The organism is Micromonospora sp. BQ11 (genome assembly GCF_052068135.1).
In the GTDB taxonomy this organism is placed as follows: Bacteria; Actinomycetota; Actinomycetes; order Mycobacteriales; family Micromonosporaceae; genus Micromonospora.
This window is the reverse complement of sequence record NZ_JBQHDB010000006.1, coordinates 1-54,015: the sequence shown is the minus strand read 5'-3', so window position 1 is coordinate 54,015 and position 54,015 is coordinate 1. Positions and strand designations below refer to the sequence as shown.

The window sequence follows — 54,015 nt, the reverse complement described above, 5'->3', positions numbered from 1 at the left end:
AGCAGAATCCGGCGGACCGCCTGCACCTCGCGCCGGCCACCGACCTGCGGCCGGATGGCGAGAAACAGGGTGTTGAGCGGCGGCACCGCCGGCCGCAGCAGCGGCACCAGCTCACCGGCGGCGAGCTGCCGCTCGCAGAGGTACGTGGGCAGCACGCTCGCCCCGGCACCGGCCACCACGGCGGCGCGCACGGCGCGCAGGTCGGCCACGACCAGGTTCGGCGTCCGGGTCAGCCGGGTGTCGAAGACCGTCCGCCACCAGCGTCGCAGGATCGGGGCCTCCTCGGCGTACGCGACCAGCGGCACGTCGCGCAGTGCCTGCGGGGTGACCGGGTCCGGCAGGCGGGCAGCCCAGGCCGGTGCGGCGACCAGTGCGAACTCCTCGTCGTGCAACGGCTCGGCGGTCAGCCCCCGGCGCCGGGGCCGCACGCTGGTCACCGCCAGGTCGAGCCGGCCGGCGACCAGGTCGTCGAGGAGCTGATCGGGCAGGCCGGCGGTGACCCGCAGCTCCAGGCCGTCGGCGACCAGACCGGCCACGGCCGGCAGCACGCGCTCGGCGAGGAACTCCGCCGGACCGCCCAGGAAGACCGTCCGGGGGTACGGCGTTCCCGGCTCGTCGGCGAGCACGGTGTCGAGGCGGTCCAGCGGGTCCGCCACGCGCCGGGCCAGTTCGTCACCGGCGGCGGTGGGCACCACGCCGCGGGGCACCCGGTCGAAGAGGGGCCGACCCAGGGCCTCCTCCAGCGCGCGCACCTGCGCGGTCACCGTGGGCTGCGCCAGCCCGAGCAGCTCGGCCGCGCCGGTGATCGAGCCGGACCGGTGGACGGCGAGGAAGCTGCGCAGCAGGTCGAGCGAAATCCTCACATCGGCAAACCTATCGCTGCTGTGTCGTTCGCCTATTGGTCAGCTATGGATCCGCGAGCCAGCATGGGTGGCATGACTCGCGCACTCATCGCTCTGACCAGTCACCGCCAGCTCGGCACCACCGGTCGGGAGACCGGCTTCTACGTCGGCGAGGCCGCGGAGCCGTGGGAGGTGTTCCGCGCCGCCGGATGGGACGTCGACCTCGCGTCGGTGGCCGGCGGCCAGCCGCCGCTGGACGGCCGCGACGAGAACGACAGGACCCAGAACGACTTCCTGGCCACCGCCGGTGTGGAGAACACGCCGAAGGCCGCCGAGGTGGACCCGTCCGGGTACGACGTCGTGGTCTTCGCCGGTGGACACGGCACGATGTGGGACTTCCCGGACAACCCGGACCTGGCGCGTATCGCCGCCTCGATCTACGAGCGTGGGGGCGTCGTCGCCGCCGTCTGCCACGGTCCTTCCGCGCTGGTGAACCTGAAGCTCTCCGACGGCTCGTACCTGGTCGCCGGCAAGCGGGTGGCCGGCTTCACCAACGACGAGGAGGCCGCCGTCGGCCTGACCGACGAGGTTCCGTTCCTGCTCGCCGACAAGCTGACCGAGGCGGGGGCCACCCACGTACCGGCCCCGAACTTCACCGAGCAGGTCGTCACGGACGGCCGCCTGGTGACGGGCCAGAACCCCCAGTCCGCCCGCGCATTGGCCGAAGCAGTGGTGCAGGCGGTCCAGGCCGCCTGAGCACCCCGCCCCGCAGTTTCACGGAAAGAGTGGCCATTCCTCGAGGAATGGCCACTCTTTCCGTGTTCGAGGCGCCACCCGCAAGCGGGAGGGAGGAAGCGTGGAGTGCAACGCGACGTTGCGTTGCGGTACGGTGGGGGCATGTCGCTCGCTACCGCGCACGTTTCGTCTACCGGTGCTCCGGTCGGCGGTAACCCCGTCGTCGTCGGGGCGCCCCCCGTGCTGCCTGCCACCGCGTCGAGCCTCGTCGCCCAGGTGCGCGGCACCGGGCCGACGTTCACCGCCACCTCGCCGCTCACCGGCGAGCGGACGGTGGACGTACCGTCGAGCACCCCGGCCGACGTCGACGACGCCTTCGCCGCCGCGCGGACCGCGCAGCGGTCGTGGGCCGCGCTGGGTGTCTCCCGGCGCGCCGCGGTCCTGCTGCGCCTGCACGACCTGGTCCTCGACCGGCAGGCCGAGGGGCTCGACCTGATCCAGGTGGAGGCGGGCAAGGCCCGGCGGCACGCGGTCGAGGAGGTCCTCGACACGGCCATCAACGCCCGCTACTACGCCCGCACGGCGGCGAAGCTGTTGCGCCCCCGCCGGCGCACCGGCGCCCTGCCGGTGCTCACCCGGACGGTCGAGCTGCGCTTCCCCGTCGGGGTGGTGGGCGTCGTCTCCCCGTGGAACTACCCGCTGTCGCTGGCCGCCTCCGAGGTGCTGCCCGCCCTGATGGCCGGCAACGCCGTGGTGCACCGACCGGACCCGGCCACCATGCTCAGCGCGCTCTGGGTCCGCGCCCTCGCCGTCGAGGCGGGACTGCCACCGGCGCTGTGGCAGATCGTCGCGGGTGAGGGCGCCGCCGTCGGCCCGCTCGTGGTCGACCGGGCCGACCAGGTCTGCTTCACCGGCTCCACCCGGGTCGGCCGCGAGGTCGCCGCTCAGGCCGCCCGCCGGCTGGTGCCGGCATCGCTGGAACTCGGCGGCAAGAACCCGCTGCTCGTGCTCGACGACGCCGACCTGGACCGGGCGGTGGAGGGCGCGATCCGGGCCTGCTTCGCCAGCGCCGGCCAGCTCTGCATCTCGATCGAGCGGGTGTACGTCGCCGACCGGCTGCACGACGAGTTCCTCCGCCGCTTCGTCGCCCGTACCGCCACGCTGCGCCTCGGCGTGACCGGGGACTTCGGGGCCGACCTCGGCTCCCTCGCCTCGGCCCGTCAGCTCGACACCGTCACCGCGCACGTCGCCGACGCCGTCGCGCGGGGCGCCGTCGTGCACACCGGCGGCCGGCCCCGCCCGGACGTCGGCCCGTACGTCTTCGAACCGACCGTGCTCACCGGCGTCGTCCCGGGGATGCGCATGTACGCCGAGGAGACCTTCGGTCCGGTCGTCGCCGTGTACCGCTTCGCCACCGACGACGAGGCGGTCGCGTTGGCCAACGACACCGCGTACGGGTTGAACGCCAGCGTCTTCAGCGGCTCCGGCGCGCGCGGCGAGGCGGTCGCCGCCCGGATCGACGCCGGCAGCGTCAACGTCAACGACGGCTACAGCGCGGTCTGGGGCAGTATCGACGCGCCGATGGGTGGCTGGAAGGACTCCGGGCTCGGCGGCCGGCACGGCGCCGAGGGGCTGCACCGGTTCACCCGCGTCAAGACGGTGGCCCGGCAGCGCGGCCTCGGCCTCGCACCGGCGTACCACCGGCCGGGCGAGGAGAGCGCGGCCTGGACCCGGCGGATGACCGCGGCGCTGCGCCTGCTGCGCCGCACCGGCCGGTGACCGCGAGCGGCGGCGGGCCGGCCGCGCGGGGCCCGCGCGGCGCCGAGGCGATCCACACCGCCGTGCTCGACCTGCTGGCCGCCGACGGGTACGCACGCCTGACCGTCGAGGGGGTGGCCCGGCGCTCCGGCGTCAACAAGACCACCCTCTACCGCTGGTGGCCGTCGAAGCCCGCGCTGGTGGCCGCGACGTTCCGGCACGCCATCGCCCGGGACCTGCCCGTGCCGGACACCGGCGCACTGCGCGGGGACCTCGTCACGCTGGTCCGGTCGAAGGCGGCGTTCTTCGCCGACGGGCCGGGTCGGCTCGCCGCCGACGTGCTCGCGCACACCGGCGCCGACCCCGAGCTGGCCCGGCTGGCCGACGAACTGCTCGGCCAGCACGGTACCCACGTGTCCGAGGTGACCGGGCGGGCCGTCGCCCGCGGCGAGCTGGCCGGCCCGGTCGACGACGTGCTCCTCGCCGACCTGCTGCTCGGGCCGGTGTGGTTGCGCGCGGTGGTCACCCGCCGTCGGATGTCGACGGCCGACGCGGACGCCCTGGTCGACACCCTGCTGGCCGGCCTGCGCCGTTGACCGGTCTCAGCACCGGTACTCCGGGGGCAGGCCGGTGCCGCGCAGCTCCTCCGGCAGGTGGCTGACGTCGTTGAAGGCGACCAGCCGGGGCGGCAGCCCGTCGGTGTAACGGATCACCGTCAGCCCGCAGTTGTGCGGGTTGAGCCCCAGCCACCGGTGCTCGGGCGCCTCCAGGGCGCCGCGCACCAGCCAGGCGATCAGGAACGCGTGGGTGACCACCAGTTCCGTCACGTCCCCCGCGGCCGGTGGCCGGCCGAAGCGCCGCACCGCCGCCGCCGTCACGCGCGGCCCGTCGGCCCGTTCGGCCGCCGTGAACCCGCCCAGGAACCGGGCGTACGCGGGCGGCACGGCGGCCGGATCCGTGTCGTGCGGCAGGTGGTCGCCGGCCAGCTCGGTGGCGTACGCCGGCACTCCGGGCAGCGACCCCGCGACCAGCTCGGCGGTCTCGACGGCGCGGCGGAGCGGGCCGTGGTGGACGGCGTCCAGCGGTACTCCGGACAGCCGCTCGCCGAGCAGCGCCGCCTGCCGCCGACCCCGGGCGGAGAGCCCCGCCTCCGCCGTCTCCACACCGGACGGCTGCTCCTGCTCGCCGTGGCGGGCGAGGAACAGCAGCCGGGTCGGCCCCGTCACTGACGCGGGAACATCTGGCCGATGCGGATCTTGTTGCCGAACGGGTCCCGGACGCCGAAGTCGATCCCGTACGGGCGCTCCATCGGCTCGTCGGTGATCTCGACGCCCTTGGCGACGAGGTCCTCGTACGTCTTGTGGGCGTCGTCGGTGGTCATGAAGAGGTAGCCGCCCAGCGCGCCCTTGGTGAGCAGTTCCCGGACCTGCTCGGCGGTGGCCGGGTCGAGGGCCGGCGGACCCGGCTTCTCCAGCAGGATCTCGCGCTCCGGGTCACCGGGCAGGTTGACCGTCAGCCAGCGCATGAAGCCGAGATCCTGGTCGGTGTTGACCTCCATGCCGAGCTTGCCGACGTAGAAGTCGAGCGCCTGGTCCTGGTCGAGGACGTAGATCTGGGAGCGGGAGATCGCGTTCATCGTCATGCCGGAAACGCTAGTCGCCCACTCTGACCTGCTGCTTATCCAAAACTGCTCGGTCTCGTCCAGGCCTTGGTGAAGCAACTCGGCACGGCGGCGGCCGGCGCCTTCCGTCGTCGGTAGTCCGACGGGGACTCCCCCACGATCTGCCGGAAGGTGCGGCTGAACGTGCCGAGGCTGCCGAAGCCGACGGCGTAGCAGACGTCGGTGACGTCCCGGTCGGTGTGCAGCAGCAGGTACATGGCCCGCTCCACCCGGCGGCGCTGGAGGTAGCGGTGCGGGGTCTCCCCGAAGGTGGCGCGGAAGGTCCGGATGAAGTGCGCCGGGGAGACGTGCGCGATCCGGGACAGCGCGGGGATGTCCAGCGGCTCGGCGTACGCCCGGTCCATGGCGTCCCGGGCGCGCAGCATCGCCCGGTTCGACTCCTCGACCGCGCGGCTCACGGCACCACGTCGGTGCCGGCCGGCGGAGCTGTCCTCGACGCCTGCCGAGCCGCCTCGATGACCTCGGTCAGCGTGGCGTGCAGCTTCCTGAGGTCCTCGATCGGCATGCCCAGCCGCTCGACGATGGCCGGGGGGATCTGCTGGGCTCGATCGCGCAACGCCCGTCCCTGCGCGGTGAGCGTCACCGCGAGGCTGCGCTCGTCGGCCGGGTCCCGCTCCCGGTGGAGGTAACCGATCGCCTCCAAGCGCTTGAGCAGGGGCGACAGCGTGCCCGGATCGAGTTGCAGCAGGCGACTCAGTTCGCGCACGGACAGCGGCGCGTGCTGCCAGAGGGCGAGCATCACCAGGTACTGCGGGTGGGTGAGGCCCATCGGTTCGAGCAGCGGACGGTACACGGCCACCACCCCGCGGGCGGCGACGGACAGGGCGAAGCAGACCTGCTGCTCCAGAGCCAGCGGGTCGTCGGCCTCGGTCACGCCACCCGTCCCGGTGGCACCTTCCGTCATATTGTTAGCCTACCAATCGTTGGGGCACCAACGACTTGCCCACCGGTTCGTACGGAGGAGTGGACGATGGCCGCCGAGCAGAAGAAGGCACCGGGCGAGGGTGGGCGCATCATGGCCTGGTTCTACCGGAACATCGCCGGCCCCGCGACCACCGAGAACGCCATCCAGGGCGGCTCCCACCAGGCGCGGGACCTCTGGAAGCAGGATCTGGAGCGGCGCAAGCAGTGGAGCCGCGAGCAGCGCGAGCGCAAGCGCGCCGAACGCGAGGCCCGCCGCGGCTGAATCACGGACAGGTCCGCCACGGCTGTGCCCGTGGCGGACCTGTCCCCGTGCGATCGACTACTACTGCTTCTTCTTCTCGGCGTAGTAGGCGTAGGCGAAGCTGCCGTCCTGTGATCCCTTGACCTCGGCCGCGAAGCCGACGGCCGCGGGCTTCGACAGCTCGACGCTGTCCTGGACGATCGATCCGTCACACCTGTGCTCTACCGCCGTGGAACCGACGTCCTTGCCATCGACGGCTGCGCTCACGGTGACGGTGGCGCCGCCCGTGCAGGTGAACGCGACGACCACACTGAGCACACTGTCCGGCGTACTCGCCAGGGTGTTGCCCAGTTCCGGCGCCAGACGGCCGTACCCACCGCCGAGTTTCTCGCCGCTCGTGAACGCCTCGTCCAGAATCGCGACGGCGTCGGATCCGTCCACGCTCGGCGTGCCGGCCGAGGACGACGGGCTCACGCTACGGCTCGGCGCCGGCGTGCCCGAGCGTTCGTCGGCACTGCACGCGCCCGTGAGCAGCACCGTGGCCAGCAGGCCCGTTACGGCCGCCGTGCGCGTGATTCTGGCTGCGTACGTCATGAGTTCTGGCGTCCGATCGACATGTCACCCTTCCGCGGCGCCTTGATGACAATGGTCTTCTTCTTGGGAGTGCAGGGAGCCGCCACCCACGACTTGACGCTGGTCAGCTTCCAGCCCACCTGCCCCAGAACAGCACGGTACGCCTTCGAGGTGGAATTGGTGTCGGTGACGGTCTGCGTGCCGGACCACGTCCACGAGTTGCTGATCTTCGTATCAACCTTGATCTTGGCCTTGCCGAGGATGGCACCCGCCTCGACCTCGGTCCCTACCCCGATATCCCAGGTGAAGGTGTGGCTACCGGTCACTGCCCAGGACACCGACTGACGCGGAAGCAACCACGTCGACTTGGGCTCGTCCTTGTCCTCCAGGAAGTAAGGCGTTCCCTTCACGGTGTACGTCGGCTTGTTGTTGACTTCCGGACAGCGCGCGGCACTGAAACCGCCATCACCGTCACTCGGCGCAACCGGTTCGACCGAGGCCTCGTCGCCCTCGAAGGTGAAGCTGACCGACTCGCCAGCGTCGAGGACCGTACCGTCGTTCAGGACGAGCGCCGGCCCCTCGGCGACGATCGCCGATCCATCGGCCGGGGCGAGCTCCTCGCCCGACGCGGCTCCAGCTGACCCGGCTCCTACGAACAACATGGCCGTGGTGGTGAGAACCGGAACTACGGCGCGCAGCATTGTGCGACTCAAGAAAACCCCCGTTGACAATCTGACCGTCCAATGTGGACTGACAGCAGATTACAGGGGTAGGGCGACCTTTAGCGATGGCCCACGCTCGCTGAGTAAAGATCTCGACACACCGCAACCTCCGCCGCCGGCTGGCGTCGGCCCAGGGTTCTCACGACGAACAGGACGCGGTGGCGTGCCTCCTAGTCACCCGGCCTGCGGCAGGCATCGGGACACGCGCCGCAGAGTCCGAGTTATGCGGAAAACACCGGGCCGTCCGTCGTAAGCAGGCGGTACCCGGCCACGGGACGCCCGGTGGAATTGGAGCCCCCGGCCGGGATCGAACCGGCGACATCTCGCTTACAAGGCGAGTGCTCTGGCCAGCTGAGCTACAGGGGCGTGCGTGTCGACGTCAGCATAGCGACCGACGTCCGGTTTTCCCTCGCGGCAGGGGTCCCGAGCACGGGAAACGTCGACAACCCGACCGAGTCGACGGAGGCGGCGCGTCGATTGGTGCCTCGCCGTGCCCGACTGACCGGTATGTGTATGCCGTCCATCCCATCCGTGACTTCCCGCCTTGGCAGTGGGCGCAAAGGCGTTTACCGTGCAGTGACACGGATGACATCCCGGCCCGCCGGGGGCGCCGTGGGCCGGTCCGGTAACGGGTCGGCCGCTCCTTCACTCGGATCGTCCGGCACGTTCCTGCCGGTGAAAGGAAGCATCCCCCCATGGCTACGGTCACGTACAGCAAGGCGTCCCGGATCTACCCGGGCACCGAGCGCCCCGCCGTCAACCAGCTCGACCTGGAGATCGGCGACGGCGAGTTCCTCGTCCTGGTCGGCCCGTCCGGCTGCGGTAAGTCCACCAGCCTGCGCATGCTCGCGGGTCTCGAGGACGTCGACGAGGGCTCGATCTACATCGACGACCGGGACGTCACCCACCTCCCGCCGAAGGCCCGCGACATCGCGATGGTCTTCCAGAACTACGCCCTCTACCCGCACATGACGGTGTACGAGAACATGGCGTTCGCGCTCAAGCTGCGCAAGACCTCGAAGAGCGAGATCGACCGGCGGGTCAAGGAGGCGGCGGCGCTGCTCCAGCTGGAGGAGTACCTCAGCCGCAAGCCGAAGGCGCTCTCCGGTGGTCAGCGCCAGCGTGTCGCGATGGGCCGCGCGATCGTCCGCGAGCCGCAGGTCTTCCTCATGGACGAGCCGCTGTCGAACCTCGACGCGAAGCTCCGTGTGCAGACCCGTACGCAGATCGCGTCGCTCCAGGCGAAGCTCGGCATCACCACCGTCTACGTGACCCACGACCAGGTCGAGGCCATGACCATGGGTCACCGGGTGGCGGTCATGCTGGACGGCGTCCTCCAGCAGGTGGACACCCCGCGCGCCCTGTACGACACCCCGTCGAACGTCTTCGTCGCCGGCTTCATCGGCTCCCCGGCCATGAACATCAAGACGGTGCCGCTCAAGGAGCAGGGCGGGGAGTTCGCCGACATGTACATCCCGCTGACCCGCGAGCAGGTCTCGGCGGCCCAGGCGGAGGGCGGCAACGGCAAGGTGACCGTCGGCTTCCGCCCGGAGGACTGCGACATCGTCGGCGCGACCGAGGGCGGCATGCCCGTCGTCGTCGAGCTGGTCGAGGACCTCGGCTCGGACGCGAACGTCTACGGGCACGCCGCGCTGGAGGGCGCCAACGAGCGCTTCGTGGTCCGCACCGACCGGCGCTCCATGCCGAACATGGGTGACACCATCTTCGTCAAGCCGCGTACCGGCCAGAGCCACGTCTTCCACGCCACCACCGGCAGCCGTATCTGACGTACCGCACGGAAGGGGGCGGTCCGCTTCGGCGGACCGCCCCCTTCCGCAGTTACAGAGAAAGAGTGGCCAATCCGCGTCGGATGGCCACTCTTTCTCTGTAAGTGCGCGCCCGAGGGAAGCGGGTGCGGTGCGGGTCAGGCTTCGGCGGCCCGGCGGCGGGACACCTCGGCGAGGGTGACCGCGGCGGCGACGCTCGCGTTGAGCGACTCGACGTCGGAGATCATCGGGATGCTGACGGTCAGGTCGCAGGTCTCACCGACCAGGCGGGACAGCCCGCGGCCCTCGGAGCCCACCACGACGACCAGCGGGCCGACGGCGGCCTCCAGGTCGTAGAGGTCGGTGTCCCCGTCGGCGTCCAGGCCGACCACCACGAACCCGGCGTCCTGACACGCCTTCAGCGACCGGGTCAGGTTGGTCACCTGGGCGACCGGGACGCGCGCGGCCGCGCCGGCGCTGGTGCGCCAGGCGGTCGCGGTGATCCCGGCGGCACGCCGCTCGGGTACGAAGACACCCTGCGCGCCGAAGGCGGCGGCGGAGCGGATCACCGCGCCGAGGTTGCGCGGGTCGGTCACCCCGTCCAGCGCCACCAGCAGCGGGGCGGGCTGCTCCAGGGCCGCCGAGACCAGGTCCTCGAACGGCTCGTAGGCGAACGGCGGCACCTGGAGGCCGACGCCCTGGTGCAGCACGCCGCCGGTCATCCGGTCCAACTCGGCCCGGCTGATCTCCAGGTTCGCGATGCCCCGGTCGGCGGCGGTGCGGATGATCTCGTTGATCCGGTCATCGACGTCGATGCCCTGCGCGGTGTAGAGCGCGGTCGCCGGCACGTGGGCACGCAGCGACTCCAGCACCGGGTTACGGCCCACCAGCAGCTCCGGGCTGTCCTTCGACGGGTTGGACCGGCGGCCGGGTGCGACCCGGGGTCCACCACGACCGGTCGGCTTGCCGCCCCGGCCGGCCGCGCCGCGACCACCGGTGCTCGGCGTGCCGCGGCCGCCACCCTTGCCCCAGGTGGTGTCCTTCTTGCCGGGCTGGCCGATCTTCGGGGCCCGACCCTCCTCGGCCGCCGCCCGGCGCTCCTTGTCCTGCTTCCAGGCGGTGCGCTGGGGCAGCTTCTCGGTGCCCGAGTACGCCTTGTGCCAGGGCCGCTCGTCGGCGGGCAGGGTTTTGCCCCGCCCGGCGAGGGAGTCCTTGTTCTTGCCGCCGGAGCCCTTGGGGGCGCCCGCCTTCGGCGTCAGCCGTCGACCACGGCGCTGCGAGTTGCCGGCCATCAGTCCTGCTCTCCAATAGTCCAACGGGGGCCCTGGGCGGTGTCCTCGACCACCACACCGGCCTGCTTGAGCTGGTCGCGTACGGCGTCCGCGGCGGCCCAGTCCTTCCGGCCGCGCGCCTGCGCGCGCTGCTCCAGGGCCAGCGCGATCAGGGAGTCCACCACGCCGCGCAGGTCGTCCGCACGGCCACCACCGGTCCACGCCGGGTCGAGGGGGTCCACCCCGAGGATATCCAGCATCGCGCGGGTAGCGCCGAGCGCCGTGCGGACGGTCACATCGTCGCCGCCGGCCAGCGCCGTGTTGCCGTCCCGGACCACGTCGTGGAGCACGGCCAGCCCCGCCGAGGTGTTCAGGTCGTCGTCCATCGCGGCGGTGAACGCCGCCGGCAGCGCGCCGAGCTGCCCCGCGCCGACCCGTTCGGCCGCACGCTGGACGAAGCCCTCGATCCGGCGGTACGCGACGGCCGCCTCACGCAGCGCGTCCTCCGAGTAGTCGATCACCGACCGGTAGTGGGCGGCGGCGTAGTAGTAGCGCAGCTCCACCGGGCGTACGCCCAGCGAGTCGACGTAGGTCAGGTCGAGCGCGTTGCCGGCGGACTTGCCCATCTTCGCGCCGCCGATGTTGAGCAGGCCGTGGTGCACCCAGAAGCGGGCGAACGGCAGCCCGGCGGCCTGCGACTGGGCCAGCTCGTTCTCGTGGTGCGGAAAGGTCAGGTCCAGCCCGCCCCCGTGGATGTCGAACTCCGCGCCCAGGTAACGCCAGCACATCGCCGAGCACTCGATGTGCCAGCCGGGCCGGCCCCGACCCCACGGCGACGGCCAGTACGCGTCGGCCGGCTCGGACGGCTTGGCGCCCTTCCACAGCGCGAAGTCGCGCGGGTCGCGTTTGCCCCGTTCCGGGGCGTCCCCGGCGGACTGCATGTCGTCGGGCGACTGGTTCGACAGCGACCCGTACGGCGGCCAGGACCGCACGTCGAAGTAGACGTCGCCCGAGGAGTCGGTCGCCGGATAGGCGTGGCCGTCGGCGATCAGCTTGGCGATCAGCTCGTGCATCTCCGGGATGTGCCCGGTGGCGCGCGGCTCGTACGTCGGCGGCAGCACGTTCAGCGCCCGGTACGCCTCGGTCAGCTTCAGCTCGTTCGCGTACGCGATCGACCAGAAGGGCCGGCCCTGCTCGCCGGCCTTGACGAGGATCTTGTCGTCGATGTCGGTCAGGTTGCGGATGAACGTGACCTCGTAGCCGCCCACCAGCAGCCAGCGTCGTAACACGTCGTAGTTGACGCCCGAGCGAAGGTGACCGATGTGCGGGGGTGCCTGGAGCGTGAGACCACACAGGTAGACGCCCACCTTGCCGGCTTCCCGGGGGACGAAGTCCCGCACCGATCGGGTGGCGGTGTCATAGAGGCGTAGCGTCACCGTACAAGGGTAGCCGTCGGCGCTTGTCCGGGTCGGCCGGAGCCGGGTCGTACGCTGCTGGCGTGGACACCACGGCCCGACCCGGCAGCGACCCGACGAGCCGGACCGCCGGCGTGGCCGGTCCGGGCGGCACCGGTGCCGCCTCCCCCACCAGCGCGGATCCGGCCGTTGTCACCGTCGGTGGGGAGACCGCGCAGACGCTGGACCGGGGTCTGCGGCTGCTGCACCTGGTGGCCGACGCGCCGGGTGGACTGACCGTCACCGAGGCGGCCAACCGGCTCGGCATCGGTCGCGCGGCGGTCTACCGGCTGGTCGGCCCGCTGACCGGCCACGGCATGCTGCGCCGCGACCCGGAGGGCCGACTGCGCCTCGGCGCCGGCGTCCTGCACCTGGCCCGCCGAGCCCAACCGCTGCTCGCCGAGGGCGCGCTGCCGGCGCTGCGCCGGCTCGCCGAGCAGGCCGGGGCCACGGCCCACCTCACCGTCGTCGAGGGCGGCGAAGGAGTGGCCCTGGCCGTGGTCGAGCCGAGCTGGACGTCGTTCCATGTGGCGTACCGGACGGGCGCCCGGCACCCGCTCGAACGCGGCGCGGCCGGTCAGGCCATCCTCGCCGGCCGGTCCGGCGCCGCCGGCCCGGTGAGCACCGTCGGGGAGCTGCAACCCGGGGCGTACGGGGTGGCCGCTCCGGTCCTCGGCGTACCGGGCCTGGAGGCGAGCGTCGGCGTGGTGGCGCTTGCGCCGCTGGACGTGACCACGGTCGGCGCCCAGGTCACCGCCGCCGCCGAGGCGATCGCCACCGCCCTACGCTGACCCACCCCACCCCACCCCACCTGCACGGCCCGCCCGGCGCTGCGCGGTCTTGATCGACTCGGTGTCAGGCACATCGGCGTTTCCGCCGCGCCTCGACACCCCGATGTCGTTGACATCGAGTTGATCACAAGCCGCCATACCACATCTGACGTCGGACGAACGCCATGTCCACAGGGGACGGCCGCGCTGCGCCCGCCGGTTGTCCACAGGGGTATCGACTGGGCGTCCACCCAGCTCAGGCTGTCGGCATGCCACCGGCACCCCACCGCCCCAGCGCCCTGGCCTGGCAGGTCTTCCGCGGCTCGGACGCCGTCCGCAAGAACCTGCTCAGCGAGCACCAACTGCGAAGCTCGGCCTGGGTCCGCCTGCGCCACGACGTGTACGCCGACGCCCGCCTCGATCGGGATCACGCCCTCGCCTGCCGGGCCGCTCTGCTGCGCCTGCCGTCCGGGGCGCGGATCGCGGGCCCCTCCTCGGCCCACCTGCACGGCGTCGACCATGCCGCCACCTTCACCGACGACGTGCACGTCCTGGTCCCCCGCCAGCTCCGCGCGGGTCCGCAGCGAGGTCTCCGTGTGCACACCGTGGGCCCCGCGACCGCCTCCGTCCGCATTCCGGCCCCATGGGCAGACAAGCCGGCACCCCTGGCCAGCCGACTGCCCAGGACGGGCACGACGGCCGCGGCCTGGGAGACGGCGTCTGGTTGGATCCGCTGCGGGCGATCGGGGTGATCGACTCTCTGCTCCGAACAGGCTTGACCAGTTGTGACGCCCTCACCGACATCGCCGCGCGCAACGTCGACCGGCCCGGGGGACGGCGGGCGAGCTGGTTGTTCGGTCTGGCGGACGCCGGTGCGCAGTCCCCGCCGGAGTCGCACCTGCGGTTGCGGCTGGTGCTGGCCGGGATGCCCCGGCCGGTCACCCAGCATCCGGTGCGCCTGCCGTCCGGGCTGGTGGTGCATCCGGACCTGGCGTGGCCGGAGCACCGGGTCGCCGTCGAGTACGACGGGCAGTGGCACGCCGAGGCCGACCGGCTGCACGTCGACCGGGCGCGTCTGAACGGGCTCGTCGCCTCCGGTTGGCTGGTGCTGCACGTGACGAGCCGCCGCCTGCACCGGGACTTCCCCGGCGTCCTGCGTGAGGTGCGGGCCGCGCTGACCGCCCGCGGCTGGCACCGATGACCCGGGGGGAATGCCGAGGGCCCGGCCGACCGTGGTCGACCGGGCCCAGCGGAGTTCACCCTTTACGGACGGGCGTTCGGCTTGAGCGGGGTCTTCACCGCCGCGTAGGCGTCGACGATGCCGTACCCGTAGAAGCCGTTGAAGTTGAGACCACCGGCGCAGTACGCGTCGTAGGTCTCGTCGCGGCCCTCGTTGCGGTACTGCTGGAGGCGCGGCTCCGGGCAGGCGTGCTCGGCCGCCGTGCGGTAGAGGTGCTGCTCCACCACGTCCGGGTTCAGGCCGAAGCCGCCCCGACGCTCCACCTTGCCGTACCGGCTGACGATGAGCGCGGCCACGCCGGACGCGTGCGGCGCCGCCATCGACGTGCCCTGCAGGTAGGTGTAGTACCCGCACTCACCGTTGGCCTTGCACTCCTTGAAGACCGACTCCGCGAACTCCGGCAGGATGTTGCCCTGCTCGTCGACCGAGCCCTCCTCCTGGAGTACCTTCTTCGGGTACGCCGAGAGGATCATGTTGGCGTCGGCGCGGTAGGTGTCGGTGCCGAAGCCGTCACGGAACCAGCCACCCGGCGCGGCGACCGAGATCTGCTCGGTGCCGTAGTTCGAGTAGTCCGACTTCTTGCCGGACGGGCCGACCGCCGACACACCGATCACGTTCGGGCCCTCGGCCGGCAGGTCCCAGCAGCTCTCGTTGTCGATCTCGCGCGGGTACGGGTCCGCACCGTAGTCCGGGCTCGAGGTGTCGGTACGCGGAGCGCCCAGGTCCTCGTGGTTGTTTCCGAGAGCGCCGACCAGGGTGACACCCCGGTTGTGGGCGAAGTTGAGGGCCCGCTTCATCGCCTTGATGATGGCCCGCTGCTCGGCCTGGTCCTCCGGGGAGTCGGCCGGGTTGGCCGTGCAGTTGTAGAGCCACGGGTCGACGTAGAACGACATGTTGACCACGTCGAGCCCGGACCGGCCGGCGTGCACCAGCGACTGGACCACCGGGTCCAGGAAGAAGTAGCCCGAGTCCTGACCGCCCTTGAGCTCGACCAGGGAGACGTTCGGCGCGACGCCGGAGAGACCGAAGCCGTTGGCGGCGGCGCCGATCGTGCCACCCACGTGGGTGCCGTGCCCGCCGTCGTCGGTGCCGACCGCGTCCAGGCAGCTCGGCACCTCGCAGGCACCGTCGATGTCCACGATGTCGGGCGCGAAGTTGCGCGACAGTGCCCAGTTGAAGTTGGGCGCGATGTCCGGGTTGCTGGCGTCCAGACCGGTGTCCAGCACGCCGACCGTGACCCGCCGGTCACCCGGCTCGATCTTCCGCGCCTGGTCGGCCCGGATCATGTCCAGGCCCCACAGCTTCTCGTCCAGCGGGTCCATCTTCTTGACCCGCTTGGCAGCGGTGCCCTTCTGGGCAGCAGCGGCCAGGAGGTTTTCCTGCTCGACCCGGTCGAGCTTCGGCTTGCGACCGATCGCCTTCTGCTCCGCCGCACCGATCAGGGCCGGGGACGCGATCGCCTTCGCCGCGAAGTCCGCCCGGTCACTGGTCACCTGGAACATGCCGACGTCGTCGGTCCGGGAGACCACGGTCCCGCCGGCCGCCTTAATGGCGGCGACTGCGGCGTCCGCAGTGGTGCCGTCCTCGGCCACCACCGTGAACGTCCGGGAACTGCTCGGCGCGGCGCCGGCCGGCACACTCAGCCCGGTGACCGTCAATGCCAGTACCGCCGCGGTAGCGACGGCACCAGCGGTGAAGCGCTTGCTCACCACATCGGATCCTCTCGTTGAGGGACGTGGGGTCATCAGAACAGGCCGCGATGGTTTCCGCCAGACACCTATCCGTTTACATCCGTAAATTCGGCTTGGTCCTGAAGTTCGAGCAGGGCGTCGGGAAGGTCGTCGAGACTGCTCACCTCGGCGTCCGGCCGCACGTCGGGCGGGCGGGGTAGGCCGTGACGGTTCAGCCAGACGCCGCGCAGCCCGGCTCGCTGCGGCCCGAGCACGTCGTGGACGAGCGAGTCACCGACGTACGCGATCTGCCCGGCCGGCACTCCTGCGGCCGCGACCACCGCCGCGTAGAACTCGGGGTCGGGTTTCTTCGGCAGGCCGCCGTCGTGAGCGTAGATCTCGAAGGCGAACTCGTCGGCGAGCCCGCAGCGTTCGGCGCGGCTGTTGCCGTTGGTGGCGTAGCCCAGCGTCCACCGCCGCCGCAGGGCGGTGAGGGCCGGCGGCACGTCGGGATAGGGCCGGGTCAGCGCGAACCGCCGCGTGAAGAAGAGCGCCGCGAGGTCGTCGAGGTGGCCGTCGAGCCCGGCGCGGGCCAGGGACCGGGCCAGCGCGGCCCGCCGGATCTCCACGACGGGCGCGGACGTCCGCGCGCCGAAGACCGTGTGCCAGTCCGACTCCAGGTCCGCGAGGGACACCTCGGCCGCCGCCGGGGTCAGCCGCCGCATCTGCTCGAGTACGGCCACCAGCCCGCCGGTCACCGCTGGCCGCAGGTCGAGCAGCGTCTCGTCGGCGTCGAAGACGACCGTGGTCAGCACCGGACCGCTCCCCTGGTCAGCGGTCGCCGGCCAGCGCCGGTTCCGGTGCCGGCGCGGGTGCCGGAGTGGGGTCACGCAGCTCGTCGAGCCGGACCAGCGCCACCCCGGCGACGATGAGCGCGCCACCGCCGAGCTGCTGCACGGTCAGCACCTCGTCCAGCACCAACCAGGCGATGAGGACGGCGAACATCAGCTCGGTCAGGCCGACGAACGACGCCAGCCGGGCACCGAGGATGCGGGCACCGGCGATCCCGGCCAGGTACGCGACGACCGCCGCCACGAGCACCAGACCCGCGACCGGCACCCACCAGTCGGTCTGCTGCCCGGCGAACTCGACCGTGCCGAAGGTGGCCCGCAGCGGCAGCAGTCCCACCACGCCGAGCACGAGCAGGAGGACCGCGCCGACGCCCATGCCGCCGGCCGCCAGCACCACCGAGGGGAGGCGGGAGTCGACCCGCCCGGCGAGGACGTAGTACCCGGCCAGCCCGACGGCCGCGCCGAGCCCCCACAGGACGCCGATCGGGTCGAGGCGTTCGGCGCCGGCGACGTCGAGGACGAGGAACAGCCCGGCCAGGGCGGCGACCGAGCCGGCCACGGTCAGGCGGCGCGGGCGCTGGCCGTGGACCAGCCACATCCAGCCCACCACGACGATGATCCCCAGGTACTCCAGCAGCAGCGCGAGGCCGACCGGCAGGTACCGCACCGCGTTGAAGAAGCACACCTGCGCCAGCGCGACGCCGAGCAGCCCGAAGACGCCGACGGAGGCGAGGTTGTCGCGCAGGACCCCCCATCGACCCCGGAGGGCCAGGATCGCCGGCACCGCCACCACCAGGGCGGCGAGACCCACCCGGGCGATCACCAGGGCCTCGGCCGACCAGCCGGCGTCGATGAGCGAGCGGGCGAACGTGCCGGACGTCGCGAAGGTGAGCGCGGACAGCACGGCCAGGGCGAGGCCGGCACCGCCGACGGAGGGTTGGCGCATCGTTCTCTCCTTGGCGAGGCCGGAAGTCATGGGCAAACTAGAGTTACGCCGATGACGCTACGGTCGGGCGATGACAGGAGTCAAGTTGCTTTTTGCCCATGACACCGAATGTGCGCTGATCAGCGCCGCCGCGCTCGTCAACACCGACGGCCGGGACGCCGAGGGGCTGCCCGACGTTGCCGCCCTGGACGCGTTCTTCGTCGCGCACACCTACACCGGACGGCACGAGCACACCGAGGCCGAGCTCGCGGCGGTCCGGCAGCTGCGACCCCGACTGCGGCGCGTCTGGCACGCCGACACCGACGAGATCGTCACCATCGTCAACGGGCTGCTCCGCGAGAACCAGGCCCTGCCGCAGCTCATCACGCACGACGACGAGCCGTACCACTTCCACGCCGTGCCGCGCGACGCCCCGCTCGCCACCCGGATGGCCGTCGAGGCCGCGATGGCGCTGGCCGACCTGGTGCGCAGCGAGGAGCTGGGACGGCTGCGGATCTGCGACCACCCCGACTGCGACAACGTCCTGGTCGACCTGTCGAAGAACCGCTCCCGCCGCTTCTGCGACGCCACCTGCGGCAACCGCGCCGCCGTGACCGCCTACCGCGCGCGCAAGGCCGCTGCGCGCACCTGACCGCTCGCGCGCTGTCGAGCTGATGTCGTCGATGAATCAGCCGGCCACGGCGTCCGCTCCGGGCGCGGCGGTCACGGCCGCCGCGGCGGCGCCGCCACGAAGATCCGCCAGGAGTACGGGTCGAAGCCCAGCACGGGTCCCGCCGGGTCCTTGCTGTCCCGCACCCCGACGACGCCCCGCAGATCCGTCGCCACCTCGACACAATTGGCGTCCTGGTTGCTTCGGCTGCTCTTGCGCCAGCGGATGTCGGTCAGCTCCATGACTCGGCCACTTCCCTCAACAGCTCGACGGAATCGTGCGGAGGCAATGCCTCGCCGAGGGTAACTTCCCAGACCCCCTGCAGTCGCAGGAGATCCTCGGGGCGATCAAGCTCCTGACCGCGGACCTGACAGTCGAGATAGGCGAGTTCGGTGCCGTCGGGGAGAGTCGCCAGGGCGAACTGCCCGCCCAGGCCGGGATACTCCTCAGCCGTCTGGGGAACGACGTGCAGCCGGATCCGCGGATGTTCGGTGGTCAACCGGGCGAGGTGCAGGGCCTGTTCGCGCATGACCTTTCGGTCCCCCACTCGACGACGCAGAACAGCCTCATCGATGACGGCGACGACGTAGGGCGGGCGCTCCCGATAGAGGACCCCCTGCCGCTCCAGACGATCGGCCAGTCGGCGCTCCACCTCCTCCGGGTCCAACAGACCACCGGCTTCGAAGACCGCTCGCGCATACGCCTCCGTCTGGAAGAGGCCGGGAACGTACCGAGGTTCGTACCAGCGCACCGCACGGGCCTGTTCCAGGATCGCCCGCCAGCCGCGAAGCCAGGGTTGGGTGCGGTCCAGGCTGACCAGGTCGGTGAGCATGCGGCCGAAGAGGCCGTCGGTGTCGAGGGCGCGGTCGACCATCTCCAGGTACTTCGCGGTGGGCGGCTGCTGGCCGATTTCCACCGCGCTGACCATGGAGGCCGAGTAGTTCACCGCCCTGGCCAGCTCGTCCTGGCTCAGGCCGCGCCGCATCCGGGCCCGTCGCAGCTCCCCGACGAGGAATCCCGCCGCCGTCGTCCGCCCCACCGCCATCGCCAGCCGCCCTCCACCGCCGCGCCGATCCACTCCACCGGGCCACCAGCCCGGCGACCCCGGATCGCAGAGCCGCCACGGCCATGGCCGGGAACACTTCCGACCGTAGTGGGCACCACAGCAGAGTGTGAAGAGCGGCGCGATCGGCCCGTCCCCGGTCCGGCGCACCGCGCGGGACCGCCCGCTCCCCCGGCCGGGCGGTCCCCGCCCACCACCGGCTGACGTCACAGACGAGTCAGCTCGAAAGGACCCCGCACATGCCTGTGCCACCCCACACCGCGCTCCGGCCGATCTGGCTCTGCCGAGCCTGCGCGGCGCCCTGGCCCTGCGGGACGGCGCGCCTCGGCCTGTCCCGGGAGTACGCCACGGACCCGGTGGGGCTGCACGTGTATCTCTGCACGCTGCTGCACGACGCGGTGGCGGACCTGTACCGGCTCAACCCGCACGACGGCCCCGACCCGAGAGACCTCTTCGACCGCTTCCTGGCCTGGGCGTCCCGCATCGGACCACGCTGGCCCGAGGACGGGCGGTCGCGGCCCGGCTAGGGGTGCGTCATGCGGAGCAGGTCCAGGGCCTCCTCCAGCTGGACCTCGGTGAGCTTGCCGGAGGTCACGTGCCCCCGGGCCAGTACGACCTCCTTGATGGAGATCTGCTTCGCGAGGGCCTCCTTCGCGATCGAGGCGGCCTCGTCGTACCCGAGGTAGCGGTTGAGCGGGGTGACGATCGACGGCGAGCCCTCCGCGTACGCCAGACAGACCTCGGCGTCCGCGACCAGGCCGACCACCAGGCGGTCGGCGAAGAGCCGGCTCGACGCGGCGAGCAACCGGATCGACTCCAGCAGGTTGCGACCCATCACGGGGAGCATGACGTTCAGCTCGAAGTCGCCCTGCGAGCCGGCGAACGCCACCGTCGCGTCGTTGCCGATGACCTGGGCGCAGACCTGGCGCATCGCCTCGGCGACCACGGGGTTCACCTTGCCCGGCATGATCGACGAGCCGGGCTGGAGATCCGGGATGCGCAGCTCACGCAGGCCGGCCCGGGGACCGGAACCCATCCAGCGGATGTCGTTGGCCATCTTGTAGAGCCCGACGGCGACCGTACGGAGCTGGCCGGAGGTCTCCACCAGCGCGTCCCGCGCGCCCTGCGCCTCGAAGTGGTTGCGCGCCTCCGTCAGCGGCAGCCCGGTCGAGTCCCGCAGCCGCTCGACGACCCGGGCGGCGAAGCCCAACGGGGTGTTGATGCCGGTGCCCACGGCGGTACCACCGAGCGGCAGCTCGGCCAGGCGCGGCAGCGCCGCGTCGAGCCGCTCGATGCCGTAGCGGACCTGCGCGGCGTACCCGCCGAACTCCTGCCCCATGGTCACGGGCGTGGCGTCCATCAGGTGGGTACGGCCGGCCTTGACCACGGTCGCGAACTCCACCGCCTTGTCCTCCAGCACCTGCGCCAGGTGCGACAACGCCGGCAGCAGGTCCCGCGCGACCGCCTCGGTGGCGGCCAGGTGGATGGAGGACGGGAAGACGTCGTTGCTGGACTGGGAGGCGTTGACGTCGTCGTTCGGGTGCACGTCCCGGCCCAGCTCCCGGCTGGCCAGCGTGGCGATGACCTCGTTCGTGTTCATGTTCGACGAGGTGCCGGACCCGGTCTGGAAGACGTCCACGGGGAACTGGTCGTCGTACCCGCCGTCGGCCACGTGCGCCGCGGCGGCGGCGATGGCGGCGGCGGCGTTGGCGTCGATCACCCCCAGCTCACCGTTGACCTGGGCGGCGGCTCCCTTGATCTGGGCCAGGGCTCGGATCTGGGCCGGCTCGATGCCCCGGCCGGAGATCGGGAAGTTCTGCACCGCGCGCTGGGTCTGCGCCCGCCACAGCGCCTCGGCGGGCACCTCCACCTCGCCCATCGAGTCGCGTTCGATCCGGTAACCCGCTGCCTCTGGAGTCGTCACGCGTACCATCCTGCCGCGCCCGGCGGCAACGTGCAGATGATCGCTGAGTCCAGATCGACGAGCAGTCAGCGGCGGCCGACGGTCAGCACCGGCTTGGTGACCTCGGCGAAGAAGTCGTTGCCCTTGTCGTCGACCACGATGAAGGCCGGGAAGTCCTCCACCTCGATCTTCCAGACCGCCTCCATGCCCAGCTCCGCGTACTCCAGGACCTCGACGTGCTTGATGCAGTCCTGGGCGAGCCGGGCGGCCGGGCCGCCGATCGAGCCGAGGTAGAAGCCGCCGTGCTGCGCGCAGGAGCGGGTGACCTGGCCCGACCGGTTGCCCTTGGCCAGCATCACCAGCGAGCCGCCGGCCGCCTGGAACTTCTCCACGTACGCGTCCATCCGGCCGGCTGTGGTCGGGCCGAACGAGCCGGAGGCGTACCCCTCGGGGGTCTTGGCCGGACCGGCGTAGTAGACGGCGTGGTCGCGGAGGTACTGCGGCATCGACTCACCCGCGTCGAGCCGCTCGGCGATCTTGGCGTGGGCGATGTCCCGGGCGACGACCAGCGGACCGCTCAACGACAGCCGGGTCTTCACCGGGTACTTCGACAGCTCGGCCCGGATCTCGTCCATCGGCCGGTTGAGGTCGACCTTGACGACCAGCTCGGCGTCCAGAGTCTCGTCGGTGACGTCGGGCAGGAAGCGCGCCGGGTCGGTCTCCAGGCGCTCCAGCCACACACCGGACGGGGTGATCTTCGCGACCGCCTGCCGGTCCGCCGAGCAGGAGACGGCGATCGCCACCGGGCAGGACGCGCCGTGCCGGGGCAGCCGCACCACCCGGACGTCGTGGCAGAAGTACCGGCCGCCGAACTGCGCGCCGATGCCGAAGTTGCGGGTCAGCTCCAGCACCTCCGCCTCCAGCTCCAGGTCCCGGAAGCCGTGCGCGGTCATCGAGCCGGAGGTGGGCAGCGCGTCGAGGTACTTGGCGCTGGCGTACTTGGCGGTCTTCAGCGCGTACTCGCCGGAGGTGCCGCCGATGACGATCGCCAGGTGGTACGGCGGGCAGGCCGAGGTGCCGATGAGCCGCAGCTTCTCCTCCAGGAACTGCATCATCCGCGTCGGATTGAGCAGCGCCTTCGTCTCCTGGTAGAGGTAGGACTTGTTGGCCGAGCCACCGCCCTTGGCCATGAAGAGGAACTTGTACGCGTCGGGGTGCCCGTCCGGGTCCTCGGCGTACAGCTCCACCTGGGCGGGCAGGTTGCTGCCGGTGTTCCGCTCGTCCCACATGGTCAGCGGGGCGAGCTGCGAGTAGCGCAGGTTCAGCTTCGTGTACGCCTGGTAGACGCCGCGCGAGATGGCCTCGGCGTCGCCGCCGTCGGTGAGCACGTGCCGACCCCGCTTGCCCATCACGATCGCGGTGCCGGTGTCCTGGCACATCGGCAGGACGCCACCGGCGGCGATGTTGGCGTTGCGCAGCAGGTCGAGCGCCACGAAACGGTCGTTCGGCGAGGCGGCCGGGTCGTCGATGATCGACCGGAGCTGCGCGAGGTGCGCGGGACGCAGGAAGTGGGCGATGTCGTGCATCGCCTCGGCGGTCAGCGCGGTGAGCGCGGCCGGCTCCACGGTGAGGAACCGGCGGCCCCCCGGACCGTTGACGACGTCGACGCCCTCGTCGGTGACCAGGCGGTACTCCGTCTGGTCCGGACCGGTCGGCAGCAAGGGAGCGTACGAGAACGCGGCGGCACTGCTCATGAGCGGAAAGCCTAGGGCAGGACGGTCGATCAGTCCCACCCGCCGGGTGCGTCCTGGGACGCCGCTCTCACCCGGACGGCCGGACGCCGGCGGGTCGGCCCGCTCAGCCGTCCTTGCCCGGGTCGGGGTCGGGGCACTGCTCCCGCTTCGGGCCGCAGCTGTCCTCCGGCGCGGGGACCCCACCGGTGCCCGCCGGGCCGGGCGCGGGATCACGGCCCGAGCCGGGCGGTGCGCCGGCCGCGCCACCGAAACGCACGTAGCCGATCTCCCGCCCCTCCCCGATGATCATCCCGTTCGGGCCGACCGCGAGGGCGTTCGCGGACGTTCGCAGGACGGCCAGCTCGGCACCGGTACGCGGGTTCAGCGCGACCAGTCGGGACGGCTTCTCGTCGGCGATCACCGCCGCGTACGGGGTGAGCGCCGCGCCGGCCTTCGCGCCCGTTGCGCGGCTCCACCGGACCCGCCCGCCACCCAGGTCCCGGCCGCTGACCGAGCCCTTGTCGGCCGACCGGACCAGGGCGTACCGGTCGTCCACGGCGAGCACCCGCTCGCTGCGGGCCGCGACCAGGAGCAGCCGCCCGTCGTACCCGTCGAGGACCGCCTCGCGGCCGTCCGGGGCCACGCCCAGGAGCACGCTCCGCGCGCCCTGCGGGTCCTCCCGCTGCACGCAGCCGGCGCTGTCGGCGGTGCGCAGGTTGAGGCCGGCCCGCTGCCACGTCTCCTGACCGGTGGCCGGGTCGCGGGCGGAGATGGCGAAGTAGCAGCTCCCGTCCTGGGACCGCGCGTTGATCCGTAGCAGCCGACCACCGACCACCGACAGCCGCTCCTCGCGGCCTGGTTCGATGTCGGCGAGCACCCGGCCGGTGGCGGTGTCCAGCACGTGCACCCGGCCGTCGATCGGGAAGCCCAGCAGACCCGGCACCGGTTCCGGACCGGCCACCTCCTCGTCGATACGCAGCGCGTCGAGGCGACGGGTGTCGAGCAGGCCGGGGTTGTCGCCGAGGAGCCCACTGCGGACGCCGGGGACGAACGCGGTCCACAACGGAGCCGTCCCGCGCGGGTCCCAGGCGCTGATCGTGCAGTCCGTGGCGTCGACGCACCGGGCGTCCAGCAGCAGGTTGCGGTACGTCCACACGGCCACCGCGTCGCCGTCGCGCCGCCGGGTCGCGCCGGTGGTGGGGTCCAGCACCTCGTACCCCTTGACCAGGAGCTTGCCCACGACGACGACGGCGTCCCGGTCGGCCCCGGCGACCGCGGCCCAGTCGGCCTTGCGCTCCCAGAGCCTGCTACCGGTGGCCAGGCCGCGCGCCTCGACGCGGGTGCGCTGCTCGACCACGACGGCGTCGCCGGCGATGGTCACGCTGCGCGGGGTACCGCCGATGCGCTGCTGCCAGACGACGTCGGGCGAGGAGATGGGCTGGCTGCGGTTGACCCAGTCCCACATCCGGGGGAACGGGTTCCAGACGCCGGTGGCCGCGAGGATCACCACCGTGACCAGGCCGAGCAGAAGCCAGCCACGCACACCGAGGCGGCTCCCGTTCACCCGGACACGGTAGCCACCCGGAGCCGTCCGCGCGCCCGCCCACACCGCGTGTCGTGAAAGGAAGGGCACCTTCTTAACGTCTGGTGTAGAGGAAGGGCCCCTTGTTAACGCCCGAGCGGCGGGGGCTTGGCGACGACCGGCGACAGCACCCGCCACAGTGCGAGGGTGCAGACGAGCGAGGCGGCGCCGGACAGCGCCATCACGACGCCCGGCGCGAGCACCTCGGTGAGCGCACCGGCACCCGCCGCCGCCCCGCCCTGTACGGCCATCATGCCGGTACTGAGCAGCCCGAACGCCTGCCCCCGTCGCGCTTCGGGCACCGCGTCGAGGAACCGCCGGGCCAGCCCGAGCTGGTAGGCGAAGCCGGCGGTGGACACCGTGAAGAGGACCGCCGCCGGCCAGAGGGCGGGCCGGGCCACGAAGACCAGCATCGGTACGCCGAGCAGCACCGCCAGCCACGGCGTCCACCGCTCCCGGCGGGCCGGGGCCACGAACCGCCCCACCAGCAGGTCACCGACGAGCATTCCGAACGCCCCCGCCATCAGCAGCACACCCGCGCTCGCCCCCGGTCCCAGCCCCGCGGCGTACGGCACGGCGACCCCCTCGGCCCCCACCAGCAGCGAGCCGGGCAGCCACTGGGCCAGCAGCAGTCCCCGGACCCGCCGGTCGGCGAGGAGTGCCCGGTTGACCCGCCAGGTCTGGCGGACCGCACCCTCGCGTCCGGCCGTGCCGGCACGGGCACGGGCCGGACGGGCGCGCAGCCCGACGCGGACCAGCAACGCCGAGAGGGCGCAGGTGGCGGCGGTCAGCCAGAGCGCGCCGTACGGACCGACCAGCGCCAGGAGCAGCCCGCCGACCGCGAACCCGGCGACCTGGGTGCCGCCGGAGGCCATGGTGAGCAGCGAGCGCCCCAGCACGTACGCGTCGCCGCGCAGGATCTCGGGCAGCAGTGCGGCGCGGGAGGCGCTGCTCACCGGTCCGAACAGGCCGACGACGGCGACCAGCCCGAGCATGGCCCCCGGGGAGAGCACGCCGGAGGCGAGCACCGCCACCGTGGCCAGCCGCAGCAGGTCGTAGCCGACGATCAGCGCCCGGGGTGGCCAGCGGTCGGCGAGCGCGAGCAGGAACACCCCGCCGAGGGCGTGCGGCAGGAACCCGGTGACGTACGCGAGGGCGGCGAGCAGTCCCGAGCCGGTGCGCTCGTAGACCAGCACCGACAGGGCGAGCATCTTGACCGTCTCGCCGATGAGGAAGACGCCGAAGCTCGCGAAGAGAACCCGGAACTCCCGGACGGCGAAGACGTCCCGGAAGGTGGCGGGGCGGTCGGTGGCGTCCGAGGCCCCGACGGTGCTGGTGGTGGTCACCGGGTCAGCGTGCCGCTCGCCGGTCGCCGTCTCTATCCTTTCGCTGGGCGACGAAAGGTGGAGCGTGCGGATCGAGGTGACCCCGGCCGACATCGCGGCCAGCCGGTACGGGATCTCCCCACTGGGCGAGGCGGTGTCGGCGCTGCGGCTGTGCGCCGGTCAGCGCTCCACGCCCGCCCTGGCACCCTGGGTGGCCCGGGTCCGTCCGGCCTACGAGCGGCTGCGCCGGGAGCGGCCGGCGGTCGGGGCGTTCCTGGCCCTGCTGCGCCGGGGCGGCTACAACGCGGACTTCATCCAGCCCCCGCCGGCCGGCACCGGTCGCACCTTCGCCGACGAGGTGGCCGTGGTACGGGCCACCCCACTGGCACAGGCCCGCGACGAACTGCGGCGCAACCTCGCCGGCCATCGCGCGCCCCCGGCGTACGCCCGGCGGATCTTCGACTCGGCGGACGTGGTGGACCTGCTGGCCGAAGCGATCGAGGCGGCCTGGGCGACGCTGGTCGAGCCGGACTGGCCCCGGCTGCGGGCCATCCTGGAGCGGGACCTGCTGCACCGGGCCGGCCGGCTGCTCGCGTACGGCTGGGGTGCGGCCGTCGCGGACCTGGACCCGCGGCTGCGGTGGGTCGCGGACGGCGACCTGGGGGCGATCGAGGTGGCCGACGCCAACCCGCGCACGTGTTCGCTGGACGGTCAGGGACTCCTCTTCATCCCTACCGTCTTCGGCAGCATGATCAACTATGTCGACCCGCCGTGGCCGTTCGCGATCGTCTACCGGGCCTCCGGGATCGCGGAGCTGCTCGGCCCACCGGACCCGGGCCGCCCGGAGGACGCGCTGGACCGGCTGGTCGGGCGGGGCCGGGCGGCGGTGCTGCGGGCCCTGGCCGTACCGGCCACCACCAGCCAGCTCGTCGCCCAGCTCGGCCTGAGCCTGGGCGGGGTGGGCGACCACCTCGCCGTACTGCGCACCGCCGGGCTGGTCGCCGGCACCCGCGCCGGCCGGACCGTCCTCTACCGCCGCACCCCGCTCGGCGACGCCCTCGCCAGCGGCTGAGGCGGTTAAGAAGGGGCCCTTCCTCTACCGCAGGCGTTAAGCGGGGGCCCTTCCTTACACCTTGCCTGCCGCGGCGGAGCGTACGAGGGGCAGCACCCGGTACGGGATCTGCTCGGCCAGGGCGATGATGGTCGACGCCCGCCGGATCCCCTCGTACGAGACGATCTGGTCGATCACCCGCTGGAGATCGGTGTTGGAGCGGGCCACGATCCGGCAGAGCAGGTCGCTGGAGCCGGTGATGGTGTGCGCCTCCAGCACCTCGGGGATCCCCGCCAGGTGCCGGGTGACCGGATCGTGACCGTGCCGCTGGCTGATCTCCAGCGTCACGAAGCTCGTCACGGTGAACCCGATGGCGGCGGGCGACACCTCCGGGCCGAAGCCGCCCACGACGCCCCGGTCGAGGAGCTTGTCCAGACGGGCCTGGACGGTGCCGCGGGCCACCCCGAGCCGCCGCGAGCACTCCAGCACCCCGATCCGGGGCTCCTCGGCGAGCAGTTCGATCAGTCGCGCGTCCAGCGCGTCGAGCTGTACATCCTGACCAGTGTTCACGGGGTCCGACCCTACTCCTTGTGCAACCTGACCAGCCATTTTGGCGACAGTTGCCCAGTACGCGCCGACCCCGCGATATTCGCGGAAGAAGCACCGGAAAAGGGCGGCCCACGAGGCCGGCCGGTACGCGAGGGAGGCCACCATGACCCAGGCGATCGACCGACCCCAGTCGACCGAGGAGGTCGACGTCGACCGGCTGGTCGGCGCCGTCGACCACGACATCAGCCACGACCCGTTCCCGGTCAAGGGCCTGGACCACGTGCACTTCCTGGTCGGCAACGCCAAGCAGGCCGCGCACTACTACTCCACCGCGTTCGGCATGACCTGCGTGGCGTACCGGGGGCCCGAGCAGGGTTACCGCGACCATGCCCAGTACGTGCTGACCAGCGGCTCGGCCCGGTTCGTGCTGACCGGCGCGGTCCGCCCGGACGCTTCCCTCGCCGAGCACGTGACGAAGCACAGCGACGGTGTCTCGGACATCGCGCTGGAGGTGCCGGATGTCGACGCGGCCTACGCCCACGCCACCGCGCAGGGCGCGACCGGCCTGGTCGAGCCGCACGACGTCAGCGACGAGCACGGCACCGTCCGGATGGCCGCCATCGCCGCGTACGGCGACACCCGGCACACGCTTGTCGACCGGTCCCGCTACACCGGCCCGTTCCTGCCCGGCTTCGTGGCCCGCAAGCCGATCGTGGACCGGCAGCCGATGATCGACGCCGGCCTCCAGCCGAAGCGCTTCTTCCAGGCGGTCGACCACGTCGTCGGCAACGTCGAGCTGGGCCGCATGGACGAGTGGGTCGACTTCTACAAGCGGGTCATGGGCTTCTCGAACATGGCGGAGTTCATCGGCGACGACATCGCCACCGACTACTCGGCGCTGATGAGCAAGGTCGTCGCGAGCGGCACCCGCAAGGTGAAGTTCCCGCTCAACGAGCCGGCGATCGCCCGCAAGAAGTCGCAGATCGACGAGTACCTGGAGTTCTACCAGGGCCCGGGCGCCCAGCACATCGCCGTGGCCACCAACGACATCCTGGCCAGCGTCGACGCGATGCGCGCGGCCGGCGTCGAGTTCCTGGAGACCCCGGACTCGTACTACGACGACCCGGAGCTGCGCGCCCGCATCGGCAAGGTGCGGGTGCCGATCGAGGAGCTGAAGTCCCGCAAGATCCTGGTCGACCGGGACGAGGACGGGTACCTGCTCCAGATCTTCACCAAGCCGGTGCAGGACCGCCCGACGGTCTTCTTCGAGCTGATCGAGCGGCACGGCTCGCTCGGCTTCGGCAAGGGCAACTTCAAGGCCCTCTTCGAGGCCATCGAGCGTGAGCAGGAGAAGCGCGGCAACCTCTGACGCGCCGCCGCACCCCGTACCGCCGGCGGTTCCGTCGACAGCTTCGGGGAAGATGCTCCCTCCCCGGCGCCGCAGCCAGCATCTTCCCCGAAGCTGTCGCCAACACGGCCTCGGCTTCCCCGCGCGGCGCCGTCGTTAAGGTTGCTGCGTGAACGAGCACAGCAAGGCGGCGACGTGAGCATCGCACCCGGTTGGTACGTGGACCCGGCCGACCCCGACACCCGGCGGTACTGGGACGGCGAGGGCTGGATCGGCGCGCCCATCCCGGTGGACGCCACGCCGCCGGCCGGCCCGCCCCCGGAGGAGCCACCCGCACCGCCGGCACCGGCCGCGACGCCGTCGTCCCCCGCGGCTCCGCAACCGGCTCCCGCGTCGGCCCGGCCGTACCCGGTCAGCCCGACGACCGGGCCGGGCCAGCCCCACCCGGGCCAACCTCACCCGGGCCAGCCGTACCCCGGGCAGCCGTACCCCGGCTACGGACCGCCGCCGGGATGGCAGGCCGGTGCGTGGCCGGTACGCCCACCGGAGCCCCGGCCGCACGGACTGCCGCTGGCCGGGTACGGCGCCCGGCTGGTAGCCCGCCTGATCGACTTCGCGATCGTCTTCGCGCTCAACGCCGTCGTCAACGGCTGGTTCGTCTGGCGACTGGCACGGGAACTCGAACCGACCTTCGCCGAGTGGTGGCGTCGCGTGGAGGCCCGGGAGACGACGACCGACCCGCTGCCCGAGCCGGGCCAGCAGGCCGACTCGTTGCTCATCGTCATCCTGCTGATCGCCGCCGCGCTGTGGCTGGCGTACGAGGTGCCGTCCATGGCGTCCGGCGGGCAGACCCTCGGCAAGCGGCTGCTGGGCATCCGGGCGGTGCCGATCGCCGCCGACGAGCCGCTCGGGTTCGGCCGCGCGCTGCGCCGGTGGAACACCCTCGGCCTGCCCACCCTGCTCTGGCCCTGCTTCTGCCTCGGCTTCGCCCTGCAACTCCTCGACGCGTTGTCCCCGCTCTTCGACCACCCGCTGCGCCAGGCCCTGCACGACAAGCGGGCGCAGACGGTGGTGGTCCAGGACCGCCGCACCCCCCGTACCACCCCGAAGGACCGCTCCGAACCCCCGGGAGACACCCCATGACCGACACCGGACGTCACCAGCCGGCGCTGCGTCTCACCCGCGCCGACCTCGACGCGCTGCCCAACTACGTACCCGGGCGCAGCCCCGCCGACCTGGCGCGCGAGCTGGGCCTGTCCGAGGCGATCAAGCTGGCCAGCAACGAGGTGCCGTACGGCCCGCTGCCCGGCGTGGTGGAGGCGGTCGCAGAGGCCGCCGCCGGGGTGCACCGCTACCCGGACATGGGCGTGGTGGCGCTCCGCGAGGCACTGGCCGAGCGGTACGCGGTCGACGTCGAGCAGGTCGCCACCGGATGCGGGTCGGTGGCGCTGGCCGAACACCTGGTCCGGGCCACCTGCCTGCCCGGCGACGAACTGCTCTACTCGTGGCGCTCGTTCGAGGCGTACCCGATCATCGCGGCGACCAGCGGCGCGACCAGCGTGCGGGTCCCGAACGACGCCGGGCACGGGCACGACCTGGACGCGATGGCCTCGGCGGTGACCGACCGGACGCGGATGATCCTGGTCTGCAACCCGAACAACCCGACCGGCACGGCGGTACGCCGGGCCGAGCTGGACCGCTTCCTCGACGCGGTCCCCGACGACGTGCTGGTGGTCATCGACGAGGCGTACCGGGAGTTCGTCACCGATCCCGAGGTGCCCGACGGCCTGACCTACCTCGACCGGCCCAACGTGGCCGTGCTGCGCACGCTGTCCAAGGCATGGGGCCTGGCCGGTCTGCGGATCGGCTTCCTGGCCGCCCAGCCGGCGGTCGCCGGGGCGGTACGCAAGGTGGTCACGCCCTTCTCCACCAGCATGGCCGCCCAGGCCGGCGCGCTGGCGGCGCTCGCACAGGCCGCCGAGGTCGAGCGGCGGTGCGCGCTTGTCGTCGCCGAGCGCGACCGGGTCACCGAGGCGCTGCGCAAGCTCGTCCCGGACGTGCCCACCAGCCAGGCGAACTTCGTCTGGCTGCCGCTCGGCGACCGGGCCGTGGACTTCGGCAAGGCGTGCGAGTCGCGGGGCGTGATCGTGCGGCCGTTCCCCGGCGACGGCGTCCGGGTCACCATCGGCACCCCCGCGGAGAACGACGCCTTCCTGGCGGCCGCCGAGGCGGCGCTGGCCTGAGACGGGCGCACCGGCGTGGTGACCGGGCCGGTCCGCCATCCCCTAGCGGACCGGCCCGGGAGCACGCGGAACATCTGTGCGGCCATTGGTACCTTATGTCCTTTTTATCCATCAGGCCGGGTTTTCACGTCGCCGCCAGGATCACCGGCTCCGAGTTGTAGAAGTAGAGCCGGTCCTCCCCCTCCGGGTCGACCGGCCTCCGGAGTCGCTCCACCGCGACGAAACCGTACGCCGCGTGCACCTTTCCGGCCGCCCAACCCGTCCCGTCCGACCCGATGTTCAACACGAACCACGACCGCTGCGTCCCGGTGGCGGGGTCCACGGTCAGGAGGTCGTTCGCCGGGGTCAGCACGTGCACCCGGCCGGGCTGGACGGCGATCACCCGGGCCTCGCCCAGGCCGCCCCGCCGCCACAACTCGGCACCCGTCCGCGCCGCGCGTCCCACCAGCGCCCCGTCGGTGACGGCGACCGCGACCTCCCCGGCCAGCTCCGCGCCGGCCGCATCCAGGCTCGGCGCGGCGACGGGAGCGGCGTCGCCGAGCAGCCAGCCCTGACCCGTGCCGTCCTCCGGCCCGGCGGTACGCAGGCCGGCGCAGCCGGAACGGCCGGACCGGCACCCCAGCAGGGTCACCATCAGCTCGTCGGCGGCCCCCGGCGGGCGCCAGCGGGCACCCACCGTGCCGGTGGCGGCGTCGGTGAACTCCACGACGGCCGGCCCCGCGCATCCGTCCACCGTGACCAGCCGGCCGGTCGACGTGGTGCCGAGCGTGTCGCGACATCCGGCGTCCACGTCGGTCCGCCAGAGTTCCCGGCCGCCGGCCGGATCGACGGCGACCATCCGGCCCCGCCCCCCGGACACGACCACCGGAGGGCCACCGGCCGGCTCCGTGACGAACAGGCCGCGGGGTTCCCACACGGTCGCCGCGCGCGTGCGTCGCACCGTCGGATCGCCGACCGGTTCCGGTCCGTCGACGGACCAGGACACCCGGCCGGTACGCGCGTCCAGGCCCACCAGCCGCCCGTCCGACCAGCGGCTCACCACCGTCGTGCCGGTGCTCACCACCCCTTCCAGGGTCGCCGGCCAGCGGCGGTACGACCAGTACGGGGTGGCGCGGTAGCGGTTGTGCACCGGCCGGTCGGCGTAGACCTGGCGGTTCCCCGCGTACACCCGGAGACGACCGTCCACGATCAGCGGGGCGACCGGCAGCCGGGCGACCACGCCGGGCGTCGGCGTGGGCGCCGCCGGGTAGGCGCCGCGGGCGGGGGTGCTCACCTCGGCGGGTGCGAGTACCCGCCAGACCACGGCCCCGGCCACGACGGCGGCGAGCAGCACGGCGACGGCAAGTACGAGCCGACGCCGGCCTTTCGGGAACCCCATGCGCACCTCCGTCCGGCACCCTACCCAGCGCCGGGCGACGGGCACCGGTCAGGTGGTGGGCGGTCAGGCCGCCTCGGTGGTGCGGCGACGGGCGGCGGCGGCGAGGTCGGCGAGGTCACGACGGAGCGCGCCCTCGCCCGCCCGGGCGGCGAGCCCGCCGAGCAGGAACGCCACCACGCGGCCGTACGGCGCGACGGGCACCGCCTCCTGCGTGACCGTCACAGCGGTGCAGCCACGGCCACGCCGTTCCACCGGGCGCAGCGTCCAGGTGATCCGGTAGTCGACGCCGGCGCCGGGCGAGCTGAGCACCAGCCGGTGCCGCGGCTGCTCCTCGATCACCACGAACTCCTCGACCAGCGGTGAGCCGTCGGCGTGGCTGCGGGTCTCCCGCCAGGCCGTGCCCGGCCCGAACCGGCCGGTGGTGAGGACCTCGACCGGGCCGACGGCACCCGGCCGGCCGGAGCGCAGGCCCAGGTCGGTCAGCAGACGCCACAGGTCGGCGGCCTGCGCCTCGATGAGTTCCGTTGCCGTCACCGTCGACATGCCACCTCCCGTGGCGTCGACGGTACGCCGGGTGAGCGCGGTGCGGGGTCCCCGAAGCGGAAATTCCCACCTCCGGGAACCCCGTACGCAGCACGACCGGCCGCGCGGTCAGGACCGGAACTGACCGACCCGGATCGCCCGGACGAACGCGTCCCACCCCGGCGGGCTGACCGCGAGCGTGGGACCGGCCTGGTCCTTCGAGTCGCGTACGGCCACCACGCCGAGGACGCCGACCAGGTTGTCGGCCACCTCCACGCAGAGACCCTGGTCGTTCGAGCGGCTGCTGGTGCGCCAGATCGCGCCCGCGAGATCGTTCATCGTCACTCTCCTGTCCGACGGGACGCCAGCCGGAGCCGGGTCCGGGAACCGGACGGGAGCCGTCCCGGTCCGGCGCGGCGTGGCGACGGAATCCGGACGATCAACGGCGCAACGGCGCTCCGGGGTCGGACCTCCTGTGCGACCGGGTCAGCGCGCCGGCAGGATCGTGCCCGACACCTCGCCGAGGGCGATGGTGGTGCCGTCCGGGCCGGGCGCGGTGGCGGTGATGGTGACGGTGTCGCCGTCCTCAAGGAACGTGCGGGTGGCACCGTCGGAGAGCTTCACCGGCTCGGTGCCGCCCCAGGTGAGTTCCAGGAACGAGCCGACCTGCCCGCGTTCCGGGCCGGAGACGGTGCCGGAGGCGTACAGGTCGCCGGTACGCAGCGAGGCGCCGTTGACGGTGAGGTGGGCCAACTGCTGGGCGGGCGTCCAGTACATGGTGGCGAAGGGCGGCTCGGCGACCCGCTCGCCGTTCCACTCCACCGCGAGGGTCAGGTCCAGCCCCAGGTGGGGCACGTCGGACAGGTAGTTGGCGACCGGCGGGTCCTGGTCCGGTGCCGGCACGAAGGCGGCGCCCAGGGCGTCGAGCGGAGTCACCCAGGCGGAGACCGACGTGGCGAAGGACTTGCCCAGGAACGGGCCGAGCGGCTGGTACTCCCACGCCTGGATGTCCCGGGCGGACCAGTCGTTGACGAGCACCACGCCGAAGACGTGGTCGGCGAAGTCGTCGACCGGGACGCGACTGCCCAGCGGGCTCGGCACACCGACCACGAAGCCGACCTCGGCCTCGATGTCGAGGCGTACCGACGGGCCGGAGACCGGGCCCTGCGGGGTGGCCCGCTGGCCGGTCGGCCGCACCACCGGCGTGCCGGAGACCACGACGGTGCCGGCGCGTCCGTGGTAGCCGATCGGCAGGTGCTTCCAGTTGGGCAGCAGCGGCGGCTGGCCCGGCCGGAAGATCTGGCCGACGTTGGACGCGTGGTGCTCCGACGAGTAGAAGTCGACGTAGTCCGCCACCTCGAACGGAAGCAGCAGCTCCACCTGCTCCAGCGGCACCAGCAGCGGCTCCACGTCGGCCCGGTGGGCGTCGTCGGTGAGCAGCTCGGTCACCCGCTGCCGGACCGCCGTCCACTGTGGCCGGCCGAGGGCCATGAAGTCGTTGAGCGAGGGCCGGCCGAGCGCCCCGGCGGCGAGGACCAGCCCGGCGGCCTCCGCGCCGCCGAGGTCCAGCACGAAATCGGAGACGCGTACGCCGACGCGGGGTTCCTCCGCCGGCCGGCGGAACACCCCGTACGGCAGGTTGGCCACCCCGTACGCCGAACCGTCGGCACCCGTCACCCAGCTCATGCCGTAAAGCCCCCGTTCACCAGCCCAAGCCGGATCAGATCGGTCAGTGGTTCCAGAATGCTGCACGAGCCGAAGCCCACCCACAGTGGACGCGCCGTGTCGGCCCGCCCCTCGACGGCCTGGAGCAGCGGTCGCGGATCGGTGGCGGTGAGCAGTTCGGCGACGCGTGCCACCCCGGCGCCCTCGGCCGCGGCGAGTGCGGCGGCGAGCACGTTGGCGAAGCCGTGGTGGGTGAAGCCGGTCACCGGGTCCAGGTGGCGCACCGCGTGGTGCAGGCCGGCGGTGAGCTTGAAGGGCACCGCACGGTCGCGGCAGGCGGAGATCACGTTGGCCAGCTCCGCCGGCGTCGGGAAGAGTTCGGCGGCCAGCCCGCCGGTCCGGAACTTCGCGGCGACCGGCAGCCCGGCGGCCCGCGCCTCGGCCACGGTGTCCAGCGCGCCCGACAGCCCGAAGGTCAGCGGTATCTCGGCGTAGACGTCGAGGTGCCACGACCGGGCGAGCGTCAGCAGGTGGGCGAGGCCGGCCTGCGGGTCCTCGCCGCGCTTGGCGACCGCCACCTCGACCTGCCGGACGACGATCCCGTCCCCGGCGAGCAGGGACAGCGCGGCGGGTAGCCCCTCGATGCCGGTGTCGCCGATCAGGCCGACGACGAAGCCGGGGTCGACCAGCTTGCCCAGGTCGCCCGCGACGACCGCGGAGGCGGGCACCAGGAGCGGACCGACCAGGTCGGCGTACCAGGAGGCGCGGTGGGCGCGGTGCGCGACGACGGCCTCGGGCAGCGGCGAGCTGCCGGGCGGGAAGACGGCGGCGTCGTCGACCAGGCCGTGGAGCAGTGCGGGCACCTGCGTTGACACGACACAAGAATGTACGGGACGCTACAAGGAACGGACAACAGCGTCCGAATATCGGACGCCATCCGGTCGAGGCAGGGACGACCCCGGGAGGCGAGCATGCCGTACTACCGCAGCGTCGGCGAGGTGCCGCGCAAACGCCACACCCAGTTCCGGCAGCCCGACGGCAGCCTCTACGCCGAGGAGCTGATGGGTCAGGAGGGCTTCTCGTCCGACTCCTCCCTGCTCTACCACCGGTACGCGCCGACCGCGATCATGGCCGCCGAGGAGTTCACCCCGCCGGCTGTCACCCGTACGCCGAACCTGCCGCTCAAGCCCCGCCACCTGCGCACCCACAAGCTCGACGCCAGCGGAGCCGACCCCGTCCTCGGCCGGCGTCACCTGCTCGCCAACGACGACGTCCGCATCGCGTACGTGGTGGCCGACCGGCCGTCCCCCCTCTTCCGGGACGCCACCGGCGACCACTGCCTGTACGTCGAGTCGGGGACCCTGCGGGTCGAGTCCACGTTCGGCGTGCTCGACGCGGTGGCCGGTGACTACGTGGTCATCCCGACGTCGACGATCCACCGGCTCGTCCCGACCGGTGACTCCCCGGTGCGGCTCCTCGCCATCGAGGCGAACGGGCACATCGGCCCGCCCAAGCGCTACCTCTCCGTGCGCGGACAGTTCCTGGAACACGCGCCGTACTGCGAGCGGGACGTCCGGGGACCGGACGCGCCGCTGCTGGTCGACGGGACCGACGTCGAGGTGCTGGTCCGGCACCGGCGCGGTTGGACGCGGTATGTCTACGCCAACCACCCGTTCGACGTGGTCGGCTGGGACGGGCACATGTACCCGTGGGCGTTCTCCATCCACGACTTCGAACCGATCACCGGCCGGATCCACCAGCCGCCGCCCGTGCACCAGACCTTCCAGGGCCCGAACTTCGTGATCTGCTCGTTCGTGCCGCGCAAGGTGGACTACCACCCGGACGCCATCCCGGTGCCGTACAACCACCACAACGTCGACTCCGACGAGATGCTCTTCTACACCGGCGGCAACTACGAGGCGCGGCGCGGCTCCGGCATCGAGCAGGGCTCGATCTCGCTGCACCCGTCCGGGTTCACGCACGGTCCCCAGCCGGGCGCGGCCGAGCGGTCCATCGGGGCCGACTTCTTCGACGAGCTGGCCGTCATGGTCGACACGTTCCGCCCGCTGGACCTGTGCGACGCGGCCACCGCGTGCGAGGACGACGCGTACGCCTGGACCTGGGCCCGCCGCCCCTGACCGGGCGGCTCAGGCGAGGCGGCGGGAGAAGACGGTGATCTCGGCCAGAGCGGCGGCGACGATCGCCAGGACCAGCGGCCACGGGGTGCCGACCAGCGCGTAGAGCAGGATGAAGGCCGGTGCGGCTGCCGCCGCGTACACCGCCAGGGCCAGGCTCCGGTCCGAGCGGAGCAGGCCGGGCAGCACCGTACGGGCCAGGCCGGGCAGCTTCGCGGCCTGCCGCCACACCACCAGCGCCCCGCCGAGCGCCGCGACGAACGCGGCGAACCGCGACAGCCCTCCGCTGCCCGGAGCGAGGCACGCGATCAGCACGGTGGTGATCAGGGACCAGCCGGCCCCGTAGATCACGAACTGGCGGACGCCGGCCGAGATGGTCCGCCCCGAGTCCACGCGGCCCGGGCTGATCGCGGCGGCCTCGGCGAGGTGTTCCAGCGCCTCGCTCCAGCGCCGCTGCTCCAGCCGCAGCACACCGATGTCGTGCCGCGCCTCGGCCAGCTGCGGGTCCAGGCGCAGCGCCTCCCGGTAGGCCCGCTCGGCCAGGTCGAACAGCTGCATGTTCGCCGCCACCAGACCCAGCACCAGGTGCGCCTGCGGTTCCTCGGGAGCCAGTTCCACCCCGCGCCAGGCCGCGTTCAGCGCCGGCTGGCCGTTGCGCGAGCCGGCGAGGATCGCCGCGGCGCTCCGCTGGGCGTACGCGTCGTCCGGCCCGAGCGCCAGGATCCGGTCGGCGGTTCGGGCCGCCTCGGCGTACTCCTCCTGGTCGGCGAGGGCCAGCGCCCGCGCGACCAGCGGCGGGATCGCGTCCGGTGCGACGGCGACGGCGGCGTCGGCCGCGCTCAGGGCCTCGGCCGGGCGGCCGGCCGCGAGGTGCACCCGGGACAGCGCGGTCAGGGCCTGCGCGTTGCCGGGTTCGAGGGCGACCGCGTAGCCCAGCTCGGCCGCGGCCTCGTCGTACCGGCCCAGCTCGGCCAGGAGGAGGGCCCGCTCGACGTAACCGTCGGCGGCGGACCGGTCGGAGGTGGGGTCACTGGACATCGCGGCGAGCCTAGCCGGCCTCCGCCCGGGTTGCCGAGCAGCGTCTCCCCACCGGCGCCGAACCGGATTCGCAGCGGCCGGTCAGGCGCTCCGGCACGGCGCGCCGGCGGGCGGCCGGCCGCAGGTGGCGAGGCTGCACCAGCGCCGCATCGCGTCGTCGTCGAGGAACAGCCAGCCGCACCGCTCGTCCGGGCACGCCCGGACGGTGCGGCGACGGGGATCCGTCAGCAGCTGGGCGGCGCTCCACGCGGCGGCGTGCACGGGCAGTCGGAGCCCCGCCGCCAGGTCCGGCCACCACCGGCCGCCGCCGCCGGAGTCGCGCCGGAACACCAGCGCCTTCGCGGCGGCCTCGGCGTGCCGGGCCACGTCGTCGAAGGCCCGTCGGTCGCCCGGATCGGTCAGGCAGGCGTAGAGCCGGGCACGCAGCGCACGGGCCTGCTCCAGGACGCGGTCGGCCTCGCCCGGATTCCGCCGCGCCAGCTCCAGCAGTCGACCGACCGCCACCTCGTCGGTCAGCCCGACGTGGCCGCTCCAGACCGCCAGGGTCCGGTACCCGCGCAGCCACTCGGAGCCGGGCAGCGGCGGCTCGTGTCCCCACCCGGCGAAGGTGTTGCAGAACTCCAGCGCCGGGTGGCCGCCGACGCTCCACGGCAGGGCCTCGTCGCGAACCCGTACCTCGTACACCGGCCGCCCGGGCCGGTCGAGCCGGCGGTCGTCGCGGAGGATCCACCGGTGCACCTCCCGCAGCCTCGTCCCCGGTTCGACGCCGAGGTCGTCCACGAGCGCCTGCCGGGTGCTCCGGTAGAGCCGTAGCGCGTCAGCCTGACGCCCGCCCCGGTGCAGGGCGGTCATCAGGACGGACACCAGTTGCTCCCGGGTCCGGTGCCGGTCGACCAGCGGGGTCAGCTCGCCGATCGCCCGGGCGTGCTGTCCCAACGCCAGCCGGGCCAGCCGGAGCTCCTCGACCGGGCCGTGCAGCCTCTCCCGCAACTCCTCGTCGGCCGTGTCGGCGAGCAGCGGACCCCGCCAGAGCGCCAACGCCCGGTCCAGCAGCCGTACCCGCTCGGCCGGGTCCGTCGTGTCCCCGGCCCGGTGCGCGAGCTCGCGGAACTCCGCGACGTCGACCCGGTGCCCGTGAACCTCGACGAGATAGCCGTCCCCGCGGGTGGTGATCTCGACCGCGTACGGCGCCAACGACCCGCGGAGCCGACCGACGTACGTGTGGACGACACTGCGGGCCGAGGCCGGCGGGCGGTCGTTCCAGAGCAGGTCGATGAGCCGGTCGGTGCTGACCAGCCGCCCCGCCTCCAGCAGCAGGACGCCAAGAAGGCACCGCTCCTGACGACGGCTGCCAAGTTCGATGGGGTGGCCGTCGTGACGCGCCTCGAACGGGCCGAGCAGTCGGAATTCCATGCTTGTGGGGACCACCTGGACCCCGCCGACGGTTGTCGGGCCGGTCAGCCGATGGTGAGCCGCCCCGGCGACGGCGTGGTCAGCGGGCGTGCGGCCCGCTCCGCCGGACGCGCACGGTGAGGACGTGGTGAGCGCGGCTGGCGATCCTGGTCCGGTCCGCTCACCGAACCAGTTGGAGTGATCATGCGTTGGAAGAGGAGCATCGCAACGGCGCTGGCGGCGATCGTCCTTGCCGCGACCGTGCCGAGCGCCGCGTCCGCGTCGGCGACCGGTGGTTGGGTGCCGGCGCCCCAGGAGGCGTTCGAGCTGCCCGCGGGGGCGAGGTGCGACTTCGCCGTACGCGTCCAGCCGATCGTGGACGAGGTCCGCAAGCTGGTGCTGGACACCTATCCGGACGGCACCCCACGACGTGAGCTGTACACCGGTGACCTGATCAACCGGGTGACGAACCTGGAGACCGGGGCCACCTCCACGGCCGACGCGAGCGGCACCTCCCTGGTCGAGTACGCCCGGGACGGCTCGATGACCTGGTACGTGACCGGCCCGGTGCTGCTCGGCTTTCGGGAGAACGCCGGCTCGCTGCCGCGCGGCCTGTGGATCGTCGACGGACAGTTCGTCGTCGAGTTCACCCCGACCTACGACAAGACCATCACGATGGTGCGCGGCACCACCCACAACGTCTGCACGGACGTCGACTGACCGGCCGCAAACGGCCCCGCGTCCGCGTAGAGCGGGCGCGGGGTCAGGCGGCCGGCGCCTCGTACACCAGGGCCACCGCGATGCCGGCCAACCCCTCGCCGCGGCCGGTGAAGCCGAGGCCGTCGGTGGTGGCGGCAGAGACGGTGACCGGAGCGCCGACCGCGTCGGAGAGCACCCGCTGGGCCTCCTCCCGGCGCGGGCCGATCTTCGGTCGGTTGCCGACCACCTGGACCGACACGTTGCCGATCGCGTAGCCGGCGGCGCGCACCCGGCGGGCGCTCTCGGCCAGCAGGGCGACGCCCGAGGCGCCGGCCCACTCCGGCTGACCCACCCCGAAGTTCGCCCCCAGGTCACCCAGGCCGGCGGCCGAGAGCAGGGCGTTGCAGGCGGCGTGCGCGGCCACGTCGGCGTCCGAGTGCCCGGCCAGGCCGTCCTGGTCGGGCCAGTGCAGGCCGGCCACCTGGCACGGCCGGCCGGCTTCGAAGGCGTGCACGTCGGTGCCGATGGCCACCCGGGGAACGATCACGACCAGAGGGTACGCGTCACGCGCCGGCGGCCAGCAGGTGCTCGGCCAGCGCGAGGTCGAACGGACGGGTGACCTTCAGCGCGTACTCCGAGCCGGGGACACAGCGCACGGCGACGCCCAGCTTCTCGACCAGGCCGGCGTCGTCGGTGAGCGGGTCGGACGCGGCGGCGTGCGCGGTGGTGAGCACGGTGCGCCGGAAGCCCTGCGGTGTCTGCACCGCCCGCAGCGCGGACCGGTCGACGGTGCCGAGGACCACCTCGTCGGCGTCGACCTCCTTGACGGTGTCGACCACCGGCAGCACCGGGATCACGGCGTCGTGGCCGGCGCGCACCGCCGCGGCGACCGCCTCGACGAGGTCGGGCGGGGTCAGCGCACGGGCGGCGTCGTGCACGAGGACGATGTCGGGGCCCGCCGGCACGGCGTCGAGGGCGGCGGCGACGGACGCCTGGCGCTCCGCGCCGCCGGCAACCACCGTCACCGGGGCGACCGGCGCCAGCAGCTCGCGGACGGCGTCCAGCTCGGCGGCCGGTGCGGCCACCACGATCGTGTGCACCGAGCTGGCGGCGGCGAGCCGTCGGACCGCGTGCACGAGCAGCGGCTCGCCGGCCAGCAGCCGCAGTGCCTTGGGACGGCCGGGACCCAGTCGTACGCCGGCACCCGCCGCAGGCACGAGGACCGCGACGTCACCGCGCGGATTGAGCTGCGCGGTCACGTCGCGGTCCTCGGGTTTGTTCGCTACGAATCGGGTACGACGATGCTGTGCGGATCAGGCCTCGGTGAGGACCTTGTCGAGCAGCGTCTCCGCCTCGTCCTTGGTGCTCTTCTCCGCCAGCGCGACCTCGCCGACGAGAATGTCACGGGCCTTGGCGAGCATGCGCTTCTCGCCCGCGGACAGGCCCCGCTCCCGCTCCCGACGCCACAGGTCGCGGACGACCTCGGCCACCTTCAGCGGGTTACCGGAGGCCAGCTTCTCCAGATTCGCCTTGTAACGCCGCGACCAGTTGGTCGGCTCCTCGGTGTGCGGAGCCCGGAGGACGTCGAAGACCTTGCCGAGGCCCTCTTCGCCGACCACCTCACGCACACCCACGATCTCGGCGTTCTCAGCGGGCACCCGGACAGTCAGATCACCCTGCGCGACCCTCAGGACGAGGTACTCCCTGGGCTCGCCCTTGATGACCCGAGTCTCGATTGCCTCGATGAGTGCGGCCCCGTGGTGGGGGTAAACAACGGTCTCGCCGACACTGAAAACCATAGGTTCGAAACCCCTTTCGCTGTGTCTAGGGTAACACGCTCAGGCACCGATGTCTCACCGCTGTCCTGACCGTTGGCGCAGCTCAGGGGCCCTGTGAGAGGTATTTCTTCAGCTTGACAGGCGGCCAAACGGAAGGTTCGAACACGCTCTGTGACGTGCAGGTGACGTCCCGGTACGAGTGAGACCGAACGTCGAGATCAAGGGCGATGCGCTCACCCCATGGTATCCCGCTGCACGGGAACACGCCCAGGTGTAGCGGGAGGAGGCCCCGTGCGGGACGCTGGAGGGAGCCGCTGTCCGCTCGCCGAGACGGTCCTGGGGGTCCGATGGGCAAACCCGACGCAGACGGCCCCGGCCTGCCGGACCTGCCTCCCGAGTGGGGGCGGGTGATCGTGCCCGACGACGCCTCCGCGCTGGCCGCCGAGGCCGACGAGATCCGTCGCGAGCTGCTCGCGCGGGCCCAGGCCGAGAGCCCGCCGGTGGCGCCGCGACGGCTGCCGACCCGCTCGGCGTGGGCCCGCTCCCCGCTGGCCCTGCCCGTGCTGATCCTGTTGGTGGCCCTGCTGACCACGATCGCCGGCCTGATCGCCGTCACCTGGCCCCGCTCGGCCCGCACCGGGGCCGCCCCACCGAACGCCGCCCCGTACGCGCCGCCCGCCGACCTGACCGGCCGGCCGCTGCCCGCCCTCGACCTGGTCGACGAGACCCGCTCCCCGGTGCCGCTACGCGGCCTGCTCCCCGCGCTCATCGTCCTCGTCGACGGCTGTGCCTGCGCGAAGGAGCTGGCCGACGCCGCGGTCGCCGCTCCGGACGGCGTCACCGTCGTGACCGTCGACACCGACCCGGCCGTACGCGTCCCGGCGCGACCGTCCCGGGCGGACGTACGGGCCCTCGCCGACCCCGCCGGCGGCCTGCGTGGCTTCCTCCAGCTCCCGGCCCGACCCGGTGTCGCCACGGCGGTCCTGGTCGACCGGGACGGTCTGGTGGTGAAGGTGGTGCCCGAGATCCGCTCCGCCGAGGACTACCGCGCCGACCTGAGCCGCCTGGCCGGCTGATCCCCGACGCGGCCACCGCCGGGCGTTCAGGGCAGGAGGACGAGCTGCGCCTCCACCGTGAGCGGCTCGGCGCCCGCGGCGGACAGCGAGACCTGGAACGGACCGCCGGCCCCGGTCACCTCGGTCGACGTGGTCGATCCGTTGCACCCGGCGGTGAACGGGTCGGCCGCCCGCGCGCCGTCCACCACCACGAGCAGCTCACCGGGACCGGTGCAGCGGAACTGGAGCAGATGGCGTTCGCCCGCCTCGGCCCGGGCCTGCCGGACGATCCCCTCGGCCGGGGTGAGCACCGACCGCTCCCGCCACACCGTGTCGGGGAAGCTGTGCAGCGTCGTGCCATCGGTGTCCGGCGGCACGACGAGGGTCACCCGGCCGGTGTCCGGGTCGGTCCGGTAGGCGATGCCGGAGTCCACGTCGACCGTGAAGGGCGGACTCTCGGCAGGCCGATCCGTCGTCGCCGTCGACGGCGTTCCCACCACCGGGCCGGTCGGCGGCTCGTTCACCCGCCACCACCAACCGCCGGCGGCCAGCACGAGCAGCGTGGCGACGGTGAGCACGGCCGCGCCCGGCCGCGGACCGGTGACGGACACGTCCGGGCCGTCCACCGGCCGGTCCACCGCGTCCATGCGCCGAGGGTAACCGGACGGTGGCGGGAACCGCCCGCTCAGTCCTGCCGGTCGAGCAGTGCGGCGTAGAGCGTCAGCCCGGGCCCGAACGCCAGCATCACCACCCGCCGCGGCGGTGCGGGGTCCCGGAGCAGACGGTCGAGGATCAGCAGCACCGTGGGCGACGAACAGTTCCCGTGCTCGTCCAGGGTGGCCCGGGACGCCGCCAACCCCTCGGGGGGCAGGGCCAGCTCCCGCTCCACCACGTTGAGGATGCGCGGCCCGCCGGGGTGTACCGCCCAACCGTCCACCTCGGGCACCGAGCCGCCGTGCCGGGTCAGCAGGTCCTCGACGAGGCCCCGGACGTGACCGGAGAGCACCTGCGGCACCTTCGGCGACAGGCCCATCCGGAAGCCGGTGTCGGTGACGTCCCAGGTCATGTGGTCGGCCGTGGACGTGTCGGTGACCGAGGTGACCTCGCGGAGCGCGTACCCCCGGCCGCCCGGCACGACCACGGCGGCGACGGCCGCGTCGGAGAACAGGGCGTGGGAGACGATCTGCTGCGTGTCGACCCGCGCGGTGGAGGGCTGGATGTGCAGGCTGGTCAGCTCCGCGCAGAGCAGCAGCGCGGGTCGACCCCGGGCGGTCACGAAGTCGCTCGCGGCGCCCAGCCCCGGCAGAGCGGCGTAACAGCCCATGTGACCGACGAACATGCGCTGCGTGCCCGGGGCCATGCCCAGGTCGCGGGCGAGCAGGATGTCCAGCCCGGGGGTGGCGTACCCGGTGCAGGAGCACACCACGAACAGCCCGATGTCGCCGGCGGCCAGCCCGGCCGCGGTGAGCGCCCGGCCCACCGCCTCCTTGCCCAGCGGCAGCGCCTCCACCTGGTAGCGGCGCATCCGCCGCTCGGTCGGCCAGTCGGACACGTCCTCCAGGAGGGGGTTGACGGCCGCCTGGCGGCGGGTGACGCCGGAGTTGGCGAAGATCCGCTGGGCCAGCGCGCGGGTGGTGCCGGAGAAGTGCTTCGAGAAGAAGCCCTCCCACAGTTCGTCCTGCCGGGCGGACGGCGGGTGCGCCGTCCCCAGCCCCGCGATCACCGGTACGGCCACGTCGCCCGCCTCTCTCCGCCCGTCGCCGGGGGCCTCACCATCGGGGAGCCGATCCGTCGCGGTCCGGGTCGCCGCCGAGGACGGCGATGCCCAACCAGTCGGCGCAGACGTCGGACGTCGCCGGGTGCAGCGAGCCGCAGCGCGCGTCCCGGTAGAGCCGCTCCAGCGGATGGCCGCGTCGCGTCGCCGACGTGCCCGCCGCCTCCAGCATGGACGCGGCGACCTCCGCCGCCGTGGTGCCGGCGAGGAGCTTGGCCCGCCACACCCAGCGGTTCGTCTCCGCGTCCCCCGGCGCCTCGTCGACCCGCCGGGCCGCCTCGGCGACCACGAGCTCGGCCGCGGCGACCGCCGCGTCGGCGCGACCGAGGCGGGCCCGGACCGCCGGGAGGCCGGCGAGGTTACGGGCGTTGAGGTGTTCGGCGGCCGCGTCGACCGCCGCGCGCGCCACCCCGACGTAGACGGCGGCATAGCTCGCCACCAGCCAGTGCGGCATCAGCTGCGCCACCACCAGGGCCAGCCCCTCCACGCCGCCGAGCAGCCGGTCGGCCGGCACGGTGACGTCCAGGTGCAGGTCGTGCGAGGAGGTCGCGCGCATGCCCAGCGCGTCCCAGGTGGGCTCGACGGTCAGGCCCTCCGGCCCGGCCGGCACCAGGAACTGGGACACCACCGCCGGGTCGGCGGCACTGCGGGCGGCCACCAGGTAACCGTCCGCGTGACCCGCGCCGGAGCAGAACGTCTTGCTGCCCTTGATGCGCCAGCCGCCCTCGACCGGCTCGTAGACCGTGCTCAGCTGGGAGAGTCGGGCGCCCGCGCCGCGCTCGCTCATCGCCACCGCGTACCAGGAGCCCTGGGCCGCGGCGCGGAGCAGCCGGTCCCGGGCGACCAGCGCCTCGTCCGGCACGCCGAGCGCCTCGGCCAGTTCCTCGGTGACCGCGCCGAGGGCACCGGTGACCGAGGCGTGCATGTTGAACACCAGCGCGGTCGCGCCGTTTCCCCGGGCCAGCTCGGTGGCGACCGCCGCGTACTCGGCGAAGGTCGCGCCCGCCCCACCCAGCTCACGAGGGACCATCAGGCCGAACAGCCCGGCCTCCCGCAGGTCGTGGAAGTCCTCCACCGGAAACGAGCCGTCCCGGTCGTGCCCGGCAGCCCGGGCGGCGAGTCGCGGCGCCAACCGGCGGGCCGCCTCCAGCGCGTGCAGCGTCATCCAACCCCCTCTTGCGCGTACCCATACCCCCGGGCCGACCCCGCTATCCCTTTCGGACCCCCCGACCCTGGTAGAGAACGGCGGTCGACCAGGTCGGCACGATCCGGGGAGCCGGACCGCCCGTCCCACCCTCAGCGCCGCGCGCCCGCCGGACCAGCCAGGCGAGCAGGCCCCCCACAGCCGGCCGGATGCCGCGCAGTCGTAGGTCCACGCCGTGCCCGCGGGCCTCCGCGACGAGCGCGCGGGCGTCCACGAACAACCGTGGATCGTGGATCCCCCGGGGCACGGTGGGCAGCCGCTCGGCGACCCGTACGGCCAGCAGTCGGCTCAGCGCGGTGTCGTTGAGGGTGTCGACGACGAGCAGGCCGCCGGGGCGGAGCAGGCGACACGCCTCGGCCACCGCCAGTCGCCAGTCGGGCACGTGCTCCAGCAGTTCACCGGCCGCCACCACGTCGGCGCAGCCGTCCGCGAGCGGGACGGCGGTGGCGTCCGCGTTGACCACGGTGACGCCGTGCGCGGCGGCCTGACGCAGGGCCGACCGGGTCAGGTCCACACCCACGTGGCGGTAGCCCTTGCCGGCCAGATGAGGGGCGAGCAGGCCGGCACCGCAACCGAGGTCGACCAGGAGGGCGTCGGGACGCGCCGCCGGTGGCACCAGGGCAGCGCGGGCCTCCGCCAACCAGTGCAGCATCGCGAACGCGCCGTCCGGACGCCACCACTCGCCGGCCAGGTCGTCGTACTGGCGCGGATCGTTGCGCGGCAGGGTACGGCCCGCGTCTCGCATGGATCCGAGCGTGACACGACTACCCCCCAACGACCAGACTTTCCTCATGTCGTCAACGGTGCTAGGGCAGTTCAGGGCGAGGACGCTGGGACTGCTCCGGGCGAGCCATCCGGAGCCGGGCGCCGCGGTCACCGCCGTCTCCGGGCTGCTCGCCTGGGGGGTGGGGCACCGACCGGCCGGCGTCGGCGCGGTGGTGCTGACCGTCGCCGCGAGCCAACTCGCCGTCGGCTGGACCAACGACGCGCTCGACGCCGACCGGGACGCCGCGGTGGGGCGTACCGACAAACCCGTCGCCACCGGCGCGGTCGGGCGGCGCGGCACGGCCGTCGCGGCGGCGGTGGCCGCGCTGGCCACCCCGGTGCTGGCCCTCACCACCAACCCCGTCGCGGCCTTCTGGGTCACCCTCGCCCTGGTCTCCGCGCTGCTCTACGACTGGCCGCTGAAGTCCACCCCGTTCTCGGTGCTGCCGTACGCAATCTCCTTCGGAGCCCTGCCCGCCTTCATCGTGCTGGCCCTGCCGGGCGCGCCGGCCCCGCCCGCCTGGCTGGTCGGCGCCGGCGCCCTCCTCGGTGCCGGCGCGCACTTCGCCAACGTGCTGCCCGACCTGGCTGACGACGCCCGGACCGGGGTGCGCGGGCTGCCGCACCGGCTCGGACCGGCCGGCAGCCGGGTGGCGGCCGGCGTGCTGCTGCTCGCGGCGACCGCCATCCTGGTCCTCGGGCCGCCGGGGCCGCCGTCGACCGTCGGTCTCGCCGCGGTCGCGACCGCCGTCGTGGTGCCGCCGGTGAGCTGGTACGCCGGACGCGCCGCCGCCCGGGCCGGCGCCCGCCAGGTGGCCGCCTTCCGGGCCGTCATCCTGGTGGCCCTCATCGACGTCGTCCTGCTGGTCACGAGCGGTCGGGTGGTCTGACGGCCACACCGGCAGGTGGCATCCCCGGGTCGGCGTGCACGCGTGGATCAGGCCCAACTACCCTGGAACGCGGTCTGCGCGGGCAGGGCCACGGGGCCCGGCGTACGACCGGGTGGATCGTGACGAGGAGGACCGACGTGACGCGCTCGATCAGGGGTTCCCGGCGGGCGGCCCTGCTGCTGTCCGGGATGGCGGTGACCACCGGGCTGCTGCTGTCCGGGTGCGGCACCGGCCAGGTCGCCGAGACCGCCAACAAGGAGCCGTCGGTCCAGGGCGTGAACCTGTCCGCGGCCAACGGCGACTACGTCGTCCGCGGCCTGCTGGTCGAGTTCCCGGGCGTCGACGGCTACAAGGCGGGCGCCAACGCCACCCTCAACGCCGTGATCTACAACGACTCCGAGAACCCGGTCACGGTCACCGTGACCACCGAGAGCGCCCGCGAGGTCGTCATCGCCGGTGGCGCGCCGTCCGCCTCGGCCATCCCCTCGGCCTCGCCGAACCAGTCGCCGTCGGACAGCCCGTCCGAGACCGCCGCCGCCAGCGCCTCGCCGTCCGGGTCGGCGTCGCCGACGGCCAGCCCGAGCGCCACGCCGTCGGCCACCGAGAGCCCGGCCGCACCGGCGGCGCCGGCCGGACAGCCCGCGCGCATCGAGATCCCGCCGCTGAGCTACGTGCAGCTCAACACCGAGGGCCAGCAGACGCTCCAGCTGATCGGGCTGAACGAGTCGCTGCGCTCGGGCCAGAACGTCTTCCTGACCTTCGACTTCGGCAACGGCGTCACCGTCACCGGCCCCGCGCCGGTGGCCGTGCCGCTCACCCCCGCCGCTCCCCCCTCGCCGATCATCGAGCGCGAGGGCGGCTACGAGGGCGGCGGGCAGGAGGGCGAGGGCGGCGGCCACTGACCGCCACCCCTTCGCGTACGACCCGGCACCGCCGGCGTGGTGACCACCACGCCGGCGGTGTTTTCGTCGTACGCGGGGGCTAACGTCCCGGTGTGACCACCTCCCGATCGACCTCCCCGCGCGCCGGCGCCGGGCGTGGCCGTGCCGCCGCGCGCGAGCCCCGCCCCGCCTACGAGTGCGACGCCTGCGGCCACCAGCCGCCCAAGTGGGTGGGACGCTGCCCGGAGTGCGGCGAGTGGGGCTCGGTGGTCGAGTGCACGGTGACCGGCCCGACGGTCTCCGGCCGGGTGGTCAGCTCCCGGATGCCGGCTGAGCCGGCCCGCCCGATCGCCACCATCAGCGCCGCCCCCGCCCGGGCCCGCCCCACCGGGGTCAGCGAGCTCGACCGGGTGCTCGGCGGCGGTCTGGTCCCCGGCGCGGTGGTGCTGCTCGCCGGCGAGCCGGGGGTGGGCAAGTCCACCCTGCTCCTCGACGTGGCACAGCAGTGGGCGGCCGGGGCCGGCAGCCCCTCGCTGGTGGTCAGCGGTGAGGAGTCGGTCAGCCAGGTCCGGCTGCGCGCCGAGCGGATGGGCACCCTGCACGACCAGCTCTACCTGGCCGCCGAGAGCGACCTCGCGGCCGTGCTCGGCCACCTCGACGCGGTGAAGCCCGGCCTGCTCGTGCTCGACTCGGTGCAGACGATCTCCACCACCGGCACCGAGGGCGTGCCGGGCGGGGTGACCCAGGTCCGCGCGGTCACCGCCGCCCTGGTCTCGGTCGCCAAGGAGCGCGGCGTCGCCACCGTGCTGGTCGGCCACGTCACCAAGGACGGCCAGGTCGCCGGCCCCCGGGTGCTGGAGCACCTGGTCGACGTGGTCCTGCACTTCGAGGGCGACAAACACTCCTCGCTGCGGCTGGTGCGCGGCGTCAAGAACCGGTTCGGCGCCGCCGACGAGGTCGGCTGCTTCGAGATGCACGAGGGCGGCATCAGCAGCCTCGCCGACCCCTCCGGGCTCTTCCTGACCCGCTACTCCGAGCCGGTGCCGGGCACCTGCGTGACGGTCGCGATGGAGGGACGGCGGGCACTGGTGACCGAGGTCCAGGCGCTGATCGGCGCCACGGTCGCCGGCTCACCCCGCCGTACGGTGTCCGGCCTCGACTCGGCCCGCCTGGCGATGGTGCTCGCGGTGCTGCAACGACGCACCGAGCGGCTCACCCTGCACGACCGGGAGGTCTTCGCGGCGACGGTGGGTGGCATCCGGGTGGTGGAGCCGGCGGCCGACCTGGCCGTCGCCCTGGCGGTCGCCTCCGGCGGGCTCAACCTGGCCATCGCGCCCCACCTGGTGGCCATCGGCGAGGTGGGGCTCACCGGCGAGGTGCGGCGGGTGGGCGCGGTGCCCCGGCGGCTGGCCGAGGCCGCCCGGCTGGGCTTCCGGCTGGCCCTCGTACCACCCGGCTGCGGCCCGGAGAGCACCGGGGCGGGCCCGGGACAGATGCGGGTGATCGAGGTCACCGACGTGCGCGCCGCGCTCCAGGCGGTCGCCCGCGCGTCGGCGGAGTGACCGTCCGTGGCATTCCGACGGGACCGGGCGGGCGATACCGGACAGGCCGGTCAGGCGTCGCGGTCGAGTCCGGAGCCGGCATAGTGACACATCACAGTAACCGCGACAGCACCCACCGCAGGGCAGTCCGTAGACTGTCGACGTGCCGATCGACCGCGATACCACCAAGCCTGCCGGCGCGACGCCCCACGCCCGCACCGGCGCCGTGGGCTCGCCCGCCCGCACGATCAGCGTGACCGTCACCGGGGGCACCGCCGGCGGGGCGGGCGACCCGCTGCGGGCCAACCTGGCGCTGATGGCTCCCGGCACCGCCCTGCGCGACGGCCTGGAGCGGATCCTGCGCGGCCGGACGGGCGCGCTGATCGTCCTCGGCTACGACAAGGTCGTCGAAGGGCTCTGCACCGGCGGCTTCCCGCTCGACGTGGAGTTCTCCGCCACCCGCGTCCGTGAGCTCTGCAAGATGGACGGCGCCGTGGTCCTCTCCAGCGACGGCACCCGCATCGTCCGTGCCGCCGTGCACCTGATGCCCGACCCGAGCATCCCCACGGAGGAGTCCGGCACCCGGCACCGCACCGCCGAGCGGGTCGCCCGACAGACCGGCTACCCGGTCATCTCGGTCAGCCAGTCGATGCGGATCATCAGCCTCTACGTCAACGGCCAGCGGCACGTGCTGGACGACTCGGCGGCCATCCTGTCCCGCGCCAACCAGGCCCTCGCCACGCTGGAGCGGTACAAGCTGCGCCTCGACGAGGTGTCCGGCACACTTTCCGCGCTGGAGATCGAGGACCTGGTCACCGTTCGCGACGCCGTCGCGGTGGTGCAGCGGCTGGAGATGGTCCGGCGCATCGCCGACGAGATCGCCGGCTACGTGGTGGAGCTGGGCACTGACGGCCGCCTGCTGGCGCTCCAGCTCGACGAGCTGATGGCCGGCGTCGACGCCGACCGCACCCTGGTCATCCGGGACTACCTCCCCAGCGGGCGCAAGTCCCGCACCCTCGACGAGGCCCTGGTCGAGCTCGACCTGCTCGGCGCCACGGAGCTGATCGACCTGGTGTCCGTCGCCAAGGCCATCGGCTACCCGGCCGCCTCCGACGCCCTCGACGCGGCGGTGAGCCCCCGGGGCTTCCGGCTGCTGGCCAAGGTGCCCCGGCTGCCGGTAACGGTGGTGGATCGGCTCGTCGTGCACTTCGGCAGCCTGCAGCGGCTGCTCGGCGCCACCGTCGAGGACCTCCAGGCCGTCGAGGGCGTCGGCGACGCCCGGGCCCGGGGCGTACGGGAGGGGCTGTCCCGGCTCGCCGAGGCGTCCATCCTGGAGCGCTACGTCTGACGGTGCCCCGCCTGTCGCCGTTCCGCCCGCCCGCAGCGCTCGCGGATCAGCCGGTGACGGTGATCTTCACCGGCTCGCTGAGCTTGGTGCCCACCCGGGCGAAGACCTGGTACGTGCCGGGCGGCGGGTTGGGTCCGGCGGCCACGCCGTCGGCGCACCGCGTGCTCTCCCGGCCGTTCCAGCCGAGCTGGTAGGAGCGCTCGAGGCCGGGCGTGAAGGACTGCACGTCCGAGCCGGTGCTGGTGCCGGTGCCGCACTTGTCGGAGGACCAGATCGTCTCCGCGCCCGACTTGATGAACAACTCCTGCACGGCGGCCCCGACGTCCCGGCTGCACGTACGCTCGGACCGGTTCTTGATCCTCAGTTGCAGGTCGACGGTCGCGTTCCGGACCACCGAGGCGGGCAGCGCCCGCGCGGTGACGGTGATCTCGGTGTCCGTGCAGGTGCCGTCGTCCACGACCGGAGCCACCGGTGCGACCGGCGGAGCTTCGCTCGCGGGGCCACCCGTCGACGGTGCCGGATCCCCCGAAGCGCCGGACGACGGCGCGCCGGTCTGCGGCGTCACCGTCTCCGTCGCCTGCGGTGTCGCGCCCGGCGTCGCCGCACCCGAGGTGGGCTGCGCGGCGCCGGACGTGCCGGGTTTCCGGTCCGATCCCAGGCAGGAGTTGAGCAGGACAATCAGGAAGAGAAGCCCCGCTCCGAGTACGACGGCGCGTCGCCGCCAGTACACGGCGGGTGAAAGGGGGCCGACCGTCAGACGCATGATGCCCCCACCGTAGCCGCGCGCCGCGCAGCGCGCCGCCGCGACGCGCCGAACCATCGGCACCGCACCTGGTCACCTTCTCCACATTGGACGGTACGTTGGCGGCAGGGCACCGCTCAGAGGTAGACCTTGCGCTGGTAGACGGCGTGCGCCCCGGCCACCCGGTCCAGGAAGAGCAGGCCGGCGCAGTGGTCGATCTCGTGCTGGAGGGCCCGCGCCTCGAATCCGTCGGTCACCAGCCGGACCGCCTTCCCGGTGCCCGGCAGCGCGCCCTCCACGACCAGCCGGCTGGCACGCTTCACGTCACCGGTCAGGTCCGGCACCGACATGCACCCCTCCCGGCCCGCCTTCCAACGCGACGCCTCGACCACCCGGGCGTTGCACAGCACGAACGTGCCGTGCACCGTGACCGCCTTGGGATGGCCGGTCACGTCGACCGCGAAGACCTGCGCGCCCACACCGATCTGCGGCGCGGCCAGACCCACGCAGCCGGGCGACACCCGCATGGTGGCGACCAGGTCCGCCGCCAGGCGTACGGTCTCCTCGGCGGTCGGATCCACCTCCCCACCGGCGCGACTCAGCACCGGAGCGGGCGCGGAGACCACCGCCCGCACCTCACCCGGCACGCTCAGCGCCTCCGGGGTCCAGCCGCCGAGGCCGGCGTACGCCTCGGCGTCCGGCGCGCGCTCCTCCCCGGTCACAGCAGATCCGGGTCGGCGGGGCGCAGCGTCACCTCGACGCCCAGGTCGGCGGCGGCCGTCGCCAGCCTGCCGGCGAGCGCGTCGGCGGCACCGGACGGCAGCTCCACCTCGGCCACCACCACGTACAGGGAGCCGGCCAGCCGGGTGCTCAGGTCCGTCACGTTGCCACCCGCGTCGGCCAGCACCCGGGTCATCGCCGCGACGATGCCCATCCGGTCGGCGCCGTGCACCGCCATCACGTACGGCTCCCCCGCCGGCGTGGTCTCACCGTCCGGGGTGACCGCGCGTACGGTGGCCAGCAGTTGGCCGTCCGCGGCGAGCGGGGCCAGGGCGGCCTCGACCTCGGCGGCCGCCGGACCCACGCAGATCAGGGTCATCGCGAAGTGCCCCCGCAGCCGCGTCATGGTGCTGTCGGTGAGGTTCGCGCCGAGCCGGGCGAGCACCTCGGCGACGTCGGCCACGATGCCCGGCCGGTCCCGGCCGATGACGGTGATCGCGAGCTCGTTCATCCGGGCATTCTCCCCGACCCGCCCGCCGGCGCCGCCTCGCCCCGCCCGGGTCGCCCAGACAGCGGGACGGTACGGCGTGACATCATCGGCGACGCGATGACTGAACCGACTTTCGCCACCCTGGTCAGCCGGTGGTACGAGGAGAACGCCCGCGACCTGCCCTGGCGGGGACCCGGAGTGAGCCCCTGGGCGATCCTCGTCAGCGAGGTGATGCTCCAGCAGACCCCCGTCGTCCGGGTGCTACCGGCCTGGCAGGCGTGGCTGGCCCGCTGGCCCGATCCGGCCGCGCTGGCCGCCGACAGCCCGGCCGAGGCGATCCGCATGTGGGGACGGCTGGGCTACCCCCGCCGGGCGGTACGCCTGCGCGAGTGCGCGGTGGCGATCGTCGAGCGGCACGGCGGGCAGGTGCCCGACCGACTGGACCAGTTGCTGGCACTCCCCGGCGTCGGCACGTACACCGCGCGCGCGGTGGCCGCCTTCGCGTACGGCCAGCGGCACCCCGTCGTCGACACGAACGTACGCCGGGTGGTCTGCCGGGCGGTCGCCGGCGAGCCCGACGCCGGCCCCACCACCCGCCCCGCCGACCTGGTCGCCACCGAGGAACTGCTCCCGATCGAGCCGGCTGCCGCCGCACTGGCCAGTGCGGCCTTCATGGAACTCGGCGCCATCGTCTGCACCGCCCGCGCACCACGCTGCGACAGTTGCCCGGTCGAGTCGACCTGCGCCTGGCGGGCGTCCGGACAGGCCGCGCCCACGGGGCCGACCCGCCGCCCTCAGCGGTACGCCGGCACCGACCGCCAGGTACGCGGACTGCTGCTCGGCGTCCTCCGGGAGTCGGTCACCCCGGTTCCCCGGCAGCGCCTCGACCAGGTGTGGTCCGACGACGTGCAACGGTCCCGGGCACTGGCGGGGCTGGTGACCGACGGCCTGGTGGAGCCGGTCGGGGAGGCGTCGTACCGCCTGGTCGGGGACGGACCGCCCCTGCCTGTCCGCTGACCTTCCGCGTACGGGGAAGGGCCGGCCCCCGGGTGGGGGCCGGCCCTGTTCTTGCGGGTGTGTCAGGAGATGTAGCCGCGGGTGGCGATCC

At 73.2% G+C, this 54,015-nt stretch carries 58 protein-coding genes and 1 tRNA gene (1 of these 59 only partly in view); 22 read left to right on the top strand and 37 right to left on the bottom strand.

All coding sequences use genetic code 11. The features are described from left to right. Positions 1 to 863, bottom strand: partial view of a LysR family transcriptional regulator gene (locus ACTMSW_RS14470; RefSeq protein WP_441181124.1) — the 5' portion only. 22 nt of this gene lie to the left of the window's left edge; 863 of the gene's 885 nt are visible here — the first part of the coding sequence; the start codon lies at positions 861 to 863; the stop codon falls past the left edge of the window. 72 nt (positions 864 to 935) lie between these two features. Between ACTMSW_RS14470 and ACTMSW_RS14465 the strand changes: the two genes are divergently transcribed. From ACTMSW_RS14465 to ACTMSW_RS14455, 3 genes are all read left to right on the top strand, one after another. Beyond that, positions 936 to 1,598, top strand: a complete 663-nt coding sequence (locus tag ACTMSW_RS14465; protein WP_441181123.1) for a type 1 glutamine amidotransferase domain-containing protein — start codon at positions 936 to 938, stop codon at positions 1,596 to 1,598. A 219-nt stretch (positions 1,599 to 1,817) separates the two neighbouring features. Then, a complete protein-coding gene (locus tag ACTMSW_RS14460; RefSeq protein ID WP_441181122.1) occupies positions 1,818 to 3,356 on the top strand; it encodes a succinic semialdehyde dehydrogenase in 1,539 nt (512 codons plus the stop codon). Continuing rightward, entirely contained in the window at positions 3,353 to 3,931 is a 579-nt protein-coding gene (locus ACTMSW_RS14455) for a TetR/AcrR family transcriptional regulator (protein WP_441181121.1), read from the top strand. Before ACTMSW_RS14460 ends, ACTMSW_RS14455 begins: the two co-directional genes overlap by 4 nt. A 6-nt stretch (positions 3,932 to 3,937) precedes the next feature. On the opposite strand, the gene ACTMSW_RS14450 is transcribed toward ACTMSW_RS14455, so the two are convergent. From ACTMSW_RS14450 to ACTMSW_RS14435, 4 genes are read right to left on the bottom strand one after another with little or no spacing between them, the layout of a single operon-like run. Then, positions 3,938 to 4,561 (bottom strand): histidine phosphatase family protein, encoded by a 624-nt coding sequence (locus tag ACTMSW_RS14450; protein WP_441181120.1) that lies wholly within the window; start codon positions 4,559 to 4,561, stop codon positions 3,938 to 3,940. Beyond that, on the bottom strand, positions 4,558 to 4,977 hold the full coding sequence (locus ACTMSW_RS14445) for a VOC family protein (RefSeq protein ID WP_441181119.1): 420 nt from the start codon (positions 4,975 to 4,977) through the stop codon (positions 4,558 to 4,560). The genes ACTMSW_RS14450 and ACTMSW_RS14445 overlap by 4 nt, the downstream gene beginning before the upstream one ends. Positions 4,978 to 5,012: 35 nt before the next feature. Beyond that, positions 5,013 to 5,414, bottom strand: a complete 402-nt coding sequence (locus ACTMSW_RS14440) for a helix-turn-helix domain-containing protein (RefSeq protein ID WP_441181118.1) — start codon at positions 5,412 to 5,414, stop codon at positions 5,013 to 5,015. Next, positions 5,411 to 5,920: a MarR family winged helix-turn-helix transcriptional regulator gene (locus ACTMSW_RS14435; RefSeq protein WP_441181117.1), complete on the bottom strand. Its 510-nt coding sequence runs from the start codon at positions 5,918 to 5,920 to the stop codon at positions 5,411 to 5,413. Before ACTMSW_RS14435 ends, ACTMSW_RS14440 begins: the two co-directional genes overlap by 4 nt. 66 nt (positions 5,921 to 5,986) lie before the next feature. Here ACTMSW_RS14435 and ACTMSW_RS14430 point away from each other — a divergent pair, with 66 nt between their 5' ends. Next, on the top strand, positions 5,987 to 6,202 hold the full coding sequence (locus ACTMSW_RS14430; protein WP_441181116.1) for a hypothetical protein: 216 nt from the start codon (positions 5,987 to 5,989) through the stop codon (positions 6,200 to 6,202). A gap of 60 nt (positions 6,203 to 6,262) precedes the next feature. On the opposite strand, the gene ACTMSW_RS14425 is transcribed toward ACTMSW_RS14430, so the two are convergent. The 3 genes from ACTMSW_RS14425 to ACTMSW_RS14415 form a co-directional block, all read right to left on the bottom strand. Then, positions 6,263 to 6,775: a hypothetical protein gene (locus tag ACTMSW_RS14425; protein WP_441181115.1), complete on the bottom strand. Its 513-nt coding sequence runs from the start codon at positions 6,773 to 6,775 to the stop codon at positions 6,263 to 6,265. Continuing rightward, positions 6,772 to 7,455, bottom strand: a complete 684-nt coding sequence (locus tag ACTMSW_RS14420; RefSeq protein WP_441181114.1) for a hypothetical protein — start codon at positions 7,453 to 7,455, stop codon at positions 6,772 to 6,774. Before ACTMSW_RS14420 ends, ACTMSW_RS14425 begins: the two co-directional genes overlap by 4 nt. A gap of 310 nt (positions 7,456 to 7,765) precedes the next feature. Beyond that, positions 7,766 to 7,842, bottom strand: a tRNA-Thr gene (locus ACTMSW_RS14415). A 329-nt stretch (positions 7,843 to 8,171) separates the two neighbouring features. On the opposite strand from ACTMSW_RS14415, the gene ACTMSW_RS14410 reads away from it, so the two are divergent. Continuing rightward, a complete protein-coding gene (locus ACTMSW_RS14410; protein ID WP_441181113.1) occupies positions 8,172 to 9,263 on the top strand; it encodes an ABC transporter ATP-binding protein in 1,092 nt (363 codons plus the stop codon). A gap of 137 nt (positions 9,264 to 9,400) precedes the next feature. Here the strand turns inward: ACTMSW_RS14410 and rlmB are convergent, their stop codons facing one another. Continuing rightward, positions 9,401 to 10,534 (bottom strand): 23S rRNA (guanosine(2251)-2'-O)-methyltransferase RlmB, encoded by a 1,134-nt coding sequence (gene rlmB, locus ACTMSW_RS14405; RefSeq protein WP_441181112.1) that lies wholly within the window; start codon positions 10,532 to 10,534, stop codon positions 9,401 to 9,403. Then, positions 10,534 to 11,949, bottom strand: a complete 1,416-nt coding sequence (gene cysS, locus ACTMSW_RS14400) for a cysteine--tRNA ligase (protein WP_441181111.1) — start codon at positions 11,947 to 11,949, stop codon at positions 10,534 to 10,536. The genes rlmB and cysS overlap by 1 nt, the downstream gene beginning before the upstream one ends. 62 nt (positions 11,950 to 12,011) lie before the next feature. On the opposite strand from cysS, the gene ACTMSW_RS14395 reads away from it, so the two are divergent. From ACTMSW_RS14395 to ACTMSW_RS14385, 3 genes are all read left to right on the top strand, one after another. Then, on the top strand, positions 12,012 to 12,758 hold the full coding sequence (locus ACTMSW_RS14395) for an IclR family transcriptional regulator (RefSeq protein ID WP_441181110.1): 747 nt from the start codon (positions 12,012 to 12,014) through the stop codon (positions 12,756 to 12,758). Between the two features lie 248 nt (positions 12,759 to 13,006). Continuing rightward, positions 13,007 to 13,489 carry a hypothetical protein gene (locus ACTMSW_RS14390; RefSeq protein ID WP_441181109.1) on the top strand — a complete coding sequence of 161 codons (483 nt, stop codon included), beginning with the start codon at positions 13,007 to 13,009 and terminating at the stop codon, positions 13,487 to 13,489. A 23-nt stretch (positions 13,490 to 13,512) separates the two neighbouring features. Beyond that, a complete protein-coding gene (locus ACTMSW_RS14385; protein ID WP_441181108.1) occupies positions 13,513 to 13,938 on the top strand; it encodes an endonuclease domain-containing protein in 426 nt (141 codons plus the stop codon). A 62-nt stretch (positions 13,939 to 14,000) separates the two neighbouring features. Here ACTMSW_RS14385 and ACTMSW_RS14380 read toward each other — a convergent pair whose 3' ends face one another. The 3 genes from ACTMSW_RS14380 to ACTMSW_RS14370 all read right to left on the bottom strand — a co-directional run bounded on the left by ACTMSW_RS14380 (position 14,001) and on the right by ACTMSW_RS14370 (position 17,444). Beyond that, entirely contained in the window at positions 14,001 to 15,686 is a 1,686-nt protein-coding gene (locus tag ACTMSW_RS14380) for a S8 family serine peptidase (RefSeq protein ID WP_441181107.1), read from the bottom strand. Positions 15,687 to 15,754: 68 nt separating this feature from the next. Continuing rightward, positions 15,755 to 16,462: an HAD family hydrolase gene (locus ACTMSW_RS14375; RefSeq protein WP_441181106.1), complete on the bottom strand. Its 708-nt coding sequence runs from the start codon at positions 16,460 to 16,462 to the stop codon at positions 15,755 to 15,757. Positions 16,463 to 16,478: 16 nt separating this feature from the next. After that, entirely contained in the window at positions 16,479 to 17,444 is a 966-nt protein-coding gene (locus ACTMSW_RS14370; RefSeq protein WP_441181105.1) for an EamA family transporter, read from the bottom strand. Positions 17,445 to 17,529: 85 nt separating this feature from the next. Here ACTMSW_RS14370 and ACTMSW_RS14365 point away from each other — a divergent pair, with 85 nt between their 5' ends. After that, complete coding sequence (locus ACTMSW_RS14365) at positions 17,530 to 18,075, top strand: CGNR zinc finger domain-containing protein (RefSeq protein WP_441181441.1); 546 nt, start codon at positions 17,530 to 17,532, stop codon at positions 18,073 to 18,075. A 71-nt stretch (positions 18,076 to 18,146) separates the two neighbouring features. Here the strand turns inward: ACTMSW_RS14365 and ACTMSW_RS14360 are convergent, their stop codons facing one another. Then, a complete protein-coding gene (locus tag ACTMSW_RS14360) occupies positions 18,147 to 18,335 on the bottom strand; it encodes a DUF397 domain-containing protein (protein ID WP_441181104.1) in 189 nt (62 codons plus the stop codon). Next, complete coding sequence (locus ACTMSW_RS14355) at positions 18,326 to 19,138, bottom strand: helix-turn-helix domain-containing protein (RefSeq protein WP_441181103.1); 813 nt, start codon at positions 19,136 to 19,138, stop codon at positions 18,326 to 18,328. Before ACTMSW_RS14355 ends, ACTMSW_RS14360 begins: the two co-directional genes overlap by 10 nt. A gap of 257 nt (positions 19,139 to 19,395) precedes the next feature. On the opposite strand from ACTMSW_RS14355, the gene ACTMSW_RS14350 reads away from it, so the two are divergent. Continuing rightward, positions 19,396 to 19,683, top strand: coding sequence for a hypothetical protein (locus ACTMSW_RS14350; RefSeq protein WP_441181102.1), 288 nt, complete (start codon positions 19,396 to 19,398; stop codon positions 19,681 to 19,683). Here ACTMSW_RS14350 and ACTMSW_RS14345 read toward each other — a convergent pair. The 4 genes from ACTMSW_RS14345 to ACTMSW_RS14330 all read right to left on the bottom strand — a co-directional run bounded on the left by ACTMSW_RS14345 (position 19,680) and on the right by ACTMSW_RS14330 (position 25,720). Further along, positions 19,680 to 21,089 (bottom strand): class II fumarate hydratase, encoded by a 1,410-nt coding sequence (locus ACTMSW_RS14345; RefSeq protein WP_441181101.1) that lies wholly within the window; start codon positions 21,087 to 21,089, stop codon positions 19,680 to 19,682. The two genes, ACTMSW_RS14350 and ACTMSW_RS14345, sit on opposite strands and share 4 nt — an antisense overlap. Before the next feature lie 56 nt (positions 21,090 to 21,145). After that, complete coding sequence (locus ACTMSW_RS14340; RefSeq protein WP_441181100.1) at positions 21,146 to 22,813, bottom strand: fumarate hydratase; 1,668 nt, start codon at positions 22,811 to 22,813, stop codon at positions 21,146 to 21,148. Positions 22,814 to 22,916: 103 nt separating this feature from the next. After that, on the bottom strand, positions 22,917 to 24,257 hold the full coding sequence (locus tag ACTMSW_RS14335; protein WP_441181440.1) for an outer membrane protein assembly factor BamB family protein: 1,341 nt from the start codon (positions 24,255 to 24,257) through the stop codon (positions 22,917 to 22,919). A 203-nt stretch (positions 24,258 to 24,460) separates the two neighbouring features. Beyond that, positions 24,461 to 25,720, bottom strand: a complete 1,260-nt coding sequence (locus tag ACTMSW_RS14330; RefSeq protein WP_441181099.1) for an MFS transporter — start codon at positions 25,718 to 25,720, stop codon at positions 24,461 to 24,463. Between the two features lie 64 nt (positions 25,721 to 25,784). Between ACTMSW_RS14330 and ACTMSW_RS14325 the strand changes: the two genes are divergently transcribed. After that, positions 25,785 to 26,771, top strand: coding sequence for a helix-turn-helix domain-containing protein (locus ACTMSW_RS14325; RefSeq protein WP_441181098.1), 987 nt, complete (start codon positions 25,785 to 25,787; stop codon positions 26,769 to 26,771). A gap of 54 nt (positions 26,772 to 26,825) precedes the next feature. Here ACTMSW_RS14325 and ACTMSW_RS14320 read toward each other — a convergent pair whose 3' ends face one another. Beyond that, positions 26,826 to 27,320: an Lrp/AsnC family transcriptional regulator gene (locus ACTMSW_RS14320; RefSeq protein ID WP_441181097.1), complete on the bottom strand. Its 495-nt coding sequence runs from the start codon at positions 27,318 to 27,320 to the stop codon at positions 26,826 to 26,828. Between the two features lie 142 nt (positions 27,321 to 27,462). Between ACTMSW_RS14320 and hppD the strand changes: the two genes are divergently transcribed. The 3 genes from hppD to hisC all read left to right on the top strand — a co-directional run bounded on the left by hppD (position 27,463) and on the right by hisC (position 30,890). Beyond that, positions 27,463 to 28,668 (top strand): 4-hydroxyphenylpyruvate dioxygenase, encoded by a 1,206-nt coding sequence (gene hppD, locus ACTMSW_RS14315; RefSeq protein ID WP_441181096.1) that lies wholly within the window; start codon positions 27,463 to 27,465, stop codon positions 28,666 to 28,668. A gap of 174 nt (positions 28,669 to 28,842) precedes the next feature. Next, positions 28,843 to 29,790, top strand: a complete 948-nt coding sequence (locus tag ACTMSW_RS14310) for an RDD family protein (RefSeq protein ID WP_441181095.1) — start codon at positions 28,843 to 28,845, stop codon at positions 29,788 to 29,790. After that, on the top strand, positions 29,787 to 30,890 hold the full coding sequence (gene hisC / locus ACTMSW_RS14305; RefSeq protein ID WP_441181094.1) for a histidinol-phosphate transaminase: 1,104 nt from the start codon (positions 29,787 to 29,789) through the stop codon (positions 30,888 to 30,890). Before ACTMSW_RS14310 ends, hisC begins: the two co-directional genes overlap by 4 nt. A 124-nt stretch (positions 30,891 to 31,014) precedes the next feature. On the opposite strand, the gene ACTMSW_RS14300 is transcribed toward hisC, so the two are convergent. The 5 genes from ACTMSW_RS14300 to ACTMSW_RS14280 all read right to left on the bottom strand — a co-directional run bounded on the left by ACTMSW_RS14300 (position 31,015) and on the right by ACTMSW_RS14280 (position 35,330). Next, positions 31,015 to 32,268, bottom strand: coding sequence for an outer membrane protein assembly factor BamB family protein (locus ACTMSW_RS14300; protein WP_441181093.1), 1,254 nt, complete (start codon positions 32,266 to 32,268; stop codon positions 31,015 to 31,017). Between the two features lie 63 nt (positions 32,269 to 32,331). After that, a complete protein-coding gene (locus ACTMSW_RS14295; RefSeq protein ID WP_441181092.1) occupies positions 32,332 to 32,811 on the bottom strand; it encodes an SRPBCC family protein in 480 nt (159 codons plus the stop codon). A gap of 108 nt (positions 32,812 to 32,919) precedes the next feature. After that, positions 32,920 to 33,129 carry a DUF397 domain-containing protein gene (locus ACTMSW_RS14290; RefSeq protein WP_441181091.1) on the bottom strand — a complete coding sequence of 70 codons (210 nt, stop codon included), beginning with the start codon at positions 33,127 to 33,129 and terminating at the stop codon, positions 32,920 to 32,922. A 147-nt stretch (positions 33,130 to 33,276) separates the two neighbouring features. After that, the gene (gene fahA, locus ACTMSW_RS14285; protein ID WP_441181090.1) at positions 33,277 to 34,476 is read right to left on the bottom strand and encodes a fumarylacetoacetase; all 1,200 of its coding nucleotides are present in this window, start codon (positions 34,474 to 34,476) and stop codon (positions 33,277 to 33,279) included. Beyond that, positions 34,473 to 35,330, bottom strand: coding sequence for a hypothetical protein (locus ACTMSW_RS14280; protein ID WP_441181089.1), 858 nt, complete (start codon positions 35,328 to 35,330; stop codon positions 34,473 to 34,475). The genes fahA and ACTMSW_RS14280 overlap by 4 nt, the downstream gene beginning before the upstream one ends. A gap of 96 nt (positions 35,331 to 35,426) precedes the next feature. Between ACTMSW_RS14280 and ACTMSW_RS14275 the strand changes: the two genes are divergently transcribed. Then, positions 35,427 to 36,593 (top strand): homogentisate 1,2-dioxygenase, encoded by a 1,167-nt coding sequence (locus ACTMSW_RS14275; RefSeq protein ID WP_441181088.1) that lies wholly within the window; start codon positions 35,427 to 35,429, stop codon positions 36,591 to 36,593. Between the two features lie 9 nt (positions 36,594 to 36,602). Here the strand turns inward: ACTMSW_RS14275 and ACTMSW_RS14270 are convergent, their stop codons facing one another. Further along, entirely contained in the window at positions 36,603 to 37,628 is a 1,026-nt protein-coding gene (locus ACTMSW_RS14270) for a tetratricopeptide repeat protein (protein WP_441181087.1), read from the bottom strand. Between the two features lie 81 nt (positions 37,629 to 37,709). Further along, complete coding sequence (locus ACTMSW_RS14265) at positions 37,710 to 39,041, bottom strand: BTAD domain-containing putative transcriptional regulator (protein ID WP_441181086.1); 1,332 nt, start codon at positions 39,039 to 39,041, stop codon at positions 37,710 to 37,712. Positions 39,042 to 39,224: 183 nt separating this feature from the next. Between ACTMSW_RS14265 and ACTMSW_RS14260 the strand changes: the two genes are divergently transcribed. Then, on the top strand, positions 39,225 to 39,740 hold the full coding sequence (locus ACTMSW_RS14260) for a hypothetical protein (RefSeq protein ID WP_441181085.1): 516 nt from the start codon (positions 39,225 to 39,227) through the stop codon (positions 39,738 to 39,740). Positions 39,741 to 39,783: 43 nt separating this feature from the next. Here ACTMSW_RS14260 and ispF read toward each other — a convergent pair whose 3' ends face one another. From ispF to ACTMSW_RS14245, 3 genes are read right to left on the bottom strand one after another with little or no spacing between them, the layout of a single operon-like run. After that, the gene (gene ispF, locus ACTMSW_RS14255; RefSeq protein WP_441181084.1) at positions 39,784 to 40,266 is read right to left on the bottom strand and encodes a 2-C-methyl-D-erythritol 2,4-cyclodiphosphate synthase; all 483 of its coding nucleotides are present in this window, start codon (positions 40,264 to 40,266) and stop codon (positions 39,784 to 39,786) included. A 16-nt stretch (positions 40,267 to 40,282) separates the two neighbouring features. Continuing rightward, positions 40,283 to 40,978, bottom strand: a complete 696-nt coding sequence (gene ispD / locus ACTMSW_RS14250; protein WP_441181083.1) for a 2-C-methyl-D-erythritol 4-phosphate cytidylyltransferase — start codon at positions 40,976 to 40,978, stop codon at positions 40,283 to 40,285. A 54-nt stretch (positions 40,979 to 41,032) separates the two neighbouring features. Continuing rightward, positions 41,033 to 41,518 carry a CarD family transcriptional regulator gene (locus ACTMSW_RS14245; RefSeq protein ID WP_013288937.1) on the bottom strand — a complete coding sequence of 162 codons (486 nt, stop codon included), beginning with the start codon at positions 41,516 to 41,518 and terminating at the stop codon, positions 41,033 to 41,035. Positions 41,519 to 41,844: 326 nt separating this feature from the next. Between ACTMSW_RS14245 and ACTMSW_RS14240 the strand changes: the two genes are divergently transcribed. Then, a complete protein-coding gene (locus ACTMSW_RS14240) occupies positions 41,845 to 42,573 on the top strand; it encodes a TlpA family protein disulfide reductase (RefSeq protein WP_441181082.1) in 729 nt (242 codons plus the stop codon). Positions 42,574 to 42,599: 26 nt separating this feature from the next. Here ACTMSW_RS14240 and ACTMSW_RS14235 read toward each other — a convergent pair whose 3' ends face one another. From ACTMSW_RS14235 to ACTMSW_RS14220, 4 genes are read right to left on the bottom strand one after another with little or no spacing between them, the layout of a single operon-like run. Next, the gene (locus ACTMSW_RS14235) at positions 42,600 to 43,199 is read right to left on the bottom strand and encodes a hypothetical protein (protein ID WP_441181081.1); all 600 of its coding nucleotides are present in this window, start codon (positions 43,197 to 43,199) and stop codon (positions 42,600 to 42,602) included. Between the two features lie 38 nt (positions 43,200 to 43,237). Then, complete coding sequence (locus tag ACTMSW_RS14230) at positions 43,238 to 44,287, bottom strand: type III polyketide synthase (RefSeq protein WP_441181080.1); 1,050 nt, start codon at positions 44,285 to 44,287, stop codon at positions 43,238 to 43,240. A 34-nt stretch (positions 44,288 to 44,321) separates the two neighbouring features. Continuing rightward, positions 44,322 to 45,491 (bottom strand): acyl-CoA dehydrogenase family protein, encoded by a 1,170-nt coding sequence (locus ACTMSW_RS14225; RefSeq protein ID WP_441181079.1) that lies wholly within the window; start codon positions 45,489 to 45,491, stop codon positions 44,322 to 44,324. 43 nt (positions 45,492 to 45,534) lie between these two features. Then, a complete protein-coding gene (locus ACTMSW_RS14220) occupies positions 45,535 to 46,275 on the bottom strand; it encodes a methyltransferase domain-containing protein (RefSeq protein WP_441181078.1) in 741 nt (246 codons plus the stop codon). A gap of 46 nt (positions 46,276 to 46,321) precedes the next feature. On the opposite strand from ACTMSW_RS14220, the gene ACTMSW_RS14215 reads away from it, so the two are divergent. The 4 genes from ACTMSW_RS14215 (at position 46,322) to disA (ending at position 50,955) form a co-directional block, all read left to right on the top strand. After that, a complete protein-coding gene (locus ACTMSW_RS14215; RefSeq protein ID WP_441181077.1) occupies positions 46,322 to 47,185 on the top strand; it encodes a UbiA family prenyltransferase in 864 nt (287 codons plus the stop codon). A 137-nt stretch (positions 47,186 to 47,322) separates the two neighbouring features. Then, positions 47,323 to 48,087, top strand: coding sequence for a hypothetical protein (locus ACTMSW_RS14210; protein ID WP_441181076.1), 765 nt, complete (start codon positions 47,323 to 47,325; stop codon positions 48,085 to 48,087). A gap of 92 nt (positions 48,088 to 48,179) precedes the next feature. Then, a complete protein-coding gene (gene radA, locus ACTMSW_RS14205) occupies positions 48,180 to 49,628 on the top strand; it encodes a DNA repair protein RadA (RefSeq protein WP_441181075.1) in 1,449 nt (482 codons plus the stop codon). 142 nt (positions 49,629 to 49,770) lie between these two features. Continuing rightward, on the top strand, positions 49,771 to 50,955 hold the full coding sequence (gene disA, locus ACTMSW_RS14200) for a DNA integrity scanning diadenylate cyclase DisA (RefSeq protein WP_441181074.1): 1,185 nt from the start codon (positions 49,771 to 49,773) through the stop codon (positions 50,953 to 50,955). Positions 50,956 to 51,001: 46 nt separating this feature from the next. On the opposite strand, the gene ACTMSW_RS14195 is transcribed toward disA, so the two are convergent. The 3 genes from ACTMSW_RS14195 to ACTMSW_RS14185 all read right to left on the bottom strand — a co-directional run bounded on the left by ACTMSW_RS14195 (position 51,002) and on the right by ACTMSW_RS14185 (position 52,928). Then, complete coding sequence (locus ACTMSW_RS14195; protein ID WP_441181073.1) at positions 51,002 to 51,718, bottom strand: hypothetical protein; 717 nt, start codon at positions 51,716 to 51,718, stop codon at positions 51,002 to 51,004. 116 nt (positions 51,719 to 51,834) lie between these two features. After that, positions 51,835 to 52,419: a peptide deformylase gene (locus tag ACTMSW_RS14190; protein ID WP_441181072.1), complete on the bottom strand. Its 585-nt coding sequence runs from the start codon at positions 52,417 to 52,419 to the stop codon at positions 51,835 to 51,837. Then, positions 52,416 to 52,928, bottom strand: coding sequence for a glycine cleavage system protein R (locus tag ACTMSW_RS14185; protein ID WP_357035936.1), 513 nt, complete (start codon positions 52,926 to 52,928; stop codon positions 52,416 to 52,418). The genes ACTMSW_RS14190 and ACTMSW_RS14185 overlap by 4 nt, the downstream gene beginning before the upstream one ends. A 96-nt stretch (positions 52,929 to 53,024) precedes the next feature. Between ACTMSW_RS14185 and ACTMSW_RS14180 the strand changes: the two genes are divergently transcribed. Continuing rightward, positions 53,025 to 53,924, top strand: coding sequence for an A/G-specific adenine glycosylase (locus tag ACTMSW_RS14180; protein WP_441181071.1), 900 nt, complete (start codon positions 53,025 to 53,027; stop codon positions 53,922 to 53,924). Positions 53,925 to 54,015 lie beyond the last annotated feature (91 nt).

What these genes read in the sequence shown, in the direction of transcription:
- ACTMSW_RS14370 (WP_441181105.1), bottom strand. Translation starts at nt 17,444, where the DNA reads ATGCGCCAACCCTCCGTCGGCGGTGCCGGCCTCGCCCTGGCCGTGCTG.
- ACTMSW_RS14185 (WP_357035936.1), bottom strand. Translation starts at nt 52,928, where the DNA reads ATGAACGAGCTCGCGATCACCGTCATCGGCCGGGACCGGCCGGGCATC.
- ACTMSW_RS14295 (WP_441181092.1), bottom strand. Translation starts at nt 32,811, where the DNA reads ATGTCGACGGTGACGGCAACGGAACTCATCGAGGCGCAGGCCGCCGAC.
- ACTMSW_RS14335 (WP_441181440.1), bottom strand. Translation starts at nt 24,257, where the DNA reads ATGTGGGACTGGGTCAACCGCAGCCAGCCCATCTCCTCGCCCGACGTC.
- ACTMSW_RS14260 (WP_441181085.1), top strand. Translation starts at nt 39,225, where the DNA reads ATGCGTTGGAAGAGGAGCATCGCAACGGCGCTGGCGGCGATCGTCCTT.
- ACTMSW_RS14245 (WP_013288937.1), bottom strand. Translation starts at nt 41,518, where the DNA reads ATGGTTTTCAGTGTCGGCGAGACCGTTGTTTACCCCCACCACGGGGCC.
- hisC (WP_441181094.1), top strand. Translation starts at nt 29,787, where the DNA reads ATGACCGACACCGGACGTCACCAGCCGGCGCTGCGTCTCACCCGCGCC.
- hppD (WP_441181096.1), top strand. Translation starts at nt 27,463, where the DNA reads ATGACCCAGGCGATCGACCGACCCCAGTCGACCGAGGAGGTCGACGTC.
- ACTMSW_RS14215 (WP_441181077.1), top strand. Translation starts at nt 46,322, where the DNA reads ATGTCGTCAACGGTGCTAGGGCAGTTCAGGGCGAGGACGCTGGGACTG.
- ACTMSW_RS14445 (WP_441181119.1), bottom strand. Translation starts at nt 4,977, where the DNA reads ATGACGATGAACGCGATCTCCCGCTCCCAGATCTACGTCCTCGACCAG.
- ACTMSW_RS14265 (WP_441181086.1), bottom strand. Translation starts at nt 39,041, where the DNA reads ATGGAATTCCGACTGCTCGGCCCGTTCGAGGCGCGTCACGACGGCCAC.
- ACTMSW_RS14235 (WP_441181081.1), bottom strand. Translation starts at nt 43,199, where the DNA reads ATGGACGCGGTGGACCGGCCGGTGGACGGCCCGGACGTGTCCGTCACC.
- ACTMSW_RS14195 (WP_441181073.1), bottom strand. Translation starts at nt 51,718, where the DNA reads ATGCGTCTGACGGTCGGCCCCCTTTCACCCGCCGTGTACTGGCGGCGA.
- rlmB (WP_441181112.1), bottom strand. Translation starts at nt 10,534, where the DNA reads ATGGCCGGCAACTCGCAGCGCCGTGGTCGACGGCTGACGCCGAAGGCG.
- ACTMSW_RS14225 (WP_441181079.1), bottom strand. Translation starts at nt 45,491, where the DNA reads ATGACGCTGCACGCGCTGGAGGCGGCCCGCCGGTTGGCGCCGCGACTC.
- ACTMSW_RS14390 (WP_441181109.1), top strand. Translation starts at nt 13,007, where the DNA reads ATGCCACCGGCACCCCACCGCCCCAGCGCCCTGGCCTGGCAGGTCTTC.
- ACTMSW_RS14300 (WP_441181093.1), bottom strand. Translation starts at nt 32,268, where the DNA reads ATGGGGTTCCCGAAAGGCCGGCGTCGGCTCGTACTTGCCGTCGCCGTG.
- ACTMSW_RS14430 (WP_441181116.1), top strand. Translation starts at nt 5,987, where the DNA reads ATGGCCGCCGAGCAGAAGAAGGCACCGGGCGAGGGTGGGCGCATCATG.
- ACTMSW_RS14180 (WP_441181071.1), top strand. Translation starts at nt 53,025, where the DNA reads ATGACTGAACCGACTTTCGCCACCCTGGTCAGCCGGTGGTACGAGGAG.
- ACTMSW_RS14360 (WP_441181104.1), bottom strand. Translation starts at nt 18,335, where the DNA reads ATGGAGCTGACCGACATCCGCTGGCGCAAGAGCAGCCGAAGCAACCAG.
- ACTMSW_RS14355 (WP_441181103.1), bottom strand. Translation starts at nt 19,138, where the DNA reads ATGGCGGTGGGGCGGACGACGGCGGCGGGATTCCTCGTCGGGGAGCTG.
- ACTMSW_RS14345 (WP_441181101.1), bottom strand. Translation starts at nt 21,089, where the DNA reads ATGGTACGCGTGACGACTCCAGAGGCAGCGGGTTACCGGATCGAACGC.
- ACTMSW_RS14435 (WP_441181117.1), bottom strand. Translation starts at nt 5,920, where the DNA reads ATGACGGAAGGTGCCACCGGGACGGGTGGCGTGACCGAGGCCGACGAC.
- ACTMSW_RS14275 (WP_441181088.1), top strand. Translation starts at nt 35,427, where the DNA reads ATGCCGTACTACCGCAGCGTCGGCGAGGTGCCGCGCAAACGCCACACC.
- ACTMSW_RS14290 (WP_441181091.1), bottom strand. Translation starts at nt 33,129, where the DNA reads ATGAACGATCTCGCGGGCGCGATCTGGCGCACCAGCAGCCGCTCGAAC.
- ACTMSW_RS14340 (WP_441181100.1), bottom strand. Translation starts at nt 22,813, where the DNA reads ATGAGCAGTGCCGCCGCGTTCTCGTACGCTCCCTTGCTGCCGACCGGT.
- ACTMSW_RS14350 (WP_441181102.1), top strand. Translation starts at nt 19,396, where the DNA reads ATGCCTGTGCCACCCCACACCGCGCTCCGGCCGATCTGGCTCTGCCGA.
- fahA (WP_441181090.1), bottom strand. Translation starts at nt 34,476, where the DNA reads ATGAGCTGGGTGACGGGTGCCGACGGTTCGGCGTACGGGGTGGCCAAC.
- ACTMSW_RS14220 (WP_441181078.1), bottom strand. Translation starts at nt 46,275, where the DNA reads ATGCGAGACGCGGGCCGTACCCTGCCGCGCAACGATCCGCGCCAGTAC.
- ACTMSW_RS14240 (WP_441181082.1), top strand. Translation starts at nt 41,845, where the DNA reads ATGGGCAAACCCGACGCAGACGGCCCCGGCCTGCCGGACCTGCCTCCC.
- ACTMSW_RS14410 (WP_441181113.1), top strand. Translation starts at nt 8,172, where the DNA reads ATGGCTACGGTCACGTACAGCAAGGCGTCCCGGATCTACCCGGGCACC.
- ACTMSW_RS14465 (WP_441181123.1), top strand. Translation starts at nt 936, where the DNA reads ATGACTCGCGCACTCATCGCTCTGACCAGTCACCGCCAGCTCGGCACC.
- ACTMSW_RS14425 (WP_441181115.1), bottom strand. Translation starts at nt 6,775, where the DNA reads ATGACGTACGCAGCCAGAATCACGCGCACGGCGGCCGTAACGGGCCTG.
- ACTMSW_RS14270 (WP_441181087.1), bottom strand. Translation starts at nt 37,628, where the DNA reads ATGTCCAGTGACCCCACCTCCGACCGGTCCGCCGCCGACGGTTACGTC.
- ACTMSW_RS14420 (WP_441181114.1), bottom strand. Translation starts at nt 7,455, where the DNA reads ATGCTGCGCGCCGTAGTTCCGGTTCTCACCACCACGGCCATGTTGTTC.